Annotated in this window: 56 protein-coding genes (2 of these 56 running past the window's edge); 34 read left to right on the top strand and 22 right to left on the bottom strand. The window is 68.4% G+C overall.

Features of this window, described 5'->3' with window-relative positions; all coding sequences use genetic code 11:
• The 5 genes from AMD30_RS01730 to AMD30_RS01715 all read left to right on the top strand — a co-directional run.
• Positions 1-912, top strand: the 3' portion of a protein-coding gene (locus AMD30_RS01730; RefSeq protein WP_055474510.1) for a quinone oxidoreductase family protein. It extends 66 nt beyond the left edge of the window; only the last 912 of its 978 coding nucleotides appear in the window; the start codon falls outside the window, past its left edge; it ends in the stop codon at positions 910-912.
• 296 nt (positions 913-1,208) lie between these two features.
• The gene (locus tag AMD30_RS25775) at positions 1,209-1,388 is read left to right on the top strand and encodes a helix-turn-helix domain-containing protein (RefSeq protein ID WP_197282724.1); all 180 of its coding nucleotides are present in this window, start codon (positions 1,209-1,211) and stop codon (positions 1,386-1,388) included.
• Positions 1,388-1,558 carry a hypothetical protein gene (locus tag AMD30_RS25200; protein WP_197282723.1) on the top strand — a complete coding sequence of 57 codons (171 nt, stop codon included), beginning with the start codon at positions 1,388-1,390 and terminating at the stop codon, positions 1,556-1,558. The genes AMD30_RS25775 and AMD30_RS25200 overlap by 1 nt, the downstream gene beginning before the upstream one ends.
• Positions 1,559-1,591: 33 nt before the next feature.
• Positions 1,592-1,921: a hypothetical protein gene (locus AMD30_RS01720; RefSeq protein ID WP_231632621.1), complete on the top strand. Its 330-nt coding sequence runs from the start codon at positions 1,592-1,594 to the stop codon at positions 1,919-1,921.
• A 110-nt stretch (positions 1,922-2,031) separates the two neighbouring features.
• Entirely contained in the window at positions 2,032-7,527 is a 5,496-nt protein-coding gene (locus AMD30_RS01715; protein ID WP_055474509.1) for an ATP-binding protein, read from the top strand.
• A gap of 51 nt (positions 7,528-7,578) precedes the next feature.
• On the opposite strand, the gene AMD30_RS01710 is transcribed toward AMD30_RS01715, so the two are convergent.
• Positions 7,579-8,070 (bottom strand): SRPBCC family protein, encoded by a 492-nt coding sequence (locus AMD30_RS01710; RefSeq protein ID WP_055474508.1) that lies wholly within the window; start codon positions 8,068-8,070, stop codon positions 7,579-7,581.
• 141 nt (positions 8,071-8,211) lie between these two features.
• Here AMD30_RS01710 and msrB point away from each other — a divergent pair, with 141 nt between their 5' ends.
• The 5 genes from msrB to AMD30_RS01685 all read left to right on the top strand — a co-directional run bounded on the left by msrB (position 8,212) and on the right by AMD30_RS01685 (position 11,274).
• Positions 8,212-8,706 (top strand): peptide-methionine (R)-S-oxide reductase MsrB, encoded by a 495-nt coding sequence (msrB, locus tag AMD30_RS01705; protein ID WP_055474559.1) that lies wholly within the window; start codon positions 8,212-8,214, stop codon positions 8,704-8,706.
• Complete coding sequence (msrA, locus tag AMD30_RS01700; protein WP_055474507.1) at positions 8,703-9,251, top strand: peptide-methionine (S)-S-oxide reductase MsrA; 549 nt, start codon at positions 8,703-8,705, stop codon at positions 9,249-9,251. The genes msrB and msrA overlap by 4 nt, the downstream gene beginning before the upstream one ends.
• Before the next feature lie 123 nt (positions 9,252-9,374).
• On the top strand, positions 9,375-9,758 hold the full coding sequence (locus AMD30_RS01695) for a TA system antitoxin ParD family protein (protein WP_010842694.1): 384 nt from the start codon (positions 9,375-9,377) through the stop codon (positions 9,756-9,758).
• Entirely contained in the window at positions 9,755-10,330 is a 576-nt protein-coding gene (locus AMD30_RS01690; protein WP_055474506.1) for a zeta toxin family protein, read from the top strand. The genes AMD30_RS01695 and AMD30_RS01690 overlap by 4 nt, the downstream gene beginning before the upstream one ends.
• Positions 10,327-11,274 (top strand): PfkB family carbohydrate kinase, encoded by a 948-nt coding sequence (locus AMD30_RS01685; protein WP_055474505.1) that lies wholly within the window; start codon positions 10,327-10,329, stop codon positions 11,272-11,274. Before AMD30_RS01690 ends, AMD30_RS01685 begins: the two co-directional genes overlap by 4 nt.
• Positions 11,275-11,296: 22 nt before the next feature.
• Here the strand turns inward: AMD30_RS01685 and AMD30_RS01680 are convergent, their stop codons facing one another.
• Entirely contained in the window at positions 11,297-11,929 is a 633-nt protein-coding gene (locus AMD30_RS01680; protein ID WP_055474504.1) for a flavin reductase family protein, read from the bottom strand.
• 92 nt (positions 11,930-12,021) lie between these two features.
• On the opposite strand from AMD30_RS01680, the gene AMD30_RS01675 reads away from it, so the two are divergent.
• Both AMD30_RS01675 and AMD30_RS01670 read left to right on the top strand, forming a co-directional pair.
• The gene (locus AMD30_RS01675; RefSeq protein ID WP_084817176.1) at positions 12,022-12,753 is read left to right on the top strand and encodes a tyrosine-protein phosphatase; all 732 of its coding nucleotides are present in this window, start codon (positions 12,022-12,024) and stop codon (positions 12,751-12,753) included.
• Complete coding sequence (locus tag AMD30_RS01670) at positions 12,746-13,060, top strand: DUF2470 domain-containing protein (RefSeq protein ID WP_010842699.1); 315 nt, start codon at positions 12,746-12,748, stop codon at positions 13,058-13,060. The genes AMD30_RS01675 and AMD30_RS01670 overlap by 8 nt, the downstream gene beginning before the upstream one ends.
• Positions 13,061-13,077: 17 nt before the next feature.
• On the opposite strand, the gene AMD30_RS01665 is transcribed toward AMD30_RS01670, so the two are convergent.
• The gene (locus tag AMD30_RS01665; protein WP_055474503.1) at positions 13,078-14,085 is read right to left on the bottom strand and encodes a LacI family DNA-binding transcriptional regulator; all 1,008 of its coding nucleotides are present in this window, start codon (positions 14,083-14,085) and stop codon (positions 13,078-13,080) included.
• 166 nt (positions 14,086-14,251) lie between these two features.
• On the opposite strand from AMD30_RS01665, the gene AMD30_RS01660 reads away from it, so the two are divergent.
• Both AMD30_RS01660 and AMD30_RS01655 read left to right on the top strand, forming a co-directional pair.
• The gene (locus AMD30_RS01660) at positions 14,252-15,439 is read left to right on the top strand and encodes an acyl-CoA dehydrogenase family protein (RefSeq protein ID WP_055474502.1); all 1,188 of its coding nucleotides are present in this window, start codon (positions 14,252-14,254) and stop codon (positions 15,437-15,439) included.
• A 148-nt stretch (positions 15,440-15,587) separates the two neighbouring features.
• Complete coding sequence (locus AMD30_RS01655) at positions 15,588-16,271, top strand: GAF and ANTAR domain-containing protein (RefSeq protein WP_055474501.1); 684 nt, start codon at positions 15,588-15,590, stop codon at positions 16,269-16,271.
• Between the two features lie 33 nt (positions 16,272-16,304).
• On the opposite strand, the gene AMD30_RS01650 is transcribed toward AMD30_RS01655, so the two are convergent.
• Positions 16,305-16,751, bottom strand: coding sequence for an STAS domain-containing protein (locus tag AMD30_RS01650; RefSeq protein ID WP_055474500.1), 447 nt, complete (start codon positions 16,749-16,751; stop codon positions 16,305-16,307).
• A 442-nt stretch (positions 16,752-17,193) separates the two neighbouring features.
• Here AMD30_RS01650 and AMD30_RS01645 point away from each other — a divergent pair, with 442 nt between their 5' ends.
• A complete protein-coding gene (locus AMD30_RS01645) occupies positions 17,194-18,051 on the top strand; it encodes a SigB/SigF/SigG family RNA polymerase sigma factor (protein ID WP_055474499.1) in 858 nt (285 codons plus the stop codon).
• Here AMD30_RS01645 and AMD30_RS01640 read toward each other — a convergent pair.
• Together AMD30_RS01640 and AMD30_RS01635 are read right to left on the bottom strand one after the other, a co-directional pair.
• Positions 18,041-19,219, bottom strand: a complete 1,179-nt coding sequence (locus tag AMD30_RS01640; protein WP_055474498.1) for a zinc-dependent alcohol dehydrogenase — start codon at positions 19,217-19,219, stop codon at positions 18,041-18,043. The two genes, AMD30_RS01645 and AMD30_RS01640, sit on opposite strands and share 11 nt — an antisense overlap.
• A gap of 2 nt (positions 19,220-19,221) precedes the next feature.
• Positions 19,222-19,674 carry a hypothetical protein gene (locus tag AMD30_RS01635; protein WP_055474497.1) on the bottom strand — a complete coding sequence of 151 codons (453 nt, stop codon included), beginning with the start codon at positions 19,672-19,674 and terminating at the stop codon, positions 19,222-19,224.
• A 324-nt stretch (positions 19,675-19,998) separates the two neighbouring features.
• On the opposite strand from AMD30_RS01635, the gene AMD30_RS01630 reads away from it, so the two are divergent.
• Positions 19,999-20,424, top strand: a complete 426-nt coding sequence (locus AMD30_RS01630) for an anti-sigma factor (RefSeq protein WP_035717392.1) — start codon at positions 19,999-20,001, stop codon at positions 20,422-20,424.
• On the opposite strand, the gene AMD30_RS01625 is transcribed toward AMD30_RS01630, so the two are convergent.
• The 5 genes from AMD30_RS01625 to AMD30_RS01605 all read right to left on the bottom strand — a co-directional run bounded on the left by AMD30_RS01625 (position 20,396) and on the right by AMD30_RS01605 (position 25,374).
• The gene (locus AMD30_RS01625) at positions 20,396-21,256 is read right to left on the bottom strand and encodes a glycosyltransferase family 2 protein (RefSeq protein ID WP_055474496.1); all 861 of its coding nucleotides are present in this window, start codon (positions 21,254-21,256) and stop codon (positions 20,396-20,398) included. The genes AMD30_RS01630 and AMD30_RS01625 overlap by 29 nt on opposite strands.
• Entirely contained in the window at positions 21,253-22,233 is a 981-nt protein-coding gene (locus AMD30_RS01620; RefSeq protein ID WP_055474495.1) for a hypothetical protein, read from the bottom strand. The genes AMD30_RS01625 and AMD30_RS01620 overlap by 4 nt, the downstream gene beginning before the upstream one ends.
• A complete protein-coding gene (locus AMD30_RS01615) occupies positions 22,230-23,339 on the bottom strand; it encodes a glycosyltransferase family 4 protein (protein ID WP_055474494.1) in 1,110 nt (369 codons plus the stop codon). Before AMD30_RS01615 ends, AMD30_RS01620 begins: the two co-directional genes overlap by 4 nt.
• The gene (locus tag AMD30_RS01610) at positions 23,332-24,453 is read right to left on the bottom strand and encodes a glycosyltransferase (protein WP_055474493.1); all 1,122 of its coding nucleotides are present in this window, start codon (positions 24,451-24,453) and stop codon (positions 23,332-23,334) included. The genes AMD30_RS01615 and AMD30_RS01610 overlap by 8 nt, the downstream gene beginning before the upstream one ends.
• Before the next feature lie 246 nt (positions 24,454-24,699).
• Positions 24,700-25,374 (bottom strand): PAS and ANTAR domain-containing protein, encoded by a 675-nt coding sequence (locus AMD30_RS01605; protein WP_055474492.1) that lies wholly within the window; start codon positions 25,372-25,374, stop codon positions 24,700-24,702.
• Between the two features lie 232 nt (positions 25,375-25,606).
• Between AMD30_RS01605 and AMD30_RS01600 the strand changes: the two genes are divergently transcribed.
• Together AMD30_RS01600 and AMD30_RS01595 are read left to right on the top strand one after the other, a co-directional pair.
• Entirely contained in the window at positions 25,607-25,855 is a 249-nt protein-coding gene (locus AMD30_RS01600) for a hypothetical protein (RefSeq protein WP_055474491.1), read from the top strand.
• Positions 25,856-25,918: 63 nt separating this feature from the next.
• Positions 25,919-26,779 (top strand): glucose 1-dehydrogenase, encoded by an 861-nt coding sequence (locus AMD30_RS01595; protein ID WP_055474490.1) that lies wholly within the window; start codon positions 25,919-25,921, stop codon positions 26,777-26,779.
• A gap of 9 nt (positions 26,780-26,788) precedes the next feature.
• Here the strand turns inward: AMD30_RS01595 and AMD30_RS01590 are convergent, their stop codons facing one another.
• Positions 26,789-28,075: a lipase family protein gene (locus tag AMD30_RS01590; RefSeq protein WP_055474489.1), complete on the bottom strand. Its 1,287-nt coding sequence runs from the start codon at positions 28,073-28,075 to the stop codon at positions 26,789-26,791.
• A gap of 84 nt (positions 28,076-28,159) precedes the next feature.
• On the bottom strand, positions 28,160-29,149 hold the full coding sequence (locus AMD30_RS01585; RefSeq protein ID WP_055474488.1) for an ABC transporter substrate-binding protein: 990 nt from the start codon (positions 29,147-29,149) through the stop codon (positions 28,160-28,162).
• Positions 29,150-29,282: 133 nt separating this feature from the next.
• On the opposite strand from AMD30_RS01585, the gene AMD30_RS01580 reads away from it, so the two are divergent.
• From AMD30_RS01580 to thpD, 6 genes are all read left to right on the top strand, one after another.
• Positions 29,283-29,618, top strand: a complete 336-nt coding sequence (locus AMD30_RS01580) for an ArsR/SmtB family transcription factor (RefSeq protein ID WP_014928166.1) — start codon at positions 29,283-29,285, stop codon at positions 29,616-29,618.
• On the top strand, positions 29,618-30,367 hold the full coding sequence (locus tag AMD30_RS01575; protein ID WP_055474487.1) for a cation transporter: 750 nt from the start codon (positions 29,618-29,620) through the stop codon (positions 30,365-30,367). Before AMD30_RS01580 ends, AMD30_RS01575 begins: the two co-directional genes overlap by 1 nt.
• A gap of 69 nt (positions 30,368-30,436) precedes the next feature.
• Positions 30,437-31,111: a FadR/GntR family transcriptional regulator gene (locus AMD30_RS01570; protein WP_084817175.1), complete on the top strand. Its 675-nt coding sequence runs from the start codon at positions 30,437-30,439 to the stop codon at positions 31,109-31,111.
• Entirely contained in the window at positions 31,108-32,295 is a 1,188-nt protein-coding gene (locus AMD30_RS01565) for a CynX/NimT family MFS transporter (RefSeq protein ID WP_010842720.1), read from the top strand. The genes AMD30_RS01570 and AMD30_RS01565 overlap by 4 nt, the downstream gene beginning before the upstream one ends.
• A gap of 78 nt (positions 32,296-32,373) precedes the next feature.
• On the top strand, positions 32,374-33,723 hold the full coding sequence (hpnE, locus tag AMD30_RS01560) for a hydroxysqualene dehydroxylase HpnE (protein ID WP_055474486.1): 1,350 nt from the start codon (positions 32,374-32,376) through the stop codon (positions 33,721-33,723).
• Positions 33,724-33,960: 237 nt separating this feature from the next.
• Entirely contained in the window at positions 33,961-34,878 is a 918-nt protein-coding gene (gene thpD / locus AMD30_RS01555; protein WP_055474485.1) for an ectoine hydroxylase, read from the top strand.
• Positions 34,879-34,960: 82 nt separating this feature from the next.
• Here the strand turns inward: thpD and AMD30_RS01550 are convergent, their stop codons facing one another.
• The 3 genes from AMD30_RS01550 to AMD30_RS01540 are packed head-to-tail and all read right to left on the bottom strand — an operon-like array spanning position 34,961 to position 37,954.
• Positions 34,961-36,100 (bottom strand): CoA transferase, encoded by a 1,140-nt coding sequence (locus AMD30_RS01550; protein WP_055474484.1) that lies wholly within the window; start codon positions 36,098-36,100, stop codon positions 34,961-34,963.
• A gap of 44 nt (positions 36,101-36,144) precedes the next feature.
• Entirely contained in the window at positions 36,145-37,146 is a 1,002-nt protein-coding gene (locus AMD30_RS01545) for a MaoC family dehydratase (protein WP_055474483.1), read from the bottom strand.
• Positions 37,139-37,954: an HpcH/HpaI aldolase/citrate lyase family protein gene (locus AMD30_RS01540; protein ID WP_055474482.1), complete on the bottom strand. Its 816-nt coding sequence runs from the start codon at positions 37,952-37,954 to the stop codon at positions 37,139-37,141. Before AMD30_RS01540 ends, AMD30_RS01545 begins: the two co-directional genes overlap by 8 nt.
• A gap of 182 nt (positions 37,955-38,136) precedes the next feature.
• Here AMD30_RS01540 and AMD30_RS01535 point away from each other — a divergent pair, with 182 nt between their 5' ends.
• Both AMD30_RS01535 and AMD30_RS01530 read left to right on the top strand, forming a co-directional pair.
• The gene (locus AMD30_RS01535; RefSeq protein ID WP_055474481.1) at positions 38,137-39,288 is read left to right on the top strand and encodes an acyl-CoA dehydrogenase family protein; all 1,152 of its coding nucleotides are present in this window, start codon (positions 38,137-38,139) and stop codon (positions 39,286-39,288) included.
• 47 nt (positions 39,289-39,335) lie between these two features.
• Positions 39,336-40,079 carry a GntR family transcriptional regulator gene (locus tag AMD30_RS01530; protein ID WP_010842727.1) on the top strand — a complete coding sequence of 248 codons (744 nt, stop codon included), beginning with the start codon at positions 39,336-39,338 and terminating at the stop codon, positions 40,077-40,079.
• A gap of 21 nt (positions 40,080-40,100) precedes the next feature.
• Here the strand turns inward: AMD30_RS01530 and AMD30_RS01525 are convergent, their stop codons facing one another.
• Positions 40,101-41,582 (bottom strand): MFS transporter, encoded by a 1,482-nt coding sequence (locus AMD30_RS01525; RefSeq protein WP_010842728.1) that lies wholly within the window; start codon positions 41,580-41,582, stop codon positions 40,101-40,103.
• 91 nt (positions 41,583-41,673) lie between these two features.
• On the opposite strand from AMD30_RS01525, the gene AMD30_RS01520 reads away from it, so the two are divergent.
• Both AMD30_RS01520 and AMD30_RS01515 read left to right on the top strand, forming a co-directional pair.
• Entirely contained in the window at positions 41,674-42,165 is a 492-nt protein-coding gene (locus tag AMD30_RS01520; protein WP_010842729.1) for a MarR family winged helix-turn-helix transcriptional regulator, read from the top strand.
• The gene (locus tag AMD30_RS01515) at positions 42,162-43,088 is read left to right on the top strand and encodes an SDR family oxidoreductase (RefSeq protein WP_055474480.1); all 927 of its coding nucleotides are present in this window, start codon (positions 42,162-42,164) and stop codon (positions 43,086-43,088) included. The genes AMD30_RS01520 and AMD30_RS01515 overlap by 4 nt, the downstream gene beginning before the upstream one ends.
• Here the strand turns inward: AMD30_RS01515 and AMD30_RS01510 are convergent.
• Together AMD30_RS01510 and AMD30_RS01505 are read right to left on the bottom strand one after the other, a co-directional pair.
• Positions 43,082-43,597 (bottom strand): DoxX family protein, encoded by a 516-nt coding sequence (locus AMD30_RS01510; protein ID WP_010842731.1) that lies wholly within the window; start codon positions 43,595-43,597, stop codon positions 43,082-43,084. The genes AMD30_RS01515 and AMD30_RS01510 overlap by 7 nt on opposite strands.
• A gap of 107 nt (positions 43,598-43,704) precedes the next feature.
• Entirely contained in the window at positions 43,705-44,577 is an 873-nt protein-coding gene (locus AMD30_RS01505; RefSeq protein WP_055474479.1) for a siderophore-interacting protein, read from the bottom strand.
• A gap of 62 nt (positions 44,578-44,639) precedes the next feature.
• Between AMD30_RS01505 and AMD30_RS01500 the strand changes: the two genes are divergently transcribed.
• Both AMD30_RS01500 and AMD30_RS01495 read left to right on the top strand, forming a co-directional pair.
• Positions 44,640-45,746 (top strand): enoyl-CoA hydratase/isomerase family protein, encoded by a 1,107-nt coding sequence (locus AMD30_RS01500; protein WP_055474478.1) that lies wholly within the window; start codon positions 44,640-44,642, stop codon positions 45,744-45,746.
• Positions 45,747-45,816: 70 nt separating this feature from the next.
• Complete coding sequence (locus AMD30_RS01495) at positions 45,817-46,593, top strand: enoyl-CoA hydratase (RefSeq protein ID WP_014928151.1); 777 nt, start codon at positions 45,817-45,819, stop codon at positions 46,591-46,593.
• 89 nt (positions 46,594-46,682) lie between these two features.
• Here AMD30_RS01495 and AMD30_RS01490 read toward each other — a convergent pair whose 3' ends face one another.
• Positions 46,683-47,570: a LysR substrate-binding domain-containing protein gene (locus AMD30_RS01490; protein ID WP_055474477.1), complete on the bottom strand. Its 888-nt coding sequence runs from the start codon at positions 47,568-47,570 to the stop codon at positions 46,683-46,685.
• 92 nt (positions 47,571-47,662) lie between these two features.
• Here AMD30_RS01490 and AMD30_RS01485 point away from each other — a divergent pair, with 92 nt between their 5' ends.
• Genes AMD30_RS01485 through AMD30_RS01470 form a run of 4 tightly spaced genes read left to right on the top strand, consistent with a single transcriptional unit; the run spans position 47,663 to position 51,165 of the window.
• A complete protein-coding gene (locus tag AMD30_RS01485; protein WP_055474556.1) occupies positions 47,663-48,901 on the top strand; it encodes an acetyl-CoA C-acetyltransferase in 1,239 nt (412 codons plus the stop codon).
• Positions 48,898-49,665 (top strand): 3-oxoadipate enol-lactonase, encoded by a 768-nt coding sequence (gene pcaD, locus AMD30_RS01480; RefSeq protein ID WP_055474476.1) that lies wholly within the window; start codon positions 48,898-48,900, stop codon positions 49,663-49,665. The genes AMD30_RS01485 and pcaD overlap by 4 nt, the downstream gene beginning before the upstream one ends.
• Entirely contained in the window at positions 49,662-50,495 is an 834-nt protein-coding gene (locus tag AMD30_RS01475; protein WP_055474475.1) for a CoA transferase subunit A, read from the top strand. The genes pcaD and AMD30_RS01475 overlap by 4 nt, the downstream gene beginning before the upstream one ends.
• A 10-nt stretch (positions 50,496-50,505) precedes the next feature.
• Complete coding sequence (locus AMD30_RS01470) at positions 50,506-51,165, top strand: 3-oxoacid CoA-transferase subunit B (protein WP_055474474.1); 660 nt, start codon at positions 50,506-50,508, stop codon at positions 51,163-51,165.
• 91 nt (positions 51,166-51,256) lie between these two features.
• Here the strand turns inward: AMD30_RS01470 and AMD30_RS01465 are convergent, their stop codons facing one another.
• Positions 51,257-53,989, bottom strand: coding sequence for a helix-turn-helix transcriptional regulator (locus tag AMD30_RS01465; protein WP_055474473.1), 2,733 nt, complete (start codon positions 53,987-53,989; stop codon positions 51,257-51,259).
• A gap of 29 nt (positions 53,990-54,018) precedes the next feature.
• A protein-coding gene (benC, locus tag AMD30_RS01460) for a benzoate 1,2-dioxygenase electron transfer component BenC (RefSeq protein ID WP_055474472.1) crosses the window boundary here: on the bottom strand, positions 54,019-56,353 show its 3' portion. It continues 500 nt past the right edge of the window; 2,335 of the gene's 2,835 nt are visible here — the last part of the coding sequence; the start codon falls outside the window, past its right edge; it ends in the stop codon at positions 54,019-54,021.

Here is a 56,353-nt window from a genome sequence, read left to right as displayed (position 1 = left end):
CCCGCCCCCAGGCCGGGCTGGGTGGATGTACAGCTACGCGCAAGCGCGCTCAATTGGCATGACGTGCTGGTTCGGCAAGGCAAGTATCATTCGAAGCTTCCTCACATACCCGGCGCCGACGGGGCTGGGATCCGCACTGACACCGGAGAAGAGGTGCTCGTCCTCCCATCTCTGTTCTGGGGAGACAGGCGCGAGGCTCCGGGACCCGAGTGGGAGATTCTTGGTGACATGACGCCGGGGACTTACGCCGAGCTGGTTAGTGTTCCTGAAGAGTCGCTGGCGCCTAAGCCGCCAGGCCACTCGTGGGAACAAGCTGCTTCGCTTCCGCTGGTCGGAGTCACCTGTTACCGAGCGCTTCTCACGCGGGCGCGTCTCGCTTCGGGCGAGTCGCTCCTCGTAGTCGGCGCCGGAGGCGGTGTGGCGACCATGGCTGTCCAACTCGCAGCTGCGATGGACGTACACGTTGTCGTTGCCGGCTCATCCGCGGCCAAGATCGACAGGGCGAAAGAGGCCGGCGCTGAGTCCGGAGTTCTCCATATCGCAGACGATTGGCCCCAGCGGGCGCGAGCGCTTTCGCCTAACGGCGCCGGGTTCGACGTCATTCTCGATCCGGTGGGGTTGTGGGAAAGGTCGCTGGAAGCTCTGAGGCCAGGAGGGCGGCTCGTAGTCCTCGGTGCAAACGTCGCCGAGACAGCGCAACTGAACGTGCGTCCGTTCTATTTCGGACAGTTCAGCCTGCTGGGCACCACGATGGGCGGTCCGGAGGATTTCCGGGGTCTGCTCGACATGGTTGCCGATCGTCACGTGGCACCGCCGCCGGTGGCGTGTACGTTTCCGCTCGCCGACGCCGCCGAAGCCCACCGTCAGCTCGAGGCCGGGAGGTCCTTCGGCAAGTTCGTGCTCGTCAGATAGGCCGATTTCGGGCTAGCAGTGAGAGACATCGTGTACGAGCGTGCCGAGCCTGGCAGGGTTGTGGACTCTGCACCAGCTTCTCTCCGAATCTGTTCTTTGGGTCGATGAGGAGTTTCATCTGGCTTTTGCCGCCAACATCGTGGGATAGCTTGGTGTACACAGGGCCTCGGGGGGAGCGTTTTCCGGTGGAGGTTCCTAGATAGGCGCGGTTGGCTTGGATGCGTGCGAATGCCCAGCCGAGGGTGTCTTGAGCCGATCCGCCATTCCCGGTCTGCGCCCAGGGCGGGCTCTTCTACGTGGAGGGCATCAACGCCACGGGTGTCGAGTTGATCGCGTCTGAGGCGGGAGTATCGAAAAGGACGCTGTACAAGTACTTTCCGAGCAAAGCTACCTCGGTGGAGCGGTACCTGGCATACCTGCGTGAAATGGTTGTCGACCGTCAGAAGAGCTGGCCGACGGGCCGCGCGAACGACTGATGCGACTGGTCACGATTCCGGAACCGGGCGACGGCCGGCTGCGCGGATGCCCGTTCGACAACACGGCCGTGAAAGCAGCCTCGGCGATGCCCGAGGTCACCGAGTTCGTCCACACGCAGAAACGGGCCTTCGCCGCCGCGATCGTCGTCTTCCGCCGCTCTGGAGCATGATCGTCGACCACACTGCACGGATTGGAACTACTCATGAACAGCCCACGGCCGATCGCTCCGGACGGGCTCTGGCTCGACGACATCGCCGAAGGCGCCACCTTCGTCACCGACACCCATACCGTCGACACCGCGGAGATTCTCGAGTTCGCACGGCGTTATGACCCACCGATCTTCGACGCCGATCCCGACGGCGCTTCGGGAACGTTCTTCGATGGGCTCGCGGCCAGCGGTTGGCATGTCGCTGCGATCACCATGTCGTCGATCGTGACCAGTGGCCTTCCGGTGGCGACCCCGCCCGCCTGGGTCCGAATACCGCCATTTCGATCACCCTCCGACGCGCCGTACTCGCGCGTAGCGATTTGACTCGTAAGAATCACACCGTCTGACCACCTCGCGCGTCCCGGATCTCCACTGAGCTGGGTCGCCGCGCTGTACCGTACCTGCGGACCTTCAACCGCACGACGACGACGTGAATGGAGTCGGTGTTGTTTTCTCGTATCGCCATCGTGAACCGAGGTGAGGCCGCGATGCGGCTCATCCACGCCGTTCGGGGCCTGTCGGAGGAGACCCGGCAGCCCATCGAGGTCATCGCACTGCACACCGACGTGGATCGCAACGCCACGTTCGTGCGCGAGGCGGACGTCGCCTACGACCTGGGACCCGCGGCGTCGCGCCCGTACCTGAACATGAAGGTGCTGGAGCACGCGCTGTTGGAGACCGGTGCCGACGCGGCGTGGGTCGGCTGGGGATTCGTGGCCGAGGACCCGCTGTTCGCCGAACTGTGCGATCGGATCGGCGTCACCTTCGTCGGGCCGTCGGCCGAGGCGATGCGCAAACTCGGCGACAAGATCGGCGCGAAGCTGATCGCCGAGGAGGTCGGCGTGCCCGTGGCGGCGTGGAGCCGCGGCGGGGTGGACACCCTGGACGAGGCGGTGGCCGCGGCCGGCCAGATCGGTTACCCGTTGATGCTGAAGGCGACCGCCGGCGGCGGTGGCCGCGGCATCCGCAAGGTCACCAACGACGCCGACCTGCGCGACGCCTACACCCGCACCCGCGAGGAGGCCGAGCGCGCCTTCGGCAGCGGTGTGGTGTTCCTGGAACGGCTCGTGACCGGCGCGCGGCACGTCGAGGTCCAGGTCATCGCCGACGGTCAGGGCACCGCCTGGGCGCTGGGCGTGCGTGACTGCTCGGTCCAGCGACGCAACCAGAAGATCATCGAGGAATCGGCGTCGCCGGTCCTGCCCGCCGACCGGGTCGCCGAGCTCAAGGCCTCGGCGGAGCGGCTCGCCATCGCCGTCGGTTACCGCGGCGCGGCCACCGTCGAGTTCCTCTACCACCCGGGCGAGAACCTGCTGGCGTTCCTCGAGGTCAACACCCGTCTGCAGGTGGAGCACCCGATCACCGAGGCGACCACCGGCTTCGACCTGGTGCGCGCGCAGCTGCACGTGGCGTCCGGTGGGCGCCTCGAAGGCGAGCCGCCGAGCGAGCGCGGCCACGCCATCGAGGCCCGCCTCAACGCCGAGGATCCCGACCGCGACTTCGCCCCCGCCCCGGGCCGCATCGACCTGCTCGAGCTGCCCGCCGGACCGGGCATCCGCGTCGACACCGGCGTCAGCGAGGGTGACACCATCCCCGCCGACTTCGACTCGATGATCGCCAAGATCATCGCCTACGGCCGCGACCGCGACGAGGCGCTCGGCCGACTGCGTCGGGCCATCCGCGAGACCCGCGTGATCATCGCCGGCGGCGCGACCAACAAGAGTTTCGTGCTCGAACTGCTCGACCAGCCCGAGGTGATCGACGGCAGCGCGGACACCGGCTGGATCGACCGCGTGCGCGCCGACGGTGGACTGGTCGCCAACCGGCACTCCGCGATCGCGCTGATCGCCGCGGCGATCGACGCCTACGAGGAGGAAGAACTCGTCGAGCGGCAGCGCCTGATGTCGACCGCCTCGGGTGGTCGTCCGCAGGTTCAGCACGAGAGCGGTCGACCCCTGGACCTGAAGCTCCGCGGCGTCGCCTACCGCGTCCGGGTCGCCGCCATCGGGGCACACCGATTCCGTGTCACCGTCGAGGCGCCGGGGGAGACCCGCACCGTCGATGTCGACCTCGAGCGCTTCGACGACCACGCCGCGCAGCTCATCGTGAACCGGGTCCGCTACCGCCTGGTCACCGACACCCACGGGCCCGTCCACCTCGTCGACGTCGACGGCGTCACCCATCGCGTCAGCCGTGACGAGGGCGGCGTGGTGCGGTCGCCCGCGCCCGCACTGGTCGTCGCCACGCCACTGCAGGCCGGTGACGAGGTCGAGGCCGGCGCCCCGATCCTGGTCCTGGAGAGCATGAAGATGGAAACGGTGCTGCGCGCACCGGTGCGCTCGCGGGTCAAGGAATGTGCGGTGTCGGTCGGCACCCAGGTCGAGACCGGGGCCACCCTGATGCGGCTCGAGCCGCTCGCCGACGACGAGGACGAGGTCGTCGAAGAGGTGGGTACCAGCATCGACCTCGAGTTGCCGGAGGATCCCCAGCTCGATCCCACCGAACGCACCACGCGCAGCCAGGAGGACCTCCGTAGTCAGCTCCTCGGCTTCGACGTCGACCCCAACGACCGGACGCGCCTGCTCGACGAATATCTCTCCGTGCGACGGGCGGCGATCGACAGCGGCCGCCGTCCGCTGGCCGACGAGCTCGAACTGGTCACCGTGTTCGCCGACCTCGCCGAACTGAGCCAGAACCGGCCATCGAGTCAGGAGGTCGGCGTCGAGCACGTACACAGCGCACGCGAGAACTTCCACACCTACCTGCAGAGCCTCGACGTGGAGCGGGACGGACTCCCGGCGGCGTTCCACGACCAGCTGGGCCGCGCGCTCGGTCACTACGGCGTCACCGATCTCGACCGCACCCCCGAACTCGAAGCCGGGGTGTTCCGCATCTTCCTCGCGCTGCAGAACCCCAACGACTCGGCCTCGATGATCAGCGCGCTGCTGCTCGAGTGGCTCGACGAGCCGACGCCCCGCGACGAACTGCGCGAGGCGGTGGGCACCGCCCTCGACCGCCTCGTCGCCGCCACCCAGGTCCGCTTCCCGGCGGTCGCCGACCTCGCGCGCGGCGTCATCTACGCCTGGTACGGCCAGCCGCTCCTGCTGCGCGACCGCGCCCGCGTCTACAGCAACGTGCGCAAGCAGCTGAAGTATCTCGACGAGAACCCCGATGCCGCCGACCGCACGAGCCGGATCGACGACATGGTGCGCAGCACCGAGCCGCTCGTCCGGCTGCTCGGCCAGCGCATCGAACGGCACGCCGACAACACGGTCATGCTCGAGGTGCTGACCCGGCGTTACTACGGCAACCGGGGTCTCGCCGACATCCGGATCCGCCAGGCCGGTGGCGCGACCTTCGTCGTCGCCGAGCGCGACGCCGGGAACGTCGCGTCGGCCGCGGTGGGCTTCGACGCCCTGCCCGCGACCATCGGTGGACTCGGCGAACTCGCCCGCGACACCGCCGCCGTCGATGCCGACATCTATCTCGCGTGGGAGCAGCAACCCGACGACTTCGATGTCCTCGCCGGGACGCTGCACGACATCGTCGCCACCAGTTCGCTTCCGCCGCAGGTGCATCGGGTCACCATCACGGTCGCCGGCAGCGCGGACGCGCGAATGCATCACCACGTCACGTTCCGGCCGTCGGCGACCGGTATGGCCGAGGAGCGCCTGATCCGTGGTCTGCACCCCTACATCGCGCAGCGCATGCAGATGGAACGCCTGCGCAAGTTCGACCTCACCAGGTTGCCGTCGTCGGACGACGAGGAGGTCTACCTCTTCCGTTGTGTCGCAAGGGAGAACCCGTCGGACCGCCGGCTCGTCGCCTTCGCCCAGGTCCGCGACCTGACCGCGTTGCGCGAGCAGGACGGCCGGTTGCTCACGCTGCCGACCGCCGAAGCCGCGCTCGCGTCGTGCGTCGACTCGATCCGGCGTGCGCAGCGCGGTTCGACCAACCTGTCGAGCGCCAACCGGATCATCATGTACGTGTGGCCGCCGATCGACGTCGACGCCGACATCCTCGACCTGATCGCCGATCACATCCGCGGCACGACACAGGGAGTCGGCCTCGAAGAGGTCCAGCTCATCGCGCGTCGCCGTGACCGCGACACCGGCGAGCTGAGCAAGGTCTCGGTCCACTTCTCCGTCAACCCCACCGGTGGATTCGACGTCCGGGTCCTCGACCCGACCGACGAGCCGATCGAACCGGTCGACGAGTACCGCCAGAAGGTCCTGCGCGCGGCGAAGCGCAACACCGTCTACCCGTACGAACTGGCCGCGATCCTCGGCGATTTCACCGAGTACGACCTCGACGCCGAGCAGCGTCTCGTGCAGGTCGACCGTCCCAAGGGCCGCAACTCGGCCGCGATCGTCGCCGGTGTGGTCACCACGCCCACCGAGAAGTACCCGCGGGGCGTGACCCGCGTGGTCCTGCTCGGCGACCCGACGAAATCGCTGGGCGCGCTTGCGGAACCGGAGTGCAGTCGGCTGGTCGCCGCGCTCGACCTCGCCGAACAGATGCAGGTCCCGCTCGAGTGGTACGCACTGTCCTCGGGCGCGCGGATCTCCATGGATTCCGGTACGGAGAACATGGACTGGATCGCCCGCGCGCTGAAGCGGATCGTCGAGTTCACCCAGGCCGGTGGCGAGATCAACATCGTCGTGGCCGGCATCAACGTCGGCGGGCAGCCGTACTGGAACGCCGAGGCGACGATGCTCATGCACACCAAGGGTGTTCTGGTGATGACACCGGAATCGGCGATGGTGCTCACCGGCAAGCAGTCGCTCGACTTCTCCGGCGGTGTGTCGGCCGAGGACAACTTCGGCATCGGCGGCTACGACCGCGTGATGGGACCCAACGGGCAGGCGCAGTACTGGGCGCCGAACCTCGGCGCCGCCCGCGATCTCCTGATGGCCCACTACGATCACACGTACGTGGCGCCGGGCGAGCAGACGCCGCGTCGGGCGATCACGAGCGACCCCGTCGACCGCGACATCTCCGACTACCCACACGTCTTGGCGGGCAGTGATTTCACCACGGTCGGGCAGATCTTCTCGACGGCCTACAACCCGGACCGCAAGAAGCCGTTCGACATCCGCACGGTCATCCGGGCCGTCGCCGATCAGGATCATCCGGTCCTGGAGCGCTGGGCGGGTATGGCCGACGCGGAGACCGCGGTCGTCTGTGACCTGCACATGGGCGGAATCCCGGTGTGCCTGTTGGGCATTGAGTCACGCGAGGTGCAGCGCCGCGGTTACACGCCGACCGACGGCCCCGACACCTACACGGCCGGCACGCTGTTCCCGCAGTCGTCGAAGAAGGCGGCGCGCGCGATCAACGTGGCGAGCGGCAACCGACCGCTCGTGGTGCTCGCGAACCTCTCCGGGTTCGACGGGTCGCCGGAGTCGCTGCGCAAGCTCCAGCTGGAGTACGGCGCGGAGATCGGTCGCGCCATCGTCAACTTCGAGGGCCCCATCGTGTTCTGCGTGATCTCGCGGTATCACGGCGGAGCGTTCGTGGTGTTCTCGAAGGCGTTGAACCCCAACATGACCGTGCTCGCGATCGACGGTTCGTTCGCGTCGGTGCTCGGTGGTGCCCCCGCGGCCGCGGTGGTCTTCGCCGGCGACGTGGCCAAGCGGGTCGGCGCCGACGCGCGGGTGCGTGAACTGGAGGCCGAGACCGCGCAGGCCACCGGCCCCGAGCGCTCGCGGCTCAACGCCGAACTGGCCGACCTGCGCCAGTCAGTGCGCGCGGAGAAGATCAGCGAGATCGCCGCGGAGTTCGACTCGGTGCACAGCATCCGCCGCGCCGTCGAGGTCGGTTCGGTCGATGCGGTCATCCAGGCCGAGGAACTCCGGCCCCAGATCATCGGCGCCATCGAGAAGTCGCCGGCGTGGGGCAAGCAGGATTCCGAGGTGGTCAGCTCCTAGCGTCCGGCTTCCTGGGGTGCGCGGACCCGCGCGCCCCAGGACGCACCGGCATCACCCGCGCTCGGCGATCTCCTTGATCGCGGCGAGGGTGACCGGGATGCCCGACAGCGCGGCGTCGCGGCGCTGCTCGAGTTGGGTGTCCGCATCGTCGCCGTACCGCTGCGCGAACAGCTCGAAGCCGGCGGGTTGCACAGCCCAAGACTCGGTCAGCGTCGTGCCGTCGCCGTCGGGGGTGATCGTGTACGACCAGCGCACCGCGTTCTCGTTCACCATCCACGCGAACTCGCGGGGTTCCTCCGCGACGACGACCAGCGATCGCGTCTCCCACACGCGGTCGGGGGTCTCGTTGCGGCCGTGGAAGTAGGCGCCGACCTCGGGCCCGGTCGCCGGTTCCGCCCACCAGCACGCCTTGCAGATCGGGCTCCACTCGCCGGTGCGACCGATGTCGGTCACCAGATCCCACACCTGCTGCGGCGTGGCGGCGATGCGAACGGACTCGGAGTGGGTGAATCGAGCGGTGCGGTCGTCGTGGCTGGTCGTCATGGGCCCTTCCTGAGATTCGCGTGTGCATCGATCCTATGCAGTGGTCACGGGACCAAATCCGAGCGTCATGGTGTTGTGCACGGTGACGCCTCCGATGCACCGTCGATCGACGGAGCCGGAGCGCGTCGGCAGGAGGAGAACGTGAGCAACACCTACCGCAAGACCCCCGAGGCGTTGAGCCGCCTCACCGACGTCCAGTACCGCGTCACCCAGCGTGACGGCACCGAGCGCGCCTTCGACAACGAGTACTGGGACAACCACGAGCCCGGCATCTACGTCGACGTCGTGTCGGGACAGCCCCTGTTCTCGTCGACCGACAAGTTCGACAGCGGGACCGGGTGGCCGAGCTTCACCCGGCCCATCGATCAGGACGCCGTGGCGACGAAGGTCGATCGGAGCCTGTTCATGCGGCGTGTCGAAGTGCGGTCCGCGGGAGCCGACAGCCACCTGGGACACCTCTTCGACGACGGGCCCCGCGACGCGGGAGGCCAGCGATACTGCATGAACTCGGCCTCGCTGCGGTTCATCCCGGCCGCCGAGCTCGAGGCCGAGGGGTACGGCGAGTACGCCGTCCTGTTCACCGGCACGAACAGCGCCGATTCCCGCACCACCGACACTCACGAGGAGAACGCATGACGACCGACACCGGCCAGATCACCGTCCGTCCCGGCACCGAGACCGCGGTCCTCGCGGGCGGATGCTTCTGGGGCATGGAAGACCTGATCCGCAAGCAGCCCGGAGTTCTGGGCACCCGGGTCGGTTACACGGGCGGGCAGAACGACCACGCCACCTACCGCAACCACCCCGGGCATGCCGAAGCCGTCGAGATCGTGTTCGACCCGACGCAGACGACGTATCGCGAGATCCTCGCGTTCTTCTTCCAGATCCACGACCCGTCGACGCGCAACCGGCAGGGGAACGATGTCGGCACGAGCTACCGCTCGGCGATCTTCCCGGTGACACCGGAGCAGGAGCGGGTCGCCCGGGACACCATCGCCGACGTCGACGCGTCGGGACTGTGGCCCGGCAAGGCGGCCACGACGATCGAGGAGCTGGGCCCGTTCTGGGAGGCCGAGCCCGAGCACCAGGACTACCTGCTCAAGTTCCCGAACGGCTACACCTGCCACTTCCCGCGCCCGGGATGGGTGTTGCCGAAGCGGGATGCGGCGTCGTCGCGGTGACGCGCAAGACCGGCTGAGCGCACCGGCGCCCGTCGGCGGTCGTCCGACGACGACCGTCGACGGGTTCGTCGGCGTATGCTGATGCGATGTAGCACTCTGCTACACATGCGCGGGAGGTCTGCGATGAGCACCGGTACGGACAAGGTGACCCGGCTGTCTGCCGCATTGGTGACCGATGCCGCCCGGGAGGGCGCGCGCGAGCAGCGGTCGGCGCGGCAGCAACTCGAACACTGGGCCCGTCTCGGCCGCAGCGTCTCGCAGCGCACCACCGCGTCGCGTCGGCGGGTCGAGGCCGCGCTGGCGGGCGACTTGCCGGGAGAGGTGTTGACCGCCGAGGAAGCCGTCGTCTACGACGCCGAGATCGACGCGCACCTCGAAGCGCGACTCGCCACCGACGACCACGTCGTTCGTCGTGCCTCGGAGGGGTTCTCCTCGGTCGTCGTCGATGACGACGGACGGCTAGTCGAACACCGTCCCGACGGGACGACGGTCATCCTCGGCCGGTGACACCGCGGCTCGACCTGGTCGTCGGGTGTGACGGCGCGGGAAAGTCGACGCTGGTCGAGCATCATCTGCAGCCCTTGCTGCACACGCCCTTCGTGAACGCCGACCTGATCGCCCGGCAGAAGTGGCCCGACGCCGCGGAAGCGCATTCCTACGACGCCGCCCGGTTGGCGGCGGCCACCCGGGACAACCTCATCGAGACCGGCACCTCGTTCATCGCCGAGACGGTCTTTTCGCATCCATCCAAACTGGAACTCATCGAACGTGCGCACGCCGCCGGCTACCGAGTGGTGCTCCACGTCGTGATGATCCCCGAGGATCTCGCGGTTCATCGCGTCCGGTTGCGCGTCGACAGCGGTGGGCACGCGGTCCCGGAGGTCAAGATCCGCGAGCGGTTCCGGCGCCTGTGGCCGCTCGTCCGCACGGCCATCCTCCGTAGCGAGCAGGCAACCGTGTACGCCAACGAGCGACCGACCACGCGCATCGTCGCGCGGTACGTCGACGGTATGGTCGCGGGCATGCCCGACTGGCCGGACTGGACGCCGGATGCGCTGACGCGTTCGGAGCCACGATGACTTCCCACGATCGAGCGACCGGGCTTCTCGTCGTCGGCGCCGTCAATGTCGATCTCGTCGTGGAGACCGACCGATTGCCGGGTCCCGGTGAGACGGTCGTCGGTCCGACGGTGACTCGGCACGGCGGCGGGAAGGGCGCGAACGCCGCCGTTGCCGCCGCGCGTGCGGGTGCCGAGGTGCGTTACTGCGGCGCAGTGGGTTCCGACGACATGGGTGCGGGCGCACTCGACGAACTACGGGACGAGGGCGTCGACGTCACCGACGTGGCCGTGCTCGAGGATGTGTCCACCGGTATGGCGCTCATCGTCGTCGACCCTCGCGGAGAGAACCAGATCGCGGTGGGCGCCGGCGCGAATGGCCTGCTGACCGCGGACGTCGTCCGTACTGCGGTTCGCCGGGCGGGCGGCTGGGCCGGGTGTGTGCTCGTCAGCACCGAGATCCCGGCCGACGCCGTCGCCGCGGCGGTCACGACGGCGGCCGAGCGGGGTCTCCGATGCGTCGTCAATCCTGCCCCCGTGCCGGCGTCGATGGTCGACCTGATGGGGTCGGCGCCGGTGTTCACGCCCAACTCGTCGGAACTTCGTGACCTGCACGCGTTGATCGACGACGGTCGGGACGCCCCGGAGGTGCCGGCGGCCGAGCGGGCAGTGGCGGTGGCCTCACGTACGGGTGCACCCGTACTCGTGACCCTCGGTGCCGAGGGTGTGCTGATCGCGAATCCGTCCGGCGACGTGCTCACCCTCCCCGCCGGGCACGTCGACGAGGTCGTCGACACGACCGGAGCGGGTGACACCTTCAACGGTGTGTTCGCGGCCTCGCTCGCCGCCGGTTCGACGGTCCTCGAGGCGGCGAAGCGGGGTGTCGCGGCGGCCTCGCTGTCGGTCGGCGCCGTCGGCGCCCGGACCGGGATGCCGGACGACGCGGAGATCCGCCGCGCGGTGTGAGGCACACCCGTCGACCGGGCGGTCAGCGCGTGGCGGGTCTCGGTCGCTTCATGAATCGGTGATGGTCGTCGCTGGGCAGGAAGTAGTCGCCCTGCCCGCCGGCTCGCAGGAGGGGTCGTGCCCCGGCCGTGTCGAAGGTCTGGTCCTCGCGCAGCAGGCCGGTCGCGATGTGGATCTTGACGACCTCGCCCAGGACCATCCAGGTGTCGACGAGTTCGTCTGCGGCCGTGCGCAACTGGAACGACTGGGTGACGCGGCACTCGAAACCGACCGGGCTCTCGGCAACCCGCGGCGCGGCCACGAGGTCGGAGGCCAGCGGGGTGAGTCCCGCGGCCTCGAACTCGTCCTCACCGGCAGGGATCGCCGCCGAGGTGGCGTTCATCTGTTCGCCGAGATCGTCGGTGGCGAGGTTCCACACGAACTCTCCGGACTCCCTCGCGTTGGCGACGGTGTCCTTGTAACCGACGCTGGCGAAGCCGACGATCGGCGGGGTGTAGTTGAACAGGTTGAAGAAACTGTAGGGCGCGAGGTTGCGCACCCCGTCGGCGGTCACGGTGGAGATCCAGCCGATGGGTCGCGGCGCGACGATCGCGTTGACCGGGTCGTGCGACAGCCGATGGCCCTGCAGCGGTTCGTAGGAGTGGTAGATCGTCACCGTCGCAACGGTACGTCAGCGGCCCGACGTGCCGCCGCCTGCGTAAGGTGAGGTGCGGTCGACCACTGCGCACTTCGACGATCGGGAAAGCTGTGACTCTCTCCTCCGGCCCTGACCTGCGGACTTTCGCCAACATCCGGGATCTGGGCGGCATGCGGGTCGCCGGCGGCGGCATCACGGCCGCCAACGTGCTGATCCGCAGCGACGCCCCCTATCCCGACGACGAGGACCCGGTGGGCATGCCGTGGCCGCCGGCGACCGTCGTCGACCTGCGCGACCCCACGGAGCTGGGCCGGATGGCCGTCACCTGGCCGGCGAATGTGCGGGTGGTGCATCGTCCGGTGTCGTCGGGCGCCCGCGTCGACCGGCTCGCCGACACCGCTCTCGTCGACATCTACACCGCCATGATGCGGACGGGCGGCCACCGGCTGACCGCCGCGCTGAACGAGTTCGACCTCGACGGGGCGACTCTGGTGCACTGCGCGGCCGGCAAGGATCGCACCGGCGTGATCATCGCGATCGCGCTGCTCCTGGCGGGTGTCGACGAAGAAGCGGTGATCGCCGACTACCACCTGACCGAGGCCGGTATCGCGGGCGTGTTCGCGCGTCTGCGGTCCCGCAAGCGGATTCCGGCGGGCACCACCCTGGAGGCCCCCATCCTGCGCACGCCGCGGGAGGCCATCGAACTGGTCGTCGCCGACGTGACCGGCGCCCGCGGTGGCGCCTGGGGATGGTTCGAGGCGCAGGGCGGCGACGTCGAGCACTTCCGGCGGTGGGTCGAGAAGTTCGTACGCGCCGAGGCGGGGGAGGCCGCGCGTGGCTGACGAGAACATCTCGGAGACGGCGCAGTTCGCCCCGGACGTCGTGGCGGCCGTGCTGGCACACATGAACGACGACCACGCCGATGACTCACTGCTGATCTGCCGCACCCTCGGCGGCCGCCCGGACGCGACCGCCGCCGTGATGACCGGGTTCGACCACGAGGCAGCGACTTTCGACGTCTCCGTCCCCGACGGGGTGGTCGGCGTGCGCCTCGCCTGGGATCGACCGGTCCGCGATCGCGCCGACGTTCGCGTCGCGGTGGTCGCGATGTTCCGTGCGGCGCAGGAGCGTTCGGGCGCCCCGTCCTAGGCAGGCGTCGGGGCGCGTCACGTACTCTTGCGAGCGATCAATTCCACCGGCAACCGGCGGGATTCGACGTCGCGTCCGATGGTGAGGTCGAGGAGACCGCGCACCGCGGTCTCGCCGATCTCCCGTGCCGGAGACCGGACCGTCGTCAGCGGGACGGGAAGCTGGGCGGCCACCGGGATGTCGTTGTAACCGATCAGGGCGAGGTCATCGGGGATGCGCAGGCCGAGGTCGCGTGCCCGGCCGAGGACTCCCACCGCGATCGTGTCCGACACCGCGAAGATCGCCCGTGGGCGGTCCGGACGGTCGAGCAGTGCCGCGCCGGCCGCGGTGCCGCCGTCGACCTCGAAGTTCGACGCGACGATGCGGTCGTCGGGGAGCGTGATCCCGGCGTCGTGCAGCTCGGCGGTGAATCCGCGGAGGCGGTCGGTCGCCGTGGTGGCGTGACCGGGACCGGCGATGACGGCGAGGTCGGTGTGTCCCCGATCCAGGAGATGGCGGGCGGCGATGCGCCCGCCGCGCTCGTCGTCGCCGCCGACGAAGGGGAGTCCGGCATCGGCGTGCCGGGTGAGCGTGAGCAACGGCAGGTCGGCGATCCGCAGGGACTCGACGAAGTCGCGACCCGGCCGGTGCAGTCCGCTCAACAGCAGGCCGTCGACCTGCCGGCCTACGAGGAGTTCGATGGCGCGCCGCTGGGCGGCCTCGTCGTCGGGCGGGCTCGACAACAGCACCGAGTACCCCGCGCGAGTGGCGGCCTGCTCGATTCCTTGGTACGTCGTGGCGACCACGCCATCGGTCAGCCGCGTCATCACGACCCCGATCGTGGTCGTCTTTCGGGTTCGCAGACTGGCCGCCCACACATTCCGCTGATAACCGAGCTGGTCGGCGACCTCCCGTACCCTCAGCGCCGACGCCGACCAGCCGTCGGCCGGCTCGGGCTGACGGAGCACCCGCGACGCCGTGGACACGTGCACGCCGGCACGCCGCGCGATCTCTTTCAGCGTGGGCGCGCGCTGACCACCGACCACGCTGTTCCTCCCTCTGTCCGGTGCCCTCTGTCCGGTGCCGCGGCCCGGGTTCGTGCATTGACCGACGACGGCAGAACACCTACCTTAGGCGATGCAAACGTTCGTGCAAACGTTCTCGCGGCGGCGTGGGTCCGCCCGGTCGCCCGACTCTCGACGGAGGTCTTCGATGTCCCGCCCCAGTACGGTGCCCCAGCTCTTCGCCCTGGACTCGTTGCTCGACGCCGACGAGATCGCCATCCGCGAGAACGTGCGGGACTTCGCTGCGTCGAAGTTGCGCCCGCACATCGCCGACTGGTTCTCCGAAGCCCAGCTGCCCGTCCGCGAGATCGCCCGCGAACTCGGTGAGCTCGGCGCGCTGGGCATGCACCTGGACGGTTACGGCTGCCCCGGGATGAGCGCGATGTCGTACGGGCTGGCCTGCCTGGAACTCGAGGCCGTCGACTCCGGAATCCGGAGTCTGGTGTCGGTGCAGGGGTCGCTCGCGATGTTCTCCATCCACCACTGGGGGTCGGAGGAGCAGAAGAACGAGTGGCTGCCGCGGATGGCGGCGGGCGAGGCGATCGGCTGTTTCGGCCTGACCGAGCCCGACTTCGGCTCGAACCCGTCAGGCATGCGCACCCACGCGAAGCGCGACGGCGAGGACTGGGTGCTCAACGGGACGAAGATGTGGATCACCAACGGTTCGATCGCCGACGTCGCCGTGGTGTGGGCGCAGACCGATCTCGCCGACAGTCCCGGCGGCATCCGCGGATTCGTGGTCCCCACCGACACGCCGGGCTTCTCGGCGCCGGAGATCACCAAGAAGATGTCGTTGCGCGCCTCGGTCACCTCGGAGCTCGTCTTCGACGATGTCCGGCTCCCCGCGTCGGCGATGCTGCCCGGCGCGGAAGGCCTGCGCGGTCCGCTGACCGCGCTCGGCGAGGCGCGATTCGGCATCATCTTCGGGGCGATCGGCGCCGCTCGCGACTGCCTCGAGGTCGCCATCGACTACGCGCAGTCGCGCGAGGTGTTCGACAAGCCGCTGGCCGGATACCAGATCACCCAGACCAAGATCGCCGACATGGCGCTCGAGGTGGGCAAGGGCCACCTGCTGGCTTATCACCTCGGTCGGTTGAAGGACCGCGGCGAACTCACCCCCGAGCAGGTCAGCGTCGGCAAACTGAACAACACCAGGGAGGCGATCGCGATCGCTCGCGAATGCCGAACGATCCTGGGAGCGAACGGCATCACCCTCGAGTACCCGGTGATCCGGCACGCCAACAACCTGGAGTCGGTGCTCACCTACGAGGGGACGTCCGAGGTCCACCAGCTCACCATCGGCCGCGCACTCACCGGAGCGTCGGCGTTCCGCTGAGGGAGACCTGATCGCTCGCACGGGATCGGACGGCTGCCGCCGGGCGCCCACGGGGAATCGAACACTGGGCTACGTTTGGTTCAGCACGTCGAGAAACGCGCGTCCGCGACCGTTGCGTTTCGGGTCGGGCGTCGGAAGGAGCTCGACCATGACCGATCGGTCTGACGAGGACGTCCACCGCAAGATCGCGGAGCTGGCGCGTGAGCTGCACGGAGACGACTCCGACGAGCAGGTCGCCAAGACGATCGTCGAGAACGCACTGGTCGACATTCCCGGCGTCGAGTACGCGGGACTCACGGTCGCCACCCGGCGGAGATCGATCGAATCGTTCGGATCGACGCACGACGTGGCCGATGTGCACGACCGGATTCAGGCGGAACTCGGTGAAGGGCCCTGTATTTCGGCAGCGATCGGTGACCGGATCGTTCGCGTCGACGACCTCGAGAAGGAGACGCGCTGGCCCGGGTACCTGCGCCGGGCGCTGGCCGAGACCCCAATCCGCTCGGTGCTGTCGTTCCAGCTCTTCGCCGACACGACCGCGATCGGTGCGCTGAACCTCTTTGCCGGCCGACCGCGGGCCTTCGATCTCCATGCCGAGGACATCGGCGTGGTCTTCGCGACGCACGCCGCCCTCGCCTGGAACAAGGTGAAGAAGGACAACCAGTTCCACAGCGCCCTGGCCAACCGGGATGTCATCGGCCAGGCCAAGGGCATGCTGATGGAACGGTTCGACATCGACGCGGTCGCCGCGTTCGACCTGTTGAAGCAGCTGTCGCAGGAATCGAACACGAAGCTGGTCGAGGTGGCCCGCCTGGTCACCACCAACCGGTGACCCTTCGAGGCTCCTCGCACCTCCGGGGGTCGGTTACTCGGGGACGGTGAATTCCATCGTGCTCGGACCGACCCGATCCTGCGTCAAGGCGCGCCCGGCGTCCTCGATCGTCTCGAAAACCTTGACATAGGGCGCCATTCCGCAGAGTTCCAGCGGACGGGTGACGGTGCGACCACCGACGACCACGACCGGGATGAAACGGCGGCCGGCGTCGTCGATGAACGAACGCAGGAGCACCAGCCCGACGGTTCCGAAGAAGTTCAATCCGGAGAAATCGAGGACGATGCCGTCGACGGTTCCGCTGCTGACACGGTCGAGTGCGGCGGCGAAATCGGCCGCCGAGTCGCGATCGACGCTGCCCGAGAATCCCTGCACGCAATAGGAATTCGGTGAGACAAACTGGCGCGAATGTGCCTTCGCCTCGGGTTCTTGAGTGGGATCGAATGCTGACCGAAAAGTGGTCGAGGAAGTGAGACTCATGGTGTTCTCGTTTCAGTAAGATGCGTCGTGTGGCCGACCGTCACCTCTTGGGTCGAAAGCGTTGCTACTCCGGCGAATCGAAGCGGAGCAACCCAAGTTCACGAATGTCTGTGTGCAGAATTGACCGTGATGGTGGGAAGCGATGAGGCCCTGGGCGCCTGTCACTTGGAACGCAGCTTCTACCTGAACCGCATTTCCCACCCTACGTTGCCGACGCAGTAGGTACAAGGTTGTGCCGAGTTCGGCGGCTTTTGTGCGGTGCCTTCCTGCCACACGGCTGCTCTGACCAGTCCCGGCCCGGCGCAGCTGGACGCAGTCGGGAGACCGTGGTTGGCTGGACTCGGATATGCGTCGAAACCGGTGCGCACATCATTCCTGTTTCGGATGCGACACGAGGTCTGCGCATCGAATCTCGAGCTGTATGCGAAGTCTGGTGGTGAGAATGGCGTCGGGTGACCGGGGCGATCACGACGACTACAGCGATGTCCTGCCGTCTCTCCGCGCGATGCGCGACGAGGTGGACGACGATCGCCGTACCCGGCTACGGGAAGACGTCATCGCGAGGTGTCTGCCACTGGCAGACCATGTCGCCAGGCGCTTTTCCGAACGCGGCGAGCCCATCGACGATCTGCGTCAGGTGGCGCGGATCGGGCTCATGCACGCTGTCGACCGTTTCGACGTCGAGCGCGGCAACAACTTCCTCGCCTTCGCGGTGCCGACCGTCATGGGGGAGGTGAAGCGCTACTTCCGCGACAGCACCTGGTCCATCCGGGTGCCTCGCCGGGCGCAAGAGGCCTCCCTCAACATCGCCAAGGCGAGTGAGGAGTTGCTGCAGTCGCTCGGACGGTCGCCGCGCCCGAGTGAGATCGCCCAACACCTCGACCTGCCCGTCAGCGAGGTGATCGAGGGGATGGTCGCGCGGTCGGCCTACACCGCGAGTTCGATCGACGCCGAAGCCGGCTCCTCGACCGACGGATGGACTCTGGCCGACACACTCGGCGACGAGGACTCGCGCCTGGAGCTGGTCGAGGAATTCGTGACGCTGCAGCCGGCACTGGAACGGCTCACCGAACGAGAACGCACGATTCTCACGCTTCGATTCTTCAAATCGATGTCGCAGAGTGAGATCGCACGCGAGGTGGGCATCTCGCAGATGCATGTGTCGCGATTGCTGACACGAATCATCGAGACCTTGCGCGCAGAGGTCGTCGTCGAGGGTCCGGACGGCGACGACGTGCAGGCCGATGCCGGGCGTGCCGCCACCAAGGGCCGCGGCACGCCTCCGGGCGTCACGGCTTGAGGATCACCTTGACCATGCCGTCCTTCTTCTGCTGGAAGGTCTCGTAGGCCTGCGGGGCCTCCTCCAGCGGAAGTTCGTGGGTGGCGAAGGTGTCCACGCCCAGCGGATCGTCGTCGGTGAGCAGCGGCATGATGTCGTCGACCCACCTCTTGACGTTCGCCTGACCCATGTGGAGCCGGATCTGCTTGTCGAACATGGTCAGCATGGGGAGCGGGTCGGCCGCGCCGCCGTAGACCCCGGAGAGCGAGATCGTCCCGCCGCGCTTGACGATGTCGATCGCGGAGTACAGCGCACCCAGCCGGTCGGTGCCCATCTCGGACATCGCCTTGCGGGCCACCGCATCCGGTAGCAGTCCGACCACGCTCTGCAGCGCCTTGTTGATCGGTGATCCATGGGCCTCCATGCCGACGGCGTCGATGACGGAATCGGTGCCCAGGCCGCCCGTCAGGTCGCGGATGGGATCGCCCACGTTGTCGACCGCGTCGAAGTTCACCGTCTCGACGCCACGGGCCTCGGCCCGTGCCAGCCGTTCGGGCACGCGATCGACGCCGATCACCCGCGCGCCCTGGTGGGCGGCGATACGGGCGGCCATGTCGCCGATGGGGCCGAGACCCAGCACGGTGACGGTTCCGCCCCGCGGGATCTCGGCGTAGGCCACGGCCTGCCAAGCCGTCGGCAGCACGTCCGACAGGTACACATAGCGCGAGTCGGGCTTCTCCAGCGGCACCTTGATGTGTGTGAACTGGGCCTGGGGCACGCGGAGATACTCGGCTTGCCCGCCGGGCACCGACCCGTAGAGCTGCGAGTACCCGAACAGTGCCGCGCCCGTCCCCTGGTCGGTGACGCGGGTCGTCTCGCATTGCGTCATGAGACCGTCATGACAGAAAAGACATGTGCCGCAGGCGATCTGGAATGGAATGACCACCCGGTCGCCGACGCGGAGATCGCCGGTGTCCTTGCCGACCTCTTCGACGATCCCCATCGGCTCGTGTCCGAGGATGTCACCGGCCTGCATGAACGGGCCGAGCACTTCGTACAGGTGCAGGTCGGATCCGCAGATGTTGGTCGAGGTGATCTTGATGATGGCGTCGGTGGGCTCGATGATCTTCGGGTCGGGCACGGTGTCGACCGACACCTGTCGTTTGCCCTGCCAGGTCACTGCACGCATGCTCAGGCCTTTCCGTCGTTTCCTCGACGACTCTCGTCCTGCATCTCTTCCAGGCGGTCGTCGCGTCCTCGCTCCCGCTTGCCGGCGTGTTCCACCGGGAAGTCGTGGAAGCGCTCCTCGTACCGTTCGGCTTCCTCGGCGGTCGTCTCCGGCTGGATCGGGTCCTGATGGGCCCGATCGCCGTCCCTGGCCGCGCGACGTCGAAGCAGGACGCGGCTGCTGATGAGCAGGCCGATCGCCAACAGCCCGACCAGGACGGCGCCGATCGCCAGCCACACGGTCGCATCGCGGTCGCCTGCTCCGGCGGCGATCGCGAGGCCTGCGAGCACCAGCATGAGTCCGACGCAGACGAAGCCGAGGAGGCCGATGGCCTTCAGTCCTCGTGACTTTCGTGCCGGGCGGCGGGCGATGGCCTCTCGTGAGGCGATTTCTCGTTCGGGTGTCAGATCTGGCATGGTGCACTCCCTGCGCTGTCTGGTGGTGGTTCGGTGGTCGGCGTGCTGGGCAACCGACCTCGGTGCGCTCGGTGTACCGCCACAGGCCGGAGATGAAACGTCGACGTACCGACACCTTCGTCGGAAATGGGACGTACCGAGACGTGCATCTCATCGAATCCGACCGCCGGCCGGAGCTCTGCTACCGTGTCGAGACGTGTTGGGGGCACTGACGGGCGCGGCCACTCACTCGAGCCGCGGTTTGGAACACGGAATCACGGGGCACTCATGACCAGACCAGCCGAGATCGGCACCACCAATCAACGGGCGAAGAAGACTCATTTGATGACCGATTCCGATGCGACCTCCCAGCTATCGATCGCCGGCGGTACGCCGACGGTGCTGCGGGTGCCGGCCGCCACCGATCGTCTCGCACTCGTGCGCGCCCTGGTCGAGACCGCGCTCTACGTCGATGACTGGGCGCTCGACGACGTCATCGACGCGAAGGTGGCCGTGGATGAGATCTGCTCGCAGATCATCTCCGCCGCCGCCGAGGGATCGTCGATCGAGCTCACCCTGTACCTGTCGTCGCAGGGCGTGATCGGTGAGATCCGTGGCGAGCTCCTCGGGGACGTGACCCTCAAGCAGTCGACGTTCGGATGGCGGATCGTGCAGACCGTCACCGACACCCACACGATCACCTACGACGAACCGGGCCCGGACGCCGCGTCCCGAGGCGTCGTCATCGCGTTCTCGAAATTTCGCCGCTGACCGGTCGCCAGTCATCGCCGGCGGCGTCGTAGGCGGCCAGGCCGCGCTCGGCGAAGGCCTGCAACCATCCCTCCATGGGCCACGTGCCCCAGCGCCGGTGGAAGACCCGGGCGTTGCGGAGGATGTCCTCGAGGTGCTCGACGGGCGGCTTCGAGACCGGGTGGTGCTGGTGATAAGCGTGCGCTCCGCCGACCCAGGCGATCCGGAATCCGTTGTCGCGCGCGCACATCGCGAAGTCCGTGTCTTCACCTCCGTAACCGCGGTAACCGGGGTGGAAGCCGCCGAGGGCGAGCCAGTCGCAGGTCCGCACGGCGAACGACAACGACCAGAAGAGCATCAGCTCCGACGACAGCTGGGTCTGCCCGCATCTCGGTGACGGGCGTGCCGGGTGTGGATCGGTGAACCGGGGGAGTTCGCGGGCGTCGAAGGTCGGCTGGTCACACGGCAGATAGGTGACCGGACCGCAGTAGAGGAGAGTCAGGTCCGGCGTGGCCGCGCAGGACCGCAGGTAGCGTTCGAGCATGTCCGGGCCGGGTATGCAGTCGACGTCGAGGAACACCAGGATCGTCGCTCCCGCCGCGATCGCGGCCGCCGCCCCCGTGTTGCGCGCCTCGGCGAGTTGCAGTGTGCTCGGGTCGTCGTTGCGGAAGTGGATGACGCGCACCGGATGTCCCTCGACGACCGTGGCGATCACCGGATCGTCCATCGCCACGATGATGTGAATGCGGGGCCGGTGGGTCGAATGGGCGAATGCATCGAGCTGGCGTCGCAGGTGGAGGTGTCGCCCCGACACGATCGTGATGACCGCGACCACCGCGGGGGAGCCGGTCATCGGTGCGCGACCGCTTCGATGGCCCGCGCGGCCCGCTCGGCGGCACCCTCGGTCTGCCAGCGCGACCACGCCGGCGCCGAGTCCCCGACGGTGTCGAGGATCGACCGCCAGCTCTCGGCGTCCGGCCACGACGACGTGACGAGTGCGAGTTCGGAGCGTGCGAGCGTGTTGCCGGTTGCCCGCTGTTCGGCGAACGGTCGGTCCTCGGGGATCACGACGGCCGGTCGGCCCGCCGCGGCGGCATCGGCGACGCTCCCCTGACCTGCGCCGATGACGGTGACCCGGGCGCTGCACAGGAACGGCCACGGGTCGTCGACCCAGGTTCCGAAGGCCGGACCGAGCCCGACGACGGTGCGGCCCGGAAGCTCGTCGGCGAGGGTGGTCGCCGGGTGCGGTCCACCGCGTTCCCCGCCCGCACCGGTCAGGACGAGGACGTCGGTGGCGAACGTGGGGTGCGAGACGGGGAGTCGCCCGTCGAAACGGGAGATGCCGCCGGTGAAGACCGTCTTCGGCAGATGCTCTCGAAGCCAGTCCGGCTGGTAGAGCTCTGCGGGCCAGGGCGCGATGATCGCATCGGCCGCCCGGTAGGCGAGCTGATGCGGTAGGTCGTCGCGAATGCCGGGCTGCGCCGTCACGATCACCGGTACCCCGAGCAGCCGGAGGAACAGGGTCACCTCCACCGACACGTCGACGACGACGGCCGCCGGGGTGCGTTCCGCGACGAACTCGGCCAGTTGCGCCATACGCGTCCGCAGACCGCCGTCGTGTCGTGGCGCCCAGTGCAACAGACCGCCCGCGTCGACGTCGCGCGGCTCCGGCTCGGCGTCGTCGCGCTCGAGGGTGATCACCTCGCTGAACGCCGGATCGGACAGCGGGGCGCTGGTCAGCGCGACGACATCGGTGCCGATGCGGCCGGCGATGGCGGTGGCACGCGAACAGTGGCCGCGTCCCTGATGATGCACGTAGTAGCCGATCACACCGGTACCTCCCGAGCGAGCGGCTCGGTGCCGGTCAGCGGACGTCCGGCGACCAGATCGGCGTAGATGTCGGTGTACCGGTTGATCATCGCGGTGTCGGAGCAATGATCCTCGGCACGGCGTCGCACGAGATGCCGGTCGATGGTGAGCGCCTCCTGCGCGGCGAGAGCCATCGCGTCGACGTCGCCCGGCGGCACCAGCACGCCCGCGTCGTCGCCGACGATCTCCGGGATGCCGCCGCGGGCGAAGCACGCCACCGGGGTTCCGCAGGCGAGCGATTCCGCGACCACGAGGCCGTACGGCTCGTCCCAGACCGGGGTGACCAGCGTCGCGCCGCACGAACCGACAAGGCGGGCCAGGTCGTGCTGGTGGAGGTGACCCTCGTAGTGGACGAGGTCGCCGAGCGATGGCGCGATGTGCTGCTCAAAATAACGCGCATCGCTGATCGGACCGGCCAGCCGGAGCCGGCGACCGGCACGGTGCGCGGCCTCGATGGCGAGGTGCGCGCCCTTCTCCGGGACGAAGCGACCGAACCAGACCAGATCGTCCCCACCTGGACCGGCAGGCCAGCGATCCAGCTGAACACCGTTGTGCACCACCGGTATCTCGCCGAGCACATGCGACCACGACCGCGCTGTGTGCCTGCTGACCGCTACGCAGCGGGTGTCGGGCGCGAGGGCCAGTGCCGACTCGAGCCACGGCGTGGGCGGGGTGTGCAGCGTCGTGACCATCGGCGTCCGTACCGCCGGACCCATGGCAACCGGGAGATAGTGCAGGCTGTGGTTGTGGATCACGTCGTATTCACCCGGGTTGCGGGTGAACGAGAGCATCAGCGACAGATACGAGTGATGATCCTGCAGCGCTTCGAGCTGGGGCATCGACACATCCGAGCATGCGGCCGCGGAAGGTTCGAACAGTTCCGCGCGCAGGCGATCCGAGTCGACCGGGAGGTCGCTGCCCGCGCCCGCGAACAGCGTGACCTCGTGGCCGGCGAGTGTCAGGGCGCGCGTGAGATGCCAGACATGGGCCTCGAGTCCGCCGGCGAAGGGCTGTGCGATCGGATAGCGGCTCGACGCGACGATGGCGATCTTCAGGGTGTCACGCATCCATGATCCGGGTGTAGAGGGCGGCGTGGTCGTCGGCGAGAGACCGGCGCTGTGCGCGTCGTTCCGGCCACAGGGCTGCCGACGGCCGGGTCGTATAGGCCTGTGCCAGAGCAGAAACCAGCGAGTCCGGATCGAAACGGTCCTCGGTGAACTCGTACGACAGGCAGTCCTGTTGCTGGTGGTAGTAGCCGCAACTCGGCGCGATGACGGTGGTGCCGAGATCGTGGCACGCCTCGAGCCAGCCCGAGTGGGTGCCGAACCGGTACGGAAGTACCGATACCGACAGGCCCCGCAGGTAGTCCCACAGCTCGTCGTCGGTGAAGTAGTCGTGGACGCGCACGCGCGCATACGGATGCCGGGACAGCGCCAGCGCGGTCGTGCCGAAGTCGGGGTTGTAGGCGTGTGTGCCCGGGACGAACACTTCCTCGTGCAGGTTGATCGCGACGGTCATGTCCGGGTAGTCGGCGGCCGCTTCGAGCAGGGTCATGATCACCGGCAACGGGTCCATGTTGGCGCGGATGCTCTTGGCGTGGACGCCCACGACGAACTCGTCGGTGTGCGGTCCGCGCGCGGCGAACCGTCCCGGCGGGACGACATGGGGATGGGGAAGAACGGTCGCCTCGCGCTGCCAGCGGCGTGCGATCTCATCGGCCGCACCGGGGGTCAGCGTGATGACCTCGTCGGCTGCGGGCACCAGGATGTCCAGGACCGCTTCGTGATCTCCCGGCTCGGGGTGGTGCGGATTGCGCAGATCGTGCAGCGTGTACACGAGCGGTTTGCCGTGTGCGCGTAGTTCGTCGACCACCGCCGACATCACCGCCGGCTCGATGGCGTCGAACCCGAAATGGATGTGGAAGACGTCGAACTCGTTGTGATGCTCCGCGATCCAGGCGGGATCGAGCATCAGCGGAGGCCACCAGCCGCCCGGAACCGTCGCGCCGTCGGCGGGCTCCGGGTCGGGTAGGCGCATCACCGAGACCGGCCCGGTGTCGAGGTTGCTGACCGTTCCGTTGAGCGGGGACAGGTGGCGGACGTACACATGGGACTGCGGCACCGACGCGACGCGCACACGCGCGACGCCGGCGCCCGTCCGCGCGCGCAGACCGGTCGGCATCGCCGACCGATCTCGTGTCGTACTCGCCCCCACCGTCTCGAGGGTTGCTGTTCCGCTGGGCTGTCCACTGCTCACTGCCACATCCGTTCACTCGGGTCCGAACGGCTGTCTACTCAACCGGGCCTACGCGATCGCGGCTTCGCGAGCCGCGGGGACGACCGCCGATCTCCGGCGAGTTGTCATGCGGCTCTGATACCCCGGGTCACCGGCGGCGAAACCGCCCCCGGGCGATGAACGGCGTGGTGATCAGTGTGAGTTCGAGTGCGGAGAGCTCTGCTTGTCCGTCCGGTGGGCGTTGAGCAGCAGGTGGTCGAAGGACTGCCGGACCGGGTCCGGCAACACCACGTACTTGTGGACGCCGGTGACGATCGACCGAGCGAGCTCGTTCACCTTGACGTTCGCCGTCTGGGACCGCCACCGCATGACCTCGAATGCACGATCGGCGCTCACGCCGTAGGCCAGCGAGATCATGCCCTTGGCCTGTTCGATGACTCCCTGATGCTCCCGGAACCGCGCGACGTGCTCGTCGACGCGGTCCTTGACGGCCTTCTCCTCGATCGCCGTCAGGTCGAGGTAGAAGCCCTCCGCGCCGATGACCGTGCCGGACTCGTCGGTGACTTGCTGCGAGACGACAGCGACGTGACGGACCTGACCCTCGGTGTCGACGATGCGATGCCGGCTCGAGAACGGAATCCGCCGGTCGAGCATGGTCGCGAGCAGTTCCTCGAACGACTGCCTGTCGTCCGGGTGCTTGTGCCCGGCGATCAGCTCCGTCGTCGGAGTCACCTCACCGGGCCTATAGCCGTGCATCTCGGCGACCTCGTCGGACCACTCCCACTCCTGGGTGTCGAACAAGAACCGAAAGCTGCCGACGTGACTGATGCGGGACTCGCCGGCGGTGTGATCGTTGGCGTCTGTCACCCTCACCCCTACAAACCACAAATCAACAAGGAAGCCAGCGGTCTCGGGCGAAAAATGAGCTTACCTGGCCGTCGCGCCGGGCGGGAATCGACCTGGTCGTGTCACCGATGCCGGACTCGCGGAGATCGTTTCGGGCCGGTGTCACCCGGGTATCTGCGAGCAGCTCGGGCCGGCGGCATCGAGGCGCCGACCGCAACGGGCACCGATCCCGGTTACGACGAGGAGGACGAGAATGGGCACCGAGAACGCGGGTGACAGCGCGACGGCGGCAACCGAGGGCATCAACCCCGATCTGACGTCGACGGCCGGTTTCGAGGACCTCGACGAGGACCGACTCGGTCAGGACCCGCTCGAGGAAGGCATGGATCCGCCGGAGGACTGGTCGGCCAGTGACCGGGCCGGCACGACGGCGCGGGAACAGCGCGAGGGGGAGTCCCTCGACGAGAAGCTCGACCAGGAGATTCCGGACGAGCACCCCTGACGCTCACCGACCCGGGGCGCGTGGCAATGTTTCCGCGCGCGTCCGCGCGGGCAAACGTCGGACATGAGTGACGAGAACCCCGAGCACGTGGCGAAGACGATCCCGTACCCCGGTGAGACCGATGAGATGGGTGACCGACCGCGGGACGAGATGCGCGAGTACCGCGGTCGCGATCTGCTGGCGGGCAAGACCGCGCTCATCACGGGTGGTGACTCGGGTATCGGCCGGGCGGTCGCGGTCGCCTTCGCGAAGGAGGGCGCCGACGTCGCCATCGCCTATCTGGAAGAGGACAACGACGCCCGGCACACCGTCGAACTCATCGAGGCGCAGGGACGGCAGGCCCGGGCCTACCGCGGCGACCTCGCCGATCCGGCGCACTGTGCCGACGTTGTGAAGCGGACCGTCGACGAGCTCGGGGCGTTGGACATCCTGGTGAACAACGTCGCCTATCAGGAGATCGTCGACGACTTCATGGAGTTGACGCCCGAGCAGTGGCGTCGGACGTTCGACGTCAACATCGACAGCTTCTTCCACACCACCCGCGCGGCGGTCCCGCATCTGACCGGCGGCGGCGCCATCATCAACACGTCGTCGATCAACGGCTTGCGCGGCAACGACAGCCTCATCGACTATTCGGCGACCAAGGGGGCTGTTCTCGCGCTGACCTATTCGCTGGCGCAGGCACTGATGAAGCGGAAGATCCGGGTGAACTGCGTGGCCCCGGGACCAGTGTGGACACCGCTCATCCCGGCCACGATGCCCGCCGACGCGGTCAAGGACTTCGGCACGCAGGCGCCGATGGGACGCGCCGCCCAGCCCGACGAGATCGCACCGTCGTATGTGTTCTTCGCGGCCGAACAGCTGTCGTCGTACTACACCGGCGAGGTGTTGGCGCCGATCGGCGGTGAGACGCTCCCGGGGTGATCCACGAGGTCAGGGCACCGGAAGCGGTGCCAGGCTGTTCCCGCGTGGCAGCGAACCGCAGTTGCTGTGCGTCGGCGTGCCCGCGAACCTCTCCGTGAGGTACTGCAGGGCGAGGGGCTCGAACGGCAGGAACGCCTCCTGATGCGTCAGCCCGTTGAGCTGCCGATAGGTGATGTCGACTCCGCGCGAGCAGTATTCGTCCGCCAGGCCGATGACATCGCCGGTGATCATGAGGGTGTCGCCGATCGCGTTGTAATGACCGACCGCGAGGAGCATCTTTGTCGACGGAGTGCCCGAACGGCCCATGATGTTGTCGTTGATCGCCCGCACCACCTGCGGCACGTCGAGCAAACCGGTGTACGGCGGCTTGACCATGTCCGCGCTCGTGAGGCCCGCATACTTCGACGCGAACTCGGAGATGCACTCGTCGCTGACGTCCTGGGCGACCTGCCGGCCCCGCGCCGAGAGGAAGGTCGAGGTGTCGAGACGGTACGTGCGCTGATAGGCGACCACCAGCGCGGGGATGACGCCCGCCCACTTCGCGCTGCCGTTGATGTAGGGCAGGTTGTGCGCGAGGTCGACGGGGAGACCGCCCGCGGCCGCACCCACGATGTTGAGTTCGGGGGCGTACCGCGGCGCGACCTCGGCTCCGAACTGCGTGGGGATCGACCCGCCGGAGTAACCGACCAGGCCGACCGGGGTCGATCGCGGCAGCCGCAGGAACGATTGGGCGGCGCGGACGCCGTCGAGAGCGGCGTATCCCGACTGCCGGCCGATGGTCCACTGCAGCTTCTCGCCCTCGTAGTCGGGGACCACGACGGTGTAACCGGCAGCGAGATAGCCTGCGATGACGCCCTGTTCGGCGGTCGCGGTGCCGTTGGTGTACCCGCCGCTGAGGGTGTACGACGGGTCGCACTGGGACCCGAGCGCGTCGTACGCCATGTGGTAGGAGACCAGGCGGGTGGGACCCGGGGTCAGCGGCCGGAGCACGGTCGCCACCGTCACCACGCTCGCGCCGAACTGGTCGGTGGTGCGGTAGAGCACCTGCGAGCCGGTGATCGGTGTGGACATCGTGGGTGTCCGGAACTGCATGGGACGGCTGCGGAGCACCGCGCCGGGTGCCACCCCGGCCAGCGACGCGTCGTAGGAGTAGAACGGATCGGCCGACGGCAACGGTGAACCCGGGCCGGGTGCCGCCTGCGCGGGAGGCGCGCTCGCGAGCACTCCAGCGATCACGCCGAGGACAAGACCGATGACACCCACGCGCAGCCAACTCGTGCGCAGCCCGAACGACATGGCTCATCTAAACATCGAACGGGCCGGCATGGGGCGACTTGACCTGTGGGCCACGGACCCCGGGCCCCGTCTGCAGAGCGACGCTCACGCGGCGATCTTGGCCAATGCGGGCTCGAGGGCGTCGACAGCCCACGGAACCGAGTAGACCGTCGGCGTCCCGAATGCCGAGGCGGTGTCGTTGGTCAGGAACACCGTCGCGCCGGATCGGACCGCGGGCAACGAGTCCCATCCCGGGATGGTCCCGAAGACCTCGGGTCCGCCGACCAGCGGCCAGAAGATCAGCAGATCAGAGCCGAGCAGATCCACTCGTTCACTCGATACGACGACGCGCTGACCGTTGTCCGACAGCCCGGTGACGGCGGGGTCCAACCGCAGGCCGACCTCCGCGAGCAGCTTGGCGGAGGGATCGTTGTCGGAGGTGACCACACCGAACTGCCGCTCGGGTGTCAGCTGACCGAAGGTTGCCGTCTTGTCCTGTGCCGCAGGGTATTTCTTCTTGATCGCGTCGATCTTCTCCTCGACCTCCGTCTGCGCCTGCGACGCCTGGTCCTCCTTGTCGAAGATCTTGCCCGCGGTGCTCAACACCTGCTGCCAGGTGTCGTTGACGGTCTCGGTGCTCATCACCGGGATTGTCGGCGCCACCTTCGCGAGGACGTCGTACGCCGCTCGATCGGGCAGGTATCCCGCGAGGATCAGATCCGGCTCGAATTTCGCGACCTCGGCGACGCCCGGCGAGGCGCCGACATCGACCGGGATGACGGTGGACTCGTGCGGCGGGGTCCATGCGAACCGGTTGTCCGGACCCGAGTATCCGGCGGAGACGAACTCGGCGGTGATCGGGACGTCGAGCTTGATCAACGAGTCGGTCCAGGCGGTCGCACCGGTGAGGGTGACCACCCGCTTCGGGACGCCGTCGATCACTGTCGATCCGTACTGGTGGTCGACGGTGGTCGTCGCCGTGGCCTCCGCGGAGTCCGTGCCGGAGTTCCCGTCGTCCCCGGACGAACATCCCAGGGCGAACACGATTACGGCGATGAGCATGAACGGGACGGCGAGATACCGCTTCGGTTGCATGGTCGTTAGGTTAGGGTAACCAACCATTTCTGATCAACCGTGGGCATCTGCCGTGGGTTGGGCAGACGCCGCCGAGATCGCGACTGCGGTACAGGGTTTCCTGAATACAGGAAATTCTGTACTGTCATGTCCCATGGAATCGGCGGCGGTGGCTCAGCGTGACGCATTGACGAGGTTCGGGTACGCGTTGTCGGACTCCACGCGTACCCAGGTGCTGCTCCGGCTGCGCTCGGGTGGGGCCTTCCCGTCCGAACTCGCGGACACCATCGGGGTCTCGCGTCAGGTGTTGTCCAATCACCTGGCCTGCTTGCGCGGATGTGGCCTCGTCGTCGCAGTGCCGGAGGGTCGTCGAACCCGATACGAGCTGGCGGACAGCAAGATCGGGCATGCATTGGATGATCTTCTCGGGTTGGTCCTGGCGGTCGATCCGGCATGCTGTCCCGCATCAGGCGAGGAAGGCTGCTGCTGATGGCCGCCGAACCGGGCTCCCTGTCGGTGCGGCGGCCCGGCCCGGGCGCCGCGCGACGGACGTTGTTGCAGCGCCGTATTCGCTGGTTCGTCGCGGCGACCATCGCCTACAACGTGATCGAGGCCGTGATCGCGATCGGCGAGGGGATGCGTGTCTCCTCGGGTGCCCTGATCGGGTTCGGTCTGGACTCCGTCATCGAGGTGTCCTCCGCGGCTGCGGTTGCGTGGCAGTTCGCCGGTTCCGACCCGGAGCGGCGGGAGAAAATGGCGCTGCGGATCATCGCGATCTCGTTCTTCGCCCTGGCGGCATACGTCGGCGTCGACTCGGTCCGTTCGCTGGTCGGTCTCGGCGACGAGGCGCGGCACTCGTCGATCGGTATCGCGCTGGCCGTGGTGAGTCTGCTCGTCATGCCGCTGCTGTCGTGGGCCGAACGTCGAACCGGCCGCGAGCTCGGCTCGCTGAGCGCTGTCGCCGACTCCAAGCAGACGCTGCTCTGCACCTATCTGTCGGCGGTGCTGCTGGTCGGGTTGGCCCTCAACGGATTGCTCGGCTGGTCGTGGGCAGATCCGGTTGCTGCGCTGGTCATCTCGGTGATAGCGGTCCGGGAGGGGATCAACGCGTGGCGAGGCGACGCGTGCTGCGTCCCCGCGATCGGTGGCGAGGGCCGCGATCCGGCGGTCTGCGACTGCTGTTCCGCTGAGAGTTCCGGTCGGGCCACCGATCCCGGTGCCCGCGCGTCTGGCCGCTGACGCCGCGGTCGCAGGGGGCCAGGACGCCACAGTCGGACGGGGTCAAACATGGGATGTTAGGTTGTTTCGGTGGCCGGACAGATCACCCCACCGCGCAGGACCAGCGAGCTCGTCGTGCAACGGATGCAGGAGCTGATCACCGACGGCACGTGGCCGCTCGGCGAGCGGATTCCTGCCGAGCCCGAACTCGTGGCGCAGTTCGGCGTGGGCCGGAACACGATTCGGGAGGCCGCCCGGGCGCTCGAACACGCCGGCATGCTGGAGCCGCGGCGCGGCGACGGAACCTATGTGCGTGGTCGGAGCCCGCTCGCCGGTGCCATCGCCCGACGCTCTGCGCCGTCGGAGCTCCGGGATCTGCTCGAAGTGCGTCGCGCGCTCGAGAGCGAGGCGGCGGCCGGTGCGGCCGGTCGGGCCGACGCAGCCGACGTGGAACGGCTGCGCATGCTGCTGGCGCGCACCGAGGCTGCGCTGGCCGACGGCGACCTCGATCGATACACCGAGGCGGACATCGCCTTTCACGCCGAGATCGTCGTCGCCTCGCGCAACGCGCTGCTCATCGAGATGTATGACGGAATCGCCGAGGTGATCGCCCGAACGCACCCGTCGGTGGTGCGAGGTCCGCTGGCCGAACAGACGCACCCGCGTGGCCATCGCGACGCCGTCGACGCCATCGAGCGCGGCGACGCCGGTGCGGCGCGCGCGGCCGTGTACGCCTACGTCGACTTCACCGAGGTGCCCGAGTGAGCGGACAGGCCCTGTCCGCCCACGAGAAGACCGGCGTCGGGGTGATCGTCACCGCGGTCGGGGTGATGCTCGTCGCCGCCAATCTGCGTCCGGCCGTCGTGGCCGTCGGGCCCCTCATCGGCACGATCTCCGACGACGCCGGATTCAGCAGTGCGGTCGCCGGTCTGCTCACGGCGCTGCCGGTGCTCTTCTTCGGGATCTCCGCGCCGGTCGCGCCGCGCCTCGCCAACCGCTTCGGCATCGAGCGGGTCATCTTCGGCGCGTTGCTCGTGCTGATCGTCGGCATCCTCGTGCGCCTGATCCCGTCCGCGGCGGCCCTCTTCGCCGGCTCGGCCGTCATCGGAGCAGCCATCGGGACCTGCAACGTCGTGCTGCCGGCGTTGATCAAGCGAGACTTCGCCCATCGCTCCGGGCTGATGACGGGCCTCTACTCGATGACGCTGTCCGGCGGGGCCGCGGTGGCGTCCGGGGTGAGTGTTCCCATCAACGACGCGCTGGGCGGGAACTGGCGCCTCGCTCTCGCGACGTGGGCGCTCCTCGCCCTGGTCGCCGTGGTCGTCTGGATTCCGCAGCTGCCGATGGTTCATCGGGTGACCTCGGCCGGGCAGGCGACGTCGTTGCTGAAGAACCCGATCGCGTGGGCGATCACGGTGTTCATGGGAACGCAGTCGTTGATCTTCTACACGTTCGTGGCCTGGTTGCCGCAGTACCTCGTCGAGACCGGGATGTCGCCGCTGCGGGCGGGCGCCGTGCTGGCGTCGGCGCAGGTGGTCGCCCTGATCATGTCGCTGCTCGCGCCGATCGTCGCCGGTCGCTTCGCCGATCAGCGTGCCGTGACCCTGTCGGTGATCACCGTCTGCGCCGTCGGTTTCGTGGGTCTGCTGAGCACCGACGTGTGGCCGGGGTTCTGGGCGGCCTGCGTGATGGTCGGGCCGGGCTCGTCGATCAGCCTGGCCCTCCTCTTCATGGTGTTGCGCAGCTCGGGGTCCGAGCAGACGGGCCAGGTGTCCGGGATGGCGCAGTCCGTCGGCTATCTGGCGGCGGCGGCCGGTCCGATCGTCATCGGCGCGATCCATGACGTCACCGGCTCGTGGACCCTGGCGATGGCGGTCCTCGGCCTCGTCCTGGTGCCGCAGGCCCTGTCCGTCCTCGGCGCCGCCAAGGACGTCAAGATGACCGGGTGAGCGCCCGGCCGTCGTCGGAGGAGATGGGAAACAGCGCATTCCCGGTACCGGTCAGCACTGACCGCTAATTTGTGGCGCATGCATTGCGTGGTCGTGGGCGGGGGACTCGCCGGTCTTGCGTCGGCGGTGTGGCTCGCCGAAGCAGGTCAACGCGTCACCGTCCTCGAACGACGCGGTTCTCTCGGTGGTCGCACCATCTCGATGCCGCTGCACGTCGTCGACGATGTCCCCGACAACGGCCAGCATGTGTTCGCCAGCGGATACGAGCACCTCATGCGTTACCTGGACAGCGTCGGCACTCGCGAGCATGTCGCCTTTCCGGGACACATGACCGTCCGGATGCCCGGCGGAGCGACCCGCAGGTCGGGCTTTGCGGGCCTGTCCGGGCTCCGGGCGGCGCTCGGCGATCTGCCGGGAGTGACCGGTCTCGACCGGTTGCGGACCGTGCGTGCCCAGATCACGCTGATACGCCAGGCTTTTCGGCAGCCCGACTGGCTCGACGACGTCACCGCCGACGAGTGGTTCCGCCGTATCGGGATGCCGCAGTCGGCACGGGATGCGCTGTGGGACGGCATCGTCATCGGCCTGACCGGTGACAAGCCGGACATCTCCTCGGCCAAGGTCCCGGCGGATCTGCTGGTGACGGGGGCCCGGCGGGCGCGGGAGACGCGGACGCCGATCTCCATCGGTTACCCCACCGTCGACCTCGACACCTTGTTCATCCACGGTGCCGAGAAGCGCTTCGCCGATGCCGGTGTGGAGGTCCGCCACCGCGCGGTGGTGTCGTCGATAGACGTGACCGACGGGACCGTGACCGGTGTGACCCTCGCCGGCGGCGAGAAGGTCGCCGCCGACGCCGTCATCTGCGCGGTGCCGGTGTGGAATGTGAAGGGACTCCTCGATCAGGTCCCGGGACACGACCGGATCTACCGCGCCGTCGAGAACCTGACCCCGGTGCCCATCGTGAGTGTGAACCTCTATCTCGACCGCTCGATCGGGATGGCCGACTGGGGCGAGATCCTGTACGGCGGTGAGGGTGTGCTGGAACAGGTGTGGGACCGCCAGCGCATGCACGGGCGCGAACCGCGCGACAATCACTTCTATTCGACGACGGTGTCGGCGTCGTATGACCTGATCTCGAAGACGAACGCCGAGATCACCGAGATCCAGATGGACATGTTGCGTCGGTACTTTCCGCAGGCGGCCGACGCCGAGGTCGTCCACAGCCACGTGGTCCGGATGCCGAAATCGACTTTCGCACAACGACCCGGAACCGCGGGCCTGCGCCCAGACCAGCGCACCGAGGTCGGCGGACTCGCGCTCGCCGGAGACTGGACCCGTACCGACTGGACCACGACGATGGAGGGTGCGTGCCAGAGTGCCGCCCGGGCCGTCGAGGTGATCCTGGAGTACGCCCGGCGCGGCTGAGTCGACGACGGTGTCCGCCCCGCATACCAGCATGGTTGCGGGGCATCGTTGTTGCTGGCAGGGTGCAGATATACGGACGAACCCGGCATGCGTGAAGACCGATCGCGCCGCCGACGCCGTACGAGATCGCGACGCGTAGTCGTCCGACGATCGCACAACACAATCACCTTGCCTGCCGCCGAGGCACATTCTGCTTCGAGAGCGGCCCGCCGGATGAGGGAAAGGATCGAACAGATCGTGGGAACTCACACAGCAACACGAACTCCAGAGGCCGGGCATTCCGCGAACACGAGTGTCGACGTCTACCGCACCCGGCTCGCCCGGCGGAGTCAGATCGAGCCGCGCCCGCACAACACGGTGTGGGGCAGCATGGGCAATCCCGGGCCCCTGTCGGCGCCCGAGCTCCGACGCTACGCCGACCGTGGATACCACACGGAGGCAAACATTCTCGCCGACGCCGACATCGCTGCCTGTCTCCGCGAGGTGGAGTCGATCACCGAGCGACTGGGCGACGACGAGCGGGTGATCCGCGAATCGTCCAACGGTGACGTCCGATCGCTCTTCGCGGTGCATCGGCTCAGCGACGTCATCGCCGAGATCTGTTCGCGAGAAGCCATTGTCGGGGTTGCCCGGCAGATCCTCGACGACGACGTGACGATCCATCAGAGCCGGATCAACTTGAAGCCGGGTTTCGCCGGCGGACCGTTCTACTGGCACTCGGACTTCGAGACATGGCACGCCGAGGACGGCATGCCCGCGCCGCGCGCACTGAGCGTATCGCTGGCACTGACCCCGAACTACTCGACCAACGGTCCACTGATGATCATTCCCGGTTCCCACCGCCGGTTCGTCAGCTGTGTGGGCTCGACACCCGGTGACTACCATCGTGAATCGCTCACCTCGTACCGGCCGCCCGTCGGGACGCCGGAGGAAGAGGACGTCGCGAGCCTCGCCGACGAGCTCGGCATCGACACGATCACCGGACCGGCCGGGTCCGCGCTCTACTTCGACTCCAATTGCCTGCACGCGTCCGGCGGGAACATCACGCCCTACCCGCGCAGCAACCTGTTCGTGGTCTTCAACGCGAAGTCGAACGCGCTGCAGGAACCGTACGGTGGGACGCCACCACGACCGGACCACTTGGCGCACAGGTGATATGGGCTGCTCTCTGAGGAGCGGGGGGCGGGCGGGTGTTGCTCTGCTCCCTGAGGAGCGAGCTTGCGAGCGTCTCGAAGGGTCAGAACCCGGTCGACGAACCCAGATCGGGGGCCGGCCCGGAGAAGAGGTGCTCACCGTCGAACCTTGCGGGCAGGCCCGCTGCCAGGTAGGTGCCGATCCCAGGCTGGTCCAGCTCGGCGAACAGCGGATTACGGTGCAGAACACCTGATTCGACGACCTCGCCGAAGGTGCGGTACCGCTCCCAGAGGACGGACGAGTTGGCCAGCTCGGCCTCGACCTCGGCGGTGGTGTGCCGCGCGAACCACGCGGCGAACAGCGGTGTGAGCACACCGCGATGGAGGAACCGGTCGTCCTCTCTGCCGAAGTCCGCGTCGAGTGCCCGTTCGACGGCCGCGACCGCGTCACCGGTGCCGGTCATCTCGACGAGGCCGCGGAAGTGACGGGGTGTGAGGGCGACGAGCATGAACCGACCACCGTCGGCGGCCACGAAATCGGTGCCGTACGTGCCGTAGACGTCGTTCCCGGTGGCCGGTCGGCTGCCGCCACCCAGCTGGGGCTCGGTGAGGTATCCGAGCGTCCCGGCGATGGCGAGGGCGGTGTCCTCGAGCGGCAAGGTGATCTGTGCCCCGGCACCGGTCTGGTCCCGGCGCCGGACGGCGGCCGTGATAGCCAATGCGGCATAGAGACCGCACGCGATGTCCCATGCCGGCAATGCGTGGTTGACGACGCCGGCGTAATCGGTGGGTCCGGTGATCGCCGGGAATCCCAGCCCCGCGTTGACCGTGTAGTCGACGCCCGGAGTGCCGTCGGTGCGGCCGAGCAGCTCCAGTGTGATGACGTCGGAGCGTCGGGCGGACAGCGTCTCGTGGCTCATCCACGACCGCCCGCCCGCATTGGTGACGAGGATTCCGCCGCCCGGTCCGCTGTCGGTGACGAGGTCCTGGATGGCATTCTGGCCCTGGGGATCACGGAAGTCGACGGTGACGGACTTCTTGCCGCGATTGAGCCCGGTCCAATAGATCGAGGTGCCCTCGCCGGTGACCGGCCACCGGTGGACGTCGGCGGCGCCGCCGACCGGGTCGACGCGGATCACCTCTGCGCCCAGCTGGGCGAGGGTCAGGCCGCACAGCGGTGAGGCGACGAAGCTCGACACCTCCACGATGCGGAGGCCTTCGAGCGGGCGGGGGATCGGGCTCATGTGAAGACACTCCTCGGGGAGAGACGGCTGTGCGCGACAGGGTGTCAGGCCATCAGGACGCGGTAACGCCAGTCGAGGACGTCGCGGTCCTCGTCACCGTGAGCGACGACCTTGGAGTGCAGGTGCAGGATCCCGCCGCCGGCGGCGAGCGGGGTGGCTTCTGCGACAGTGATCTCGGAGCTGAGGGTGTCGCCCTCGTGGACCGGACCGGTGTGGTCGCACGAGTCCCAGCCCAGAACGGTAGCCAGATTCGGAAGCGCCCGATTGGCCTGGGAGAGAGCGAGTCCGATGGTGTGCCCGCCGTAGACCAGACGACCACCGGCGGCCGCACCGGCCACCCGCTCATCGTGGTGTGTGGCCGCGATGTTCAGTGAGAGCCGGGCGAGTTCGGGTGCGCTGGACACCACGTCGGCACTGGAGGTGAAGACTCGGCCCGCCAGCTCAGGTGAAAAGTGCTGTCCGCGCACGGACGTCCGGTAGGTCTCGAGGTCCCACTCGGGGATGGACGGCGGCGCGGCGGTCCCCGGTCCGATGGTGCTCAGGTCGTCCGCGTGCACGGTCCGCTCGGGGTCGGCATCGGGTGACAACGGCAGCATCGCGCAGCGGTGGAAGTCGAGAACGGTGGCGCCGTGCTGATCGGTCGTCACCATGTGCAACGCGGCCAGACCGGTGGGGGCACGACCGGGTCTGGGCGTGTTCTCGCGCAACCCGACCACCTCGGTGACGGTCGTCAGCGTGTCGCCGATCCGGGGGTGGCTCAGGAACCGCAGGCCGCGGTAGAAGAGGTTTGCCTTGACATGATGTGTGGCCAAGGTGGATTGACCGATCGCGATGTCGGTGACCAGCCCGGGATGTGCGAGAGTGCCGCCGCCGATCACTCGTGTGGACAACTGCGCGTCGAGTGCGAGGCGCAGACGATCGCCGAGGATCATCTGATGTGACGCGGCGAGGCCGTCGGTCAGCGTGAGCGACGGGGCGTCGTCGAAAATCTGCCCGTGTGCGAGGTCGTCGAAGTGCGGGCCGCCCACGGTGATCGGCTCAGACATCGATTCCGCTCTTTGCCAGAACGCGTCGCGCGGAGACGGCCAGCGCCTCGTCGAGCATCCGGCCGTCGAGCTCGGCAGCGCCCGCTCCCGCGGCGGCCGCCTTCTCGAGCGCGTCGAGCACGCGTCGCGCGTCCTCGATGGCCGCGTCGTCGGGTGTGAAGATCTCGATGGCACTGGCGAGCTGGGCCGGGTGGATCACCCAGGTGCCGTCGAAGCCGAGGTCGCGGACCCAGCGTTTGGCACCTCGGAAGTCCTCGTCATCGGCGATGGTCAGGTGCGGTCCGTCGATGACGTCCACGCCGGCCGCGCGCGCGGCGAGCAGCACCGAGTCCTGGACGACGTGCCAGGTGTGCATGGGCAGGCCGGGGCTGCGCCCCAGGGAGGCGGCGAGATCGGCGTAACCGATCAGGACGGCGTCGAGCCGCTTCGTCGCCGCGCAGATCGCACCCGCGTCTCGGATGCCGCGAGGTGACTCGAGGAGCGCTTGCAGTCGGACCGGCGCTCGGCCGAGCTGTTCGTCGGCGGACCGGAGATCCGCGGGCGAGTCGGCCTTCGGCAGCACCACCGAGGTCAGATTCGGCATCTGGGCGCACGCGGCGAGGTCGGCGGCAGCCCACTGTGTGTCGATGGCGTTGATGCGCAACGAGATCGCACGATCGGCGCCGAACTCGGCGACCAGGTCGGCGGCCGCCGCGCGAGCCGAGTTCTTGTTCTCCGGGGTCACCGCGTCTTCGAGGTCGAGGACCACCTCGTCGGCGATCGAGGCCAGCGCCTTGCGGGCCTTGCGGTCGTCGGAGGCCGGTGCCACCAGAACGGCTCGTCGTCTCTGCACTGTTGCTCCAGGGGGTCGGATTCAAATGTGCGGCCAAATCATGCCCTCACGGTTCTATCAGACTTCAGTGGCCGTTGTGAAGCTTGACAGCGATCCGCAGTGGCCACAAAATGGCCGTACAAATTGAGTCCCCACGCAGATCGCAGGTGAACCCCCTCATGAGCACCCTCTCCGCCGAAGAGTCCTTCCTCGTCGAGACCGTCCGGTCGTTCGTCGACCGGGAGGTCAAGCCGTCCGTGCAGGAGGTGGAGCACGCCAACACCTACCCCGAGAAGTGGATCGAGCAGATGAAACAGATCGGGATCTACGGGCTCGCCGTGCCCGAGGAGTTCGGCGGCTCACCGGTGTCGATGCCGTGCTACGCACGCGTCACCCAGGAACTCGCGCGGGGATGGATGAGTCTGGCGGGCGCGATGGGAGGGCACACCGTCGTGGCGAAACTGCTGACGTTGTTCGGTACCGAGGAGCAGAAGCGGACCTATCTGCCCCGGATGGCCACCGGTGAGATGCGGGCGACCATGGCGCTCACGGAGCCGGGCGGCGGCTCGGATCTGCAGGCGATGTCGACGGTCGCCAAAGAAGACGGTGACGAGCTGGTCATCAGCGGCTCCAAGACGTGGATCAGCAACGCCCGACGTTCGGGGCTCATCGCGTTGATGTGCAAGACCGATCCCTCGGCGACCCCGCGACACAAGGGCATCTCGATCGTGCTGGTGGAACACGGTCCGGGACTGACCGTCTCGCGCGACCTGCCCAAGCTGGGCTACAAGGGTGTCGAGAGCTGCGAGCTGTCCTTCGACGGGTATCGCGCACCGAAATCGGCGATCCTCGGTGACGTCCCCGGCAAGGGTTTCGGTCAGATGATGAAAGGCCTGGAGACCGGTCGTATCCAGGTGGCATGTCGCGCACTCGGTGTCGCGACGGCGGCGCTGGAGGACTCACTGGCCTACGCGCAGCAGCGCGAGTCCTTCGGGCAACCGATCTGGAAGCATCAGTCGATCGGCAATTATCTCGCCGACATGGCAACCAAACTCACCGCTGCTCGTCAGCTGACGTGGCATGCGGCCGAGCAGTTCGACAGGGGTGAGCGCTGTGACATGGAAGCGGGCATGGCGAAGCTCTATGCGTCGGAGGTGGCGATGGAGATCGCCCTGAACGCCGTCCGTATCCATGGGGGTTACGGTTACTCGACGGAGTTCGACGTCGAGCGGTACTTCCGCGACGCGCCGCTGATGATTGTCGGTGAAGGCACCAACGAGATCCAGCGCAATGTGATCGCGGCGCAACTGGTCTCGCGCGGGGGGATCTGAGGCGGACGACGCCGTGTGAGTCGATCGGAGCGGAGGCGGTGGGATGAGTGGGTGACGCGGGCCAGTCCGAGCCGGCGTACAAGACGCTGGCAAACGAACTGCGATCGCAGATCGTCGCGGGCAAGTACGCCGGCGGCGTGCGGCTGCCGACCGAATCCGAACTGTCCCAGGAGTACGCGCTCAGCCGGCAGACCGTCCGTCGGGCCTTCCTGGAGCTGGTGACCGAGGGGGCGGTGTACCGCGTACCCGGTCGCGGGACGTTCGCGACCGAGAACGCGGGCCAGTACCTGCGCCAACTGGGTTCGATCGAGGACCTCATGAACCTGTCCACCGACACCGAGATGCAGGTGCTCGAATCGCCCGCGCGCCGTGTCGATCTCGAGGCCGCGGGCCGGTTGCGGCTGGACACCGACGTGGTGTACCGCATCGTTTTCCAGCGCTTTCACGACGGTGTCCCGTTCGTCGTGACGACGGTGTCGTGGCCGGAGCCGGTGGCACGTCTGGTGATCGACGCACCCGAGGTCGAGCAGGGCGCGATCAGCGACCACACGATGATCGGTCTGCTCGAACCGCACCTCGTCGATCCGATCGAGGAATGCGCGCAATCGATCACGGCCACGACCGCCGACGCCACGACCGCGGACCGGCTCGGTTGTCCGGTGGGACACACCGTCTTGCGGGTCGACCGGTTGTACACCGATTCCCGCGGGCGGGCAGTCGAACTCGCGGTCAGCCACTTCCTGCCGGAGCACTACACCTACCGGGTGACGCTGCGGCGCAGTGGGATCTGAGAGCGCCTCTTCGAGGTCCCGTCAGTGCCGAGCCGGAAGCGGCTGCTCCTCGGGCACATTCGACGATCCACGGCGCGCCGGGATGGTGAGTGTGATGGCCATGCCGACGAACGCCGCGGCGGCCGCCACCAGGAAACACCACGTGAACGTCGATTCGTCCGGTACCTCGGTGCCGCCGAGCGAGATGGTGGCACTGGCCAGGATCAGGGCCATGACAGCCGATGCGATCGTGGTACCGAGCGAACGCATGAGGCCGTTGAGTCCCACGGCCGCACCGGCCTCGGTCGCCGGCACCGACCCCATGATCAGGGTCGGCATCGCCGCGTAGCCGACACCCACGCCGATCGCGCACACGATCGAAGCCAGCATCAGTTTCCAGGCGGCGTCCATGAGGAAGAACGCGAGCAGGTAACCGCATCCCAGGATTGCGGCGCCGATGGCGAGCGTGATCTTGGCGCCGATCCGGTTGATGAGGATGCCCGAGACGGGTGCGAAGATCATCATCATCAGACCGCCCGGTGCCATCCACAGGCCCGCGGCCAGGAGGGACTGTCCCAGACCGTATCCGGTGGCCTCCGGTAGGCGGAGGAGCATCGGCAGGACGATGGACTGCGCCATCATTCCGAAGCCGATGGCCGCGGCGGCGATGTTCGTCAGCAGGACCGCGGGGCGTGCGGTGGTCCGCAGATCGACCAGCGGATCCCGTTGGCGGAGTTCGAAGACACCCCACACGAGTAGCACGGCGATGCCGCCCAGTCCGAGTCCGAGGGTGCGTCCCGAGGTCCAGCCCCAGTCGTTGGCCTTCGACACCGCGATGAGGAACGCCGAGAGTCCAGCGGCCAGGCCGATGGCGCCCGGGACGTCGATGCGCCCGCCCACCGCGTCGTTCACGCGAGGTACCAGCACGAGAACCGCCACGCTGATGAGCACGCCCAGACCGGTCGCCACGTAGAACAGGGCGTGCCAGTCCCAGGTCTGCACGATCCAGGCCGCCAGCGGCAGGCCGATCGCGCCGCCGACGCCGAGGGTCGCGCTCATGGCGGCCACGGCCATCGAGGTGATCCGGGGTGGGGTGATCTCGCGGATCAGGCTCATGCCGACGGGGATGAACCCCATCGCCAGGCCCTGTACGCCGCGGCCGATGATCAGCGGAACCAGGGTGTCGCCGAGTGCGCAGATCAACGACCCGAGCGTGAGCAGGACCGCGCTGACGAACAGCACGCGCTGCTTGCCGAACATGTCGCCCAGTCGCCCGGCGATCGGCATGGCGACGGCCGCGGCGAGCAGGGTGGCGGTGATGATCCACGACGCGTTGCCGATCGATGTCCCGAGCAGCCGGGGCAGGTCCGGCTGGATCGGGATGATGAGCGTCTGCATCAGCGACGCGACGAGGCCGCCGAAACAGAGCACCACCACACTGCCGACGGCGCCGGCAGGGGCCTTGTCGACGGCTTCGGCGGCGTCACGGGTGAGCCCCGGCGTGGCACCTCGTACTCGGCTCATGGGAGACCTCCTTCGAGGTATGCAGCATACATATGTAACGTACACATGCAAATCGGACAGTAGATTGTGTCCGTCGAGGGATGGAGGACGAATGTCGGAGGATCATGCGCCGTGGCAGTCGGCGGTGCATCGTGATCTGGCGCAAGAGTTGCTGCGGATGTCACGGCGTCGCAGCCTCGTCCATCCGGCCGCCGGACTGGAACGATCGGCCTTCGCCATCCTGTGGGTGCTCTCCGATGGCAGGCCACGCACTCTGAGAGAGCTCACCGCCGAGCTCGGCCTCGAGCAGTCGACCGTCAACCGCCAGGTCAACGCGGCCATCAAACACGGTTACGTCGAGCGCTTCGAGGTCGAGAACTCACTGTCGAAGCTGATCCGCCCCACCGAGGAGGGTAGCAAGGCCTTCCGGCGGGACGGGCTGCTGCGCGCCCAACGGCTCGAGCAGGTCTTCGCCGACCTCGATCCGGGCACGCCGCAGGCTCTCCTGCACGAACTACGGGCCTTCAACGACGCCTACGAACGCACCCAGCACCGGCACGGCACCACCGACAGCGTCGACCCCTACAAGAAGGGGCTGGGGTGACCGTGGGCGGGACATACGCGGTGACCGGATCGGCGTCGGGCATGGGGGCGGCGGTGGCGCGGTCGCTGCGGGCCGAGGGTCACACGGTCATCGGGGTCGACCGGCAAGACGCGGATGTCGTCGCCGACCTGTCGACGCCGGAGGGTCGCCACACGGCGGCGGCAGAGGTCATGACCAGGGCGGGCGGCACGCTCGACGGTGCGGTCCTGGCCGCTGGGATGGGCCCGGCCAAGGGGCGCGAGCGGACGATCGTCGAAGTCAACGTCCTCGGTGTCACGGAGCTGCTGACTGCGTGGCGCCCGGCACTGGCCGCTGCGGACAACGCGAAAGTCGTTGTCTTCGGCTCGAATTCGACGACGGTCACGCCGCTGGTGCCGGGTGGTGCGGTGCGCAGGCTGGTCAACGGTGACGCCGAGGGGGCCACCCGCGTGATCCGCCGCCGACGGGGTGTCACGGGGCCGGTCGCCTACGCGTCGTCGAAGATCGCGGTGACCCACTGGTGCCGACTGCACGGAACCGCACCCGAGTGGGCGGGAGAGGGAATCCGGATCAACGTCATCGCACCCGGACCGGTGATGACCCCACTGCTGCAAGCCCAGCTCGACGGCCCGCAGGCCGACAGCGTGAGATCCTTCCCGGTCCCGGTGCGCGAGTTCGGGACGCCGGAGCAGCTCGCCGCGTGGGTGATGCTCATGCTGTCGCCCGCGGCCGACTTCATGGCGGGCGCGGTCATCACCGTCGACGGCGGCACCGAGGCCCTCATCCGGACCCGGTCGTGGCCGAGGCCGCTTCCGGTCCAGGGGATCCCGAAGCTGCTGTGGGCGATGTATCGCGCCCCCGCGATGGGCCAGGTCGCGCGGTACCGGGAAGCCGCCGCGGACGACGGGCGTCCGGCGGCGTCCTCGGATGGAGTCGTCTACTGAGGCCGGTGGAAGAGCGCGAGTTGCGCCCCGGCCGCGGTCAGCCCGACTCCGGCCGCCACCGCAGCCGCTTGTCCCGACGTCAGTTTGGTGTCGATGCCGAGTGCACGATCCACACTGAAACGTCCCGGACCGATGGCGGCGAGGGCGATGGCCGCAACCGACAGGTTGGCGACGTATTCCCACCCCTCCGACGTGATGAAGAATCCGTTGGGCTGGTGCACCGAGCGGGCGGCGACCGCCATCGTGCCGACGATGGCGGCCGAGGCGAGGGGAGTGCCCGCACCCGCGACGACGGCGGCACCCGAACCGATCTCGACGACGGCCGAGGCCTGGGCCTGCAGTTTGGGCTGCTTGAACCCGATCGAACCGAACCATCCGGCGGTTCCGGCCAGGCTGCGAGCGTGTTTGACCCCGTGGGCGATCATCGTCCCGCCGATTGCAGCGCGCAGGAGTAGCTGTGCGGCAGTGTGATTCGAGGTCGGTCGCGGGGTTGTGAACAGGCGCGCCACTTCGGGATCCTTCCGGCGATGGGTAAGCCACCGGCGGCAGCTTCGGCGAGAACTACAAGCAATTATCTAACTATATACCTCAGCCGCGCCGGACGGCTCGTCCGGTCTCACAGTCCCGCCCGTTCGAGCGCTTCGTCGAATTCCTCTGAGGCCTGCTTCTCGCTCTTGCCGTCGGCGAGCGCCTCGCGGTAGACGGCGAACAGTTCGGCGCCGTGTTCGGCGTAGGCCCGCGTCCAGCGTTCGGCGTCGACACGCCAGTAGCCGATGACGTCGTAGGACCGGCGGTCCCAGCGAAGGTCCCCGCGTAGGTGCTTGCGCACCGCGCGCGACTCCGCGGCCTCGCCGGCGAACCAGCAGTAGGCGCCTGAGGTCGGCAGGTCGAGGCCGCAGACGGTGTCGGCGAGCCGGCTCGGTGTGCGGGAGTTCCCGCCCACGAGGGTGATCAGCTCGACGTCGCGCTCGGGCAGGTACGACAGTTCGGTCGGAGCGGGCACCTCGACCACGGCGGTGACCCCGTCGGTCGAGGGCAGTTCGTCGAGGATCCGGGCCAGGGCGGGGAGTCCGGCGAGGTCGGCGGCGAGGACCAGGCGCTCGACGCCGGCGGGTGGTGCGTACCAGCTCCGGGCGTGCGTCATCACCACGTCGTGCCCTGCTTCGGCGCGCTGCGCCCACAGCGTCGCGGGTCCGGCGGCGTGGATGACGAAGTCGACGACCATCGTGCCGGCGGAGTGGTCGACCGAACGGATCGAGTAGTTCCGGCCATCGGGGGCCGGCTCGATGTCGTAGTAGGCCCACGTGCCGTCGCGACATTCCATATCCGGTGTGACACGCTCGGGTTCGTGTGGGAAGTAGATGCCCACGGCTTCGTCGGCGCCGCCCGGTAGGCCGAGTCCTGGCAGATCGGTCACGTCGAAGACGATGCGACGCAGATTGGGCGTCAGGTCGGCGACGTCGGCAACGCGTGCTCTGGAATAGCCCATGAGGTAACCCTAACCTGACTGTGGCCGAACCTGACTTGGGGCTGGACCCGGGTTACTAGGATATGCAACCATCTGAGGAGCCTGTCGGTGTGGAGAGGAGTTCGTCCGTGTCGGAACCATCGGTCTTGACGGAGAAGAACGGGTCGGCGCGGTCGCTGGTCCTGAACCGTCCGAAGTCCATCAACGCGATCGATCACGAGATGGTCGGCTCGATGGCCGAGCACCTCGAGGCCTGGGCGGCCGATGACGCGGTCGAGGCCGTCGTGCTCTCGGGAGCCGGCGAGCGTGGGCTCTGCGCCGGTGGTGACATCGTCGCCATCCATCGCGATGCGGCCGCGCTGAGCGGGAATCCGGCGTCGACCGACACCGAGGCCGAGCAGTCGCCGTCGGCGAAGTTCTGGTTCGACGAGTACCGGCTGAATGCGCTGATCTCGGGCTATCCCAAGACGTACGTCGCCATCATGGACGGCATCGTGATGGGCGGCGGTGTCGGGGTGTCCGCGCACGGCGACGTCCGCGTCGTCACCGAGCGCACGAAGCTCGCGATGCCCGAGGTGGGCATCGGGTTCGTGCCCGATGTCGGTGGCACACATCTTCTCTCACGCGTTCCGGACGGACTCGGAACCTATGCCGGTCTCACCGCCGGCCACCTGCGCGGCGCCGATGCCCTCGCGATGGGTCTGGCCGATCATTTCGTGCCGTCGGAGTCGCTGCCGGCGTTCCTCGCCGCGATCGGCGAGTCGGGAGTCGAGGCGGCGCTGTCCGCGCACGCCGTCGACGCGCCGGCCTCCGAACTCGCCGAACACCGTGAGTGGATCGCGGAAGCGTTTGCGGCCGACTCTGTCCCGGAGATCATCGAACGATGCCGCGCGGTGGGTTCGCCGTTCGCCGACAAGACCGCCGAAGCGATCGCCGCGAAGAGCCCGACCGCGCTGGCGGTCACGCTGCGGTCGCTGCGCGAGGCGGCCGGTGACGCGACCCTCGAGGACTCGCTCGTGCGCGAATTCCGCGTCTCGGTGCGCTGCCTGCTGCATCCTGACATGGCCGAGGGGATCCGAGCTCAGGTCATCGACAAGGACCGCAACCCGAAGTGGGCTGCGTTCTCCGAGGACGCCGTGGACGCGTTCTTCGCGCCGCTGCCGGGCGACCTCACGTTCCCGACCGTCTGACCGAGACCTTCCCCGGGTGGGGGTCAGCCCGTAACATCCCGCCCGTCATCGAACCGAAAGAGGACTCACCGTGACCGAACACCAGACCATCGTCGTCGAGACCAGCGGCCGGGTGGGCATCATCACCCTCAACCGCCCGAAAGCGCTGAACGCGCTCAACACCGAGTTGATGAACGAAGTGGTCGGCGCCGTCAAGGAGTTCGACGTCGACCAGGGGATCGGCGCCATCGTGATCACCGGTTCGGAGAAGGCGTTCGCCGCGGGCGCCGACATCAAGGAGATGTCATCGAAGTCCTACGCGGATGTGGTGAACGAGCAGTTCTTCGGCGCCTGGGATGAGCTGTCGCGGGCGCGTACGCCGATCATCGCCGCGGTGACCGGCTACGCCCTCGGCGGCGGCTGCGAACTCGCGATGCTGTGCGACACCATCATCGCCGGCGACAACGCCGTCTTCGGTCAGCCCGAGATCAACCTCGGCGTCATCCCCGGCATCGGTGGTTCGCAGCGCCTCACCCGCGCCGTCGGCAAGGCCAAGGCGATGGACATGGTGCTCACCGGCCGGCAGATGAAGGTCGACGAGGCCGAGCGTCTGGGCCTGGTCTCGCGGGTGGTGCCCAAGGAGGACTGCCGCGCCGCCGCGATCGAGGTCGCCGAGGTCATCGCCTCGAAGTCGCTGATCGCCGCCGCGGCCGCCAAGGACGCGGTCAACCGTGCCTTCGAGTCGAGCCTGGTGGAGGGTGTCCGCGCCGAGCGCGCGCTGTTCTACTCGACGTTCGCGACCGACGACCAGACCGAGGGCATGGCCGCCTTCGTCGAGAAGCGGGACCCGAACTTCACCCACCGCTGATCCGAAACATTCGCAAACCCACCCTTTTTCGGTATTTCCACCCCCTATGTGGTGGGTGGAAATACCGAAAAAGGGTGGGTTTGCGGCGTTCAGGAGAGGGTACGCAACACCGCCAGGGCCCGGTCGACGAGTGGGGTTCGGCGCCCGTCCGGGAACGCCACGGCCAGTTCGACCTCCTCGGGGGCGTCGAGCGGCCGGTACACGACGCCGGGTACGCCGAGCGCCGAGGTGGGTTCGGGGACCAGGGCCACCCCCACCCCGGCGGCGACCAGTGTCAGGAGCGTCGACGTCTCCTCGACCTCGTGCCGGATGCTCGGGACGAAACCCGCGCGTCCGGCGGCCGCCGACAGGACGCCGTGCATGAGCGACTTCCCGCCGCCCGCATGCACGACGAAGTCGTCACCGGCCAGCAGTGCGAAGTCCACGGTCGCATCCGGTGCGCCGTGGGCGAGCCGATGATCGTGAGGCAGTGCCACGATGAGGCGGTCGCGGCGGATCGATTCGACCTGGAGGCCGGTCGTGTCCATCGGGACGCGCAACAACGCGAGGTCGATGTCCCCGGACGCGAGCGCGGCGATCTGGGCGGGTGCCAGCATCTCGCCGCGCACGCTGACGTCCACGTCGGGTAGTTCGACACTCAGGGCGCGCACCAGCGCGGGCAGGAGCGAATAGGTGGCCGAACCCACGCACCCGATCGCGAGGTTGCCCTGGCGTCCGTCGGCGATCCGTTGCGCCTGCCGTGTGGCGGCGTCGACCGAGTCCAGGATCGCTTCCACTCGCTGCAGGTAGTCCGCACCCGCGGGGGTCAGTTCGACGCGCCGCGTCGACCGGACCAGCAGCGCGACCCCGAGCTCGTCCTCGAGTTGGCGGATCTGCTGCGACAGCGGTGGTTGGGCCATGTGGAGTCGCTGCGCGGCCCGGCCGAAGTGCAATTCCTCGGCGACGGCGCGAAAGTACCGCAGATGGCGGAGCTCCATGCCGCCAGTGTAGTCGTTTGATATCTATTGCATATCAAACTCTGCGATACGAGTACTTCTCCATATCGACGACAGTTCCTAGGGTGGAGCGCATGGCTCCTCTCACCATGGACGCGGGTTCCGATGTCGTCGTCTGTTCGCCGCTGCGTACCCCGGTCGGGCGCATGGGTGGTGCGCTGGCATCGGTTCCCGTCACCCGGCTGGCGACCGACCTGCTTCGCGTACTCGCGGAACGCACCGGGCTCGGCGAGGGCGATGTCGATGACGTGATCCTCGGGCAGGGTTACGCCAACGGAGAGTCACCGGCGCTCGGCCGGATCGCGGCCCTGGATGCCGGCCTGGGTGTCGGAGTACCCGGAATGCAGGTCGATCGTCGCTGTGGTTCCGGCCTGCAGGCGATCCTGACCGGCGCGGCAGCCGTGGCGACCGGGGGTGCCCGTCTCGTCGTCGCCGGTGGTGCCGAGTCGATGTCGACCGTCGAGCACTACGCGCTCGGCCTCCGGTCGGGGATCAAACAGGGTGGCGTCGAACTCCGCGATCGTCTCGATCGTGGGCGTCTGACGGCCGGCGGCGAGTCGCACCCGGTTCCGGGCGGGATGATCGAGACCGCCGAGAACCTGCGTGCGAGATACGGCATCTCGCGGACCGAGCAGGACGCACTGGCGGCCCGTTCGCACGAACGGGCGATCGCGGCTCACGACAGCGGACATTTCACCGACGAACTGGTGCCGGTCACCATCCCGGGACGGCGGGGCCGGCCGGACACCGTCGTCGATCACGACGAGCACCCGCGGGCCGACGCGACCGCGGAATCACTCGCCGCCCTGCGTCCGATCCGAGTCGGCATCGACCCCGACTCGACGGTCACGGCCGGGAACGCCTCCGGCCAGAACGACGGCGCGGCCATGTGCGTGGTCACCACGCGCGCAGAGGCAGAGCGCCGCGGGCTCGAACCCCTTCTGGCACTGCGCTCCTGGGCGGTCACCGGGTGTGAGCCCGCGACCATGGGCATCGGTCCGGTCGGGGCCACCGCCGCCGCACTCGAACGCGCCGGCCTCACGCTCGACGAGATCGACCTCATCGAACTCAACGAGGCCTTTGCCGCCCAGGTGCTCGCCTGCCTCGCCGAGTGGAAGATCGACCCGACCGACGAACGGCTCAACCCCAACGGATCCGGCATCTCCCTCGGTCATCCCATCGGTGCCACCGGTGCGCGCATCCTCGCCACCGCGGCCTACGAAGCCCGCCGCCGCGACTCCCGGTACGTCCTGGAGACGATGTGCATCGGTGGCGGACAGGGTCTCGCGGCGATCTTCGAGGCGATCCGATGAGCGTGCAGGTCCATGCCGTCGTCACCGGGCGACCCGACGGGCCGGCGGTCGTGCTGTCCAATTCACTGGGGTCGACGCACCGGATGTGGGACGCCCAGATCGCCGCGCTCGAAGAACGGTTCCGGGTCGTACGCTACGACACCCGAGGGCACGGCGATTCGCCTGTGCCACATGGCCCGTACTCGATCGACGAGCTGGCCGACGACGTGATCGCCCTGCTGGACCGCCTCGATATCGAACGCGCACACCTCGTCGGCCTCTCGCTCGGCGGGATGACCATGATGCGCGTCGCCGCGCGTGATCCCGAACGCGTGGACCGCCTGGCCCTGCTGTGCACCGCGGCGTACCTGCCGCCCGCACAGGGCTGGACCGACCGTGCCGCGCTCGTGCGCGCCGACGGCACCTCGGCGGTCGCCGCGGCCGTGGTCCAGCGGTGGTTCACCCCCGGATACCTCGCCGCGAACACCGAAGCGCGACAGGGGTACGAGGCCATGGTCGCCGCCACTCCCGCCGAGGGATACGCGGCCTGTTGCGAGGCGATCGCCCTGATGGATCAGCGGCCCGATCTGTCGTCGATCACCGCGCCCACGCTGGCGATCGCCGGCGCCGACGACCCGGCCACCCCGCCGGATCTGTTGCGCGAGATAGCCGATGCCGTGCCGAAAGGCCGCCTGCTGGTGGTCCCGGATTCGGCCCACCTCGCCACTGCGCAGCAACCCGACATCATCACTCCCGCACTGATCGAACACCTGGAGCAGCAATGAGCACTCTCGACAGCTCCGCCACGACGACGGTCGTCGACCGTCCCGGCGGCCCGACCAAACTCGCGGCGTCGGCGGCACAGGCGGTGGCCGACATCCCCGACGGCGCGAGCATCGCCGTGGGCGGCTTCGGGCTGGCCGGCATCCCCGGCTTCCTCATCGACGCGCTCCTCGAGCAGGGTGCGGCGAACCTGACCATCGTCTCCAACAACTGCGGAACCGACGGCGCTGGCCTGGGATTGCTGCTGGAGGCCCGTCGTATCGACCGGGTCGTCGCGTCCTACATCGGGGAGAACAAGGAGTTCGGGCGCCAATTCCTGTCCGGTGAGGTGACCGTCGAACTGACCCCGCAGGGCACGCTCGCCGAACGCATGCGCGCCGGCGGAAGCGGGATCGGGGCGTTCTTCACCCCCACCGGGGTCGGCACGCTCGTCGCCGAGGGCGGGCTGCCCTGGCGCTACCACTCCGACGGCACCATCGCGGAGTCGTCGCCGCCCAAGGAGGTCCGGACCTTCCACGGTCGGGAGATGGTCCTCGAGGAGTCGATCGTCACCGACTACGCACTCATCCGGGCCGCGGTGGTCGACACCGACGGAAACTGCCGATTCCACGCTGCCGCACGCAATTTCAACCCGCCGGCAGCGATGGCCGGGCGCATCACGATCGTCGAGGCGGAGAAGGTGGTCGAGGTCGGCGAACTCGGACCCGACGAGATCCATCTGCCGGGCATCTTCGTGCAGCGGATCGTCGAACTCGCCCCGGACCAAGTCGCGCGCAAGGGGATCGAGAAGCGCACCGTCCGTGAACGTCCCACCGCATCGCCGTCAGCCTAGGAGTGTCGACATGACCTGGACCCGTACCGAGATGGCCGCCCGCGCCGCCCGCGAACTCACCCCCGGCGACTACGTCAACCTGGGAATCGGGCTGCCCACCATGATTCCCGACCTCATGCCCGACAACTCCGGTGTCCATCTGCACGCCGAGAACGGAATCCTCGGCGTCGGACCGTTTCCCTATGACGACGAGGTCGACCCCGACCTCATCAACGCCGGCAAGCAGACCGTGTCGGTGTTGCCCGGAGCGTCGTACTTCGATTCGGCGACGAGTTTCGCGATGATCCGCGGCGGTCACGTCGACGTCGCGGTCCTCGGTGGCATGCAGGTCGCGATGAACGGCGACCTCGCCAACTGGATGGTGCCGGGTGCACTCGTCAAGGGCATCGGCGGCGCCATGGACCTCGTCAACGGTGCAGGCCGGGTCATCGTGCTGATGGACCATGTCACCAAGAAGGGTGAACCCAAGCTGCTGGAGGGTTGCGCACTCCCGCTGACCGGGCGCGCCGTGGTGAGCCGGGTCATCACCGATCTCGGCGTGTTCGACATCGCCGGAACGGGATTCGACGTCGTGGAGTTCGCCCCAGACGTCGACCTGGGGATGGTCGAGGCCAAGACCGGTGCACCCGTCACCGACCGGACGGCGGGTTACGCAGCGGCCGGGGTGTAAATCGACTGTTGCTGTTGCACAGTCGATTAGATTGGATGCACGGTCGACAGAATCGGACGCACGGTCGACGGGATCGGACGCACGGGCGACGTCACCGGCGGGTGGCCGCCAACTCGGCGCGGGACCGTACGCCGAGTTTCGCGTAGATCCGGGTCAGGTGGTACTGCACCGTCTTCGGTGAGATGTAGAGTTCGGCCGCCACTTCCCGATTTGACAGGCCGCGCGCGACGAGCGCGGTGACCGCCTCCTCCTGGGGAGTGAGTTCGGCGCCATCCCTTGCTGCGGTGTGGTTCTCGCCGCGCGAGGTCGCGAGACCGCCGGCCTTCAGTTCACGTTCACAGCGTTCGACGTAGGTAGTGGCCCCGAGCGACAGGTACAGGTCGCGGGCGGTCCCGATGACGGCGTCGGCGGCGCGGCGTTTGCCCGCACGTCGCAACGTCTGGCCGTAGGCGAAATTCACTCGCGCCTGGTCGTAACGCAGTCCGAGTCCGTCGAGGAGTTCGATGCCCTCCTCGAAGGTGCGTCGTGCCCCGTGGATGTCACCGGTCGCGCCGAGGTGGCGGCCGCGTGCGTACTTCATCCGGGCTGCCGACGAACGGTGGCCCCGCTCGGCCGACCGGATCTCGTAGCGTCGCAGCAGATCGTCGGCGGCCTCGTGCCGTCCCTCGAGGACCAGTGCGTTGGCGAGGACGTCGACCCACGGCCACAAGCCCGGCTCGGACAGCGCCGGCACGGACTCGGCCAGCGCGACGAGCGGCGTCAGTATTCGCCGGACCCGACCGTAGTCGGCCGCGGCCTCCGCCAGCTGGGCGCGGGCCAGCAGGTCGGGTATCCGCATGATCTCGTAGTCGCCGATGGAGGTGCTGCTCTGCGCGACACTCCCGTGCGCGTCCTCCCAGTTGCCGCGCAGCGAATGGATCTGACTCGCAGTCCAGTTGAGCAGGGGCGTCGTCAGCGCGATGCCACTGCTGCGAGCCAGTGCGCGGCCGGCCTCGACGCCCCGCAGCGCATCGTCCCAATCGCCGGTGAGGAACTGCACCCGGGCGAGCCAGGCCAGCGCCCACAACGTGATCCGGGTGGATCCGCCCAGCTGTGCCATCGATACGGCGGTTTCGAGATCGGTACGCGCCGCGTCGATCTCGTCGAGGCCGAGCTCGAGCCAACCGCGACCCATGATCGCGCGCTGGGCTTGCGCGCCGTACCGAACCCGTTCGGAGACGGTCTCGTACTCGGCGCGTGCGGCATCAGGGTGTCCCGACCACGCCAGTCCCAGCCCGCGGATGACGGCGGCCTCCACCCGGGCGGCTGATCCGGCGTCGGCCATCGCGTTCGCGCGATCGGCCCAGTCGACCAGTTCGATGCCCTGGCATCGGACCAGATTGTGCAGGACGAAACGCTGCGCGATCAGGGCGGCGATATCGGGCTCGCGCTCGGCGTTGACGATGGCCCACGCCCGGTCGAGACGCAGCTGTGCCTCCGCCGACCGGCCCCGAAGGATGGCGAGGTACGCCAGGGTCGCATTGCGCAGTGGTGTCTCGCGCAAGCTCTCCACGGTCGGCACGAGCGCGCCGGCGCCGGTGCAGTCGCCCGCGGCGAGAAGCGAATCGACCGCGAGTGTCACCCGTGTGTCACGTTGCAACGGGTCGGGGGTGAGCCGGCCCGACTGACGGTACAGCCCGGCGGCCTCGGCCCACGCGCCGTCGGCGCCGCGGGCACGTGCCAGATCGGCGAGGTCGTCGGCGAGGGCGGCGTCGACCGTCGAGGTGGCCGCGACGCGGTGATGGAGCTGCCGGGCGGGGTCGTCGACCAGGTCCGCGGCCCGGCGGTGGGCGTCGCCCACGGTCTTCATGCCGAGGACCTCGAGGACGGCGGCCCGCACCAGGGGGCCGGCGAGACGCGGTTGCGCCTCCGCGGGTGTCAGCGCCCCGTCGGCAGTCATCAAACCGGTTGCCTGTGCGGCGTCGATCGCAGCAAGGGGGTCGGTGATCCCGGCCAGCGCGATCGCGGTGGCGAGGGGCTCGGCGGGTTCGAGGATGGCGAGCGCCTCGATGAGCGCACGGGGCGGTGTCCCGGTGTCCGGCAACCGCTCCCGGACCATGGTGACCACGTGGGCCGGCGCGGGCAGCCCCACACCGGTGCGCGACCAGGTGCCCGCCGGGACCTCGTCGAGCAGGGCCACGATGTCGCGTGGATTCCCTCCGGTGTGCCGCGACAGTTCCTCGCGCATCGCCGGGTGCAACACGATGCCGCGCTGCGCGGCGATGTCAGCCGTACCAGACGCGTCCAGGCCGTCGAGTCGCAACTCGTCGAGTGCGTTGCCGACGAGCCGTGCTCCCCGCCGAGACATGGTGACGACAACCAGGATTCGGCGATCGCGGTGTTCGCGGGTGAGAGAGACCAACGCCTGCAGGGACTCCTCGTCGGCGAGGTCGGCGTCGTCGACAGCGATGAGAACTGCTGTGTCGCCGGGTATCTCGGCCGATGCCTCCGCGGGAGTGGTGACCGCTGCAAGCAGTGCGTCGAGCAGGTCGTCCGGGGTCGGGACGGTAGCGGTCGCACGTGTGGCGTCGGACCGGTCCTGTATCAGCTGCCGGATGAGCGCGCCGGGGGTGTGCGCCAGCCACGGTGACACCGCGGCCCAGAGCGTGGGACCGGTTGTCGGAGCGGACAGCCGCCGCCGGACCAGGTGCCTCAGCAGCGTCGACCTGCCGATGCCGGGATCTCCCGTGACCGCCAGAAAACCCGACTCCGACACGGCGTCGAGCCGCGAGGACAGCAACTCGATCTCGCGGTCGCGGCCGACACACCCGCCGGTGACCATCATCGGTCCATACTAGGGGGTCGCGGGGCGGTTCAACCCTGGTCGCCGCCGGCGACGGGCAGCACGGTCCCGGTGATGTACGACGCCTCGTCCGAGGCGAGGAAGCAGATGGCAGCCGCCTGCTCGTCGAGGGTGCCGTACCGGTGCATCGTCGATGACGAGAGCGTCTGGTCGATGTGGGCCTGGTACCACTGCGCTTCGATGTCGCTGCGCGGTTCCGGCGTGCCGCGTGAGATGCGGCGCGGAGGTGCGTCGGTTCCGCCCGGCGCCGTAGCGACGACCCGGATTCCCTCGTCGGCGTACTCCAGCGCCAGGGACGCGGTCAGCGCGTTGACCGCACCCTTGGCCGCGGAATAGGGAATCCGGTGGATTCCCCGGGTCGCGGCGGACGAGACGTTGACGATCACACCGCGCCCTGATCGCACCATCGACGGCAGCGCCGCGCGGCAGGTGAAGAGTGTGGTCATCAGCGACCGGTCGATCTCGGCGCGGATCTGTTCGTCGGTGAACTCGGTGAACGGTTTGAAGTTGATCGCCCCGCCCACGTTGTTGATGAGGACGTCGACGCGGCCATAGGAGTCGATCGCACGCCGGACGACGGCCTCGGCGCCGGCGAAGGTCTCGAGGTCGGCGACGGCCGACACCGCACCGCGTCCGGTGCCGGCGAGTTCGCGGGCGACGTCGTCGACGAGTTCGGAACGGTCGGCCAGCACGACCTGCCCGCCTTCGGCGCTGATCCGCCGGGCGGTCTGCTCCCCGATGCCCTGCGCGGCACCGGTGATCACCACGACCTTGCCGGTGAACCGGCCCGGGGTGACGAAACGCGGCCGCCGCGAGCGGATCTCGTCGGACATCGCCCGTCGCATGGTCTGCTTGGAGCGGTCGGCGTGGGCGACGATCAATTCACGGGCGCCGTCGTGGTCGCCGGAGGTGAACGCGGTCACGATGTCGAGGTGATCCTGGGCGCACAGCGGGTGACACCATGTCGCGTTCCGCAACACCTCGCTCATGCGGCCCTTCACGCCGAGAGCCTTGTAGGCCTCGAGCAGGTGATCGTTGCCGGTGAGCAGGAACAGATAGTCGTGGAACGCGGCGTTGGTCTCGGTGTATTCGGCGGAATCGACGAACCGGTCGCCGTCGACGTAGGGCACCGTGGCGTCGGCGAGCAGCCGGTAGCCCGCCAGCTGCTGGGTGGACAACCGGCCGAAAGTCAGTTCCAGCGCGCCCAATTCGAGTGCGGCCCGTGCCTCGAAGAGCGCGTCGGACTCGGTGATCTCCGGATGCTCCTCACCGATCTGGTATCCGTGTGACCCGATGACTGTCGGTGCGGGGGACGCGTCGCGGTCGGGAGTCTGCGGCGGAGTGGGCGCCGGTGCGGGATGGGCGTGGAGCGCGGTGATGTCCGATGCGGCGAACATCTCCTGTCCGGCTATCGAGCGGGCGGCTGCGCCGGACTGTGACACGGTGGCCTGGATCGTCTCGGCATCCACATCGACGGTCGCGGCGCCCGAACCGTGGGGCCAGAGGAGTTGACCGGCTATGCGGGCGCGGGAGTCCTCGGTCGCGGCGGGGCGGGTGCCCGACCATGCGTCGAGTTCCGTGGACGGAAGTGTCTCCTGTCCCGCGATCGCCCGCGCGTCCGGTGCGAGTAGGAGCGCGGCGGTGGGATCCGGCACGCCGGTGTCATCCGCCAGAGCGGTCATCGCCGGGTCGTCGTCGGACACCTCGTCGTGAACGACCTCCGTGTCGGTCACGCTGCCCGCGTCCGGCCCGGCGTCGGCCCCCGGGCGTCCCTGTGCGGCGAGCGCGAACTTCTCGTAGTAGAAACCGGTCGGTTCGATTCCGGCCTCGGTGACGTGCTGCCGGACCGATTCCACCATCGGCGGAGGACCGCAGAGATAGATCGCCACGTCGCCGTCGTTGAGGTGGGCCGGTTCGATCAGGCCCATCACGTAACCCTTGTTGGGTGCCGAACTCGCCGGATCGGAGACACAGTGGTCCCACGTGAACCCGGGTAACCGGCCGGCGAGCCACTCGATCTCGTCGATCGCCACCAGGTCGACGTCGCTGGACACCCCATAGATGAGGTGGACCGAGCGTCGGCTGTTGTCCGAGTCCAACTTTCGCAGCATGGACAGGATCGGGGCCAGCCCGGTGCCACCGGCGAGCAACAGCACCGGCCGGTCCGCCTCGCGGAGGAAGAAGGAACCGTGCGGGCCGGTGAATGCGATCGGTTCACCCCGGGCGGCGCTGTCGGTGAGATAGGTCGACATGGCCCCGCCGGGCGTCAGCTTGATCAAGAAGATCAACCGATCCTCATGCGGTCCGTTGGCGAACGAGTACGACCGGGTGATCGGGCTGCCGTGT

The sequence above is a fragment of the Gordonia sp. HS-NH1 genome, assembly GCF_001418765.1.
Classification (GTDB): Bacteria; Actinomycetota; Actinomycetes; order Mycobacteriales; family Mycobacteriaceae; genus Gordonia.
The sequence above is the reverse complement of the archived record's forward strand: the minus strand, read 5'-3'. Positions and strand labels throughout refer to the sequence as shown.

Excerpts from the sequence above, each read along its gene's own strand:
- AMD30_RS25200 (WP_197282723.1), top strand. The coding sequence starts at position 1,388 with ATGCGACTGGTCACGATTCCGGAACCGGGCGACGGCCGGCTGCGCGGA.
- AMD30_RS01720 (WP_231632621.1), top strand. The coding sequence starts at position 1,592 with ATGAACAGCCCACGGCCGATCGCTCCGGACGGGCTCTGGCTCGACGAC.
- AMD30_RS01715 (WP_055474509.1), top strand. The coding sequence starts at position 2,032 with ATGGAGTCGGTGTTGTTTTCTCGTATCGCCATCGTGAACCGAGGTGAG.
- AMD30_RS01710 (WP_055474508.1), bottom strand. The coding sequence starts at position 8,070 with ATGACGACCAGCCACGACGACCGCACCGCTCGATTCACCCACTCCGAG.
- msrA (WP_055474507.1), top strand. The coding sequence starts at position 8,703 with ATGACGACCGACACCGGCCAGATCACCGTCCGTCCCGGCACCGAGACC.
- AMD30_RS01695 (WP_010842694.1), top strand. The coding sequence starts at position 9,375 with ATGAGCACCGGTACGGACAAGGTGACCCGGCTGTCTGCCGCATTGGTG.
- AMD30_RS01685 (WP_055474505.1), top strand. The coding sequence starts at position 10,327 with ATGACTTCCCACGATCGAGCGACCGGGCTTCTCGTCGTCGGCGCCGTC.
- AMD30_RS01660 (WP_055474502.1), top strand. The coding sequence starts at position 14,252 with ATGTCCCGCCCCAGTACGGTGCCCCAGCTCTTCGCCCTGGACTCGTTG.
- AMD30_RS01655 (WP_055474501.1), top strand. The coding sequence starts at position 15,588 with ATGACCGATCGGTCTGACGAGGACGTCCACCGCAAGATCGCGGAGCTG.
- AMD30_RS01650 (WP_055474500.1), bottom strand. The coding sequence starts at position 16,751 with ATGAGTCTCACTTCCTCGACCACTTTTCGGTCAGCATTCGATCCCACT.
- AMD30_RS01645 (WP_055474499.1), top strand. The coding sequence starts at position 17,194 with ATGGCGTCGGGTGACCGGGGCGATCACGACGACTACAGCGATGTCCTG.
- AMD30_RS01640 (WP_055474498.1), bottom strand. The coding sequence starts at position 19,219 with ATGCGTGCAGTGACCTGGCAGGGCAAACGACAGGTGTCGGTCGACACC.
- AMD30_RS01635 (WP_055474497.1), bottom strand. The coding sequence starts at position 19,674 with ATGCCAGATCTGACACCCGAACGAGAAATCGCCTCACGAGAGGCCATC.
- AMD30_RS01630 (WP_035717392.1), top strand. The coding sequence starts at position 19,999 with ATGACCGATTCCGATGCGACCTCCCAGCTATCGATCGCCGGCGGTACG.
- AMD30_RS01625 (WP_055474496.1), bottom strand. The coding sequence starts at position 21,256 with ATGACCGGCTCCCCCGCGGTGGTCGCGGTCATCACGATCGTGTCGGGG.
- AMD30_RS01615 (WP_055474494.1), bottom strand. The coding sequence starts at position 23,339 with ATGCGTGACACCCTGAAGATCGCCATCGTCGCGTCGAGCCGCTATCCG.
- AMD30_RS01610 (WP_055474493.1), bottom strand. The coding sequence starts at position 24,453 with ATGCCGACCGGTCTGCGCGCGCGGACGGGCGCCGGCGTCGCGCGTGTG.
- AMD30_RS01600 (WP_055474491.1), top strand. The coding sequence starts at position 25,607 with ATGGGCACCGAGAACGCGGGTGACAGCGCGACGGCGGCAACCGAGGGC.
- AMD30_RS01595 (WP_055474490.1), top strand. The coding sequence starts at position 25,919 with ATGAGTGACGAGAACCCCGAGCACGTGGCGAAGACGATCCCGTACCCC.
- AMD30_RS01590 (WP_055474489.1), bottom strand. The coding sequence starts at position 28,075 with ATGTCGTTCGGGCTGCGCACGAGTTGGCTGCGCGTGGGTGTCATCGGT.
- AMD30_RS01585 (WP_055474488.1), bottom strand. The coding sequence starts at position 29,149 with ATGCAACCGAAGCGGTATCTCGCCGTCCCGTTCATGCTCATCGCCGTA.
- AMD30_RS01580 (WP_014928166.1), top strand. The coding sequence starts at position 29,283 with ATGGAATCGGCGGCGGTGGCTCAGCGTGACGCATTGACGAGGTTCGGG.
- AMD30_RS01575 (WP_055474487.1), top strand. The coding sequence starts at position 29,618 with ATGGCCGCCGAACCGGGCTCCCTGTCGGTGCGGCGGCCCGGCCCGGGC.
- hpnE (WP_055474486.1), top strand. The coding sequence starts at position 32,374 with ATGCATTGCGTGGTCGTGGGCGGGGGACTCGCCGGTCTTGCGTCGGCG.
- AMD30_RS01550 (WP_055474484.1), bottom strand. The coding sequence starts at position 36,100 with ATGAGCCCGATCCCCCGCCCGCTCGAAGGCCTCCGCATCGTGGAGGTG.
- AMD30_RS01545 (WP_055474483.1), bottom strand. The coding sequence starts at position 37,146 with ATGTCTGAGCCGATCACCGTGGGCGGCCCGCACTTCGACGACCTCGCA.
- AMD30_RS01535 (WP_055474481.1), top strand. The coding sequence starts at position 38,137 with ATGAGCACCCTCTCCGCCGAAGAGTCCTTCCTCGTCGAGACCGTCCGG.
- AMD30_RS01525 (WP_010842728.1), bottom strand. The coding sequence starts at position 41,582 with ATGAGCCGAGTACGAGGTGCCACGCCGGGGCTCACCCGTGACGCCGCC.
- AMD30_RS01520 (WP_010842729.1), top strand. The coding sequence starts at position 41,674 with ATGTCGGAGGATCATGCGCCGTGGCAGTCGGCGGTGCATCGTGATCTG.
- AMD30_RS01505 (WP_055474479.1), bottom strand. The coding sequence starts at position 44,577 with ATGGGCTATTCCAGAGCACGCGTTGCCGACGTCGCCGACCTGACGCCC.
- AMD30_RS01500 (WP_055474478.1), top strand. The coding sequence starts at position 44,640 with ATGCAACCATCTGAGGAGCCTGTCGGTGTGGAGAGGAGTTCGTCCGTG.
- AMD30_RS01490 (WP_055474477.1), bottom strand. The coding sequence starts at position 47,570 with ATGGAGCTCCGCCATCTGCGGTACTTTCGCGCCGTCGCCGAGGAATTG.
- AMD30_RS01485 (WP_055474556.1), top strand. The coding sequence starts at position 47,663 with ATGGCTCCTCTCACCATGGACGCGGGTTCCGATGTCGTCGTCTGTTCG.
- pcaD (WP_055474476.1), top strand. The coding sequence starts at position 48,898 with ATGAGCGTGCAGGTCCATGCCGTCGTCACCGGGCGACCCGACGGGCCG.
- AMD30_RS01475 (WP_055474475.1), top strand. The coding sequence starts at position 49,662 with ATGAGCACTCTCGACAGCTCCGCCACGACGACGGTCGTCGACCGTCCC.
- AMD30_RS01470 (WP_055474474.1), top strand. The coding sequence starts at position 50,506 with ATGACCTGGACCCGTACCGAGATGGCCGCCCGCGCCGCCCGCGAACTC.
- AMD30_RS01465 (WP_055474473.1), bottom strand. The coding sequence starts at position 53,989 with ATGATGGTCACCGGCGGGTGTGTCGGCCGCGACCGCGAGATCGAGTTG.